Source organism: Mucilaginibacter sp. P5_A4, assembly GCF_056400605.1.
This window is the reverse complement of sequence record NZ_JBFUKX010000015.1, coordinates 57,672-115,342: the sequence shown is the minus strand read 5'-3', so window position 1 is coordinate 115,342 and position 57,671 is coordinate 57,672. Positions and strand designations below refer to the sequence as shown.

48 protein-coding genes and 3 tRNA genes (2 of these 51 cut by a window edge) are annotated in these 57,671 nt (G+C 42.3%); 22 read left to right on the top strand and 29 right to left on the bottom strand.

Annotated elements, in window-relative coordinates; translation table 11 throughout:
- Positions 1 to 3, bottom strand: a tRNA-Lys gene (locus AC1DQW_RS11815) (it extends 70 nt beyond the left edge of the window).
- Positions 4 to 136: 133 nt separating this feature from the next.
- The gene (locus AC1DQW_RS11810; RefSeq protein ID WP_477454262.1) at positions 137 to 1,144 is read right to left on the bottom strand and encodes a WD40/YVTN/BNR-like repeat-containing protein; all 1,008 of its coding nucleotides are present in this window, start codon (positions 1,142 to 1,144) and stop codon (positions 137 to 139) included.
- Positions 1,145 to 1,284: 140 nt separating this feature from the next.
- On the opposite strand from AC1DQW_RS11810, the gene AC1DQW_RS11805 reads away from it, so the two are divergent.
- From AC1DQW_RS11805 to AC1DQW_RS11790, 4 genes are all read left to right on the top strand, one after another.
- Positions 1,285 to 1,368, top strand: a tRNA-Leu gene (locus AC1DQW_RS11805).
- 97 nt (positions 1,369 to 1,465) lie between these two features.
- Positions 1,466 to 1,549 (top strand) — tRNA-Leu (locus AC1DQW_RS11800).
- A 268-nt stretch (positions 1,550 to 1,817) separates the two neighbouring features.
- Positions 1,818 to 2,753: an alpha/beta hydrolase fold domain-containing protein gene (locus tag AC1DQW_RS11795; RefSeq protein WP_477454261.1), complete on the top strand. Its 936-nt coding sequence runs from the start codon at positions 1,818 to 1,820 to the stop codon at positions 2,751 to 2,753.
- Positions 2,754 to 2,814: 61 nt separating this feature from the next.
- Positions 2,815 to 3,096: a hypothetical protein gene (locus AC1DQW_RS11790; protein WP_477454260.1), complete on the top strand. Its 282-nt coding sequence runs from the start codon at positions 2,815 to 2,817 to the stop codon at positions 3,094 to 3,096.
- 94 nt (positions 3,097 to 3,190) lie between these two features.
- On the opposite strand, the gene AC1DQW_RS11785 is transcribed toward AC1DQW_RS11790, so the two are convergent.
- Positions 3,191 to 3,556 carry a SnoaL-like domain-containing protein gene (locus AC1DQW_RS11785; protein ID WP_477454259.1) on the bottom strand — a complete coding sequence of 122 codons (366 nt, stop codon included), beginning with the start codon at positions 3,554 to 3,556 and terminating at the stop codon, positions 3,191 to 3,193.
- A 270-nt stretch (positions 3,557 to 3,826) separates the two neighbouring features.
- On the opposite strand from AC1DQW_RS11785, the gene AC1DQW_RS11780 reads away from it, so the two are divergent.
- Positions 3,827 to 4,606, top strand: a complete 780-nt coding sequence (locus AC1DQW_RS11780; RefSeq protein ID WP_477454258.1) for a DUF5995 family protein — start codon at positions 3,827 to 3,829, stop codon at positions 4,604 to 4,606.
- 45 nt (positions 4,607 to 4,651) lie between these two features.
- Here the strand turns inward: AC1DQW_RS11780 and AC1DQW_RS11775 are convergent, their stop codons facing one another.
- Genes AC1DQW_RS11775 through AC1DQW_RS11740 form a run of 8 tightly spaced genes read right to left on the bottom strand, consistent with a single transcriptional unit; the run spans position 4,652 to position 12,987 of the window.
- Positions 4,652 to 4,876 carry a hypothetical protein gene (locus tag AC1DQW_RS11775; protein WP_477454257.1) on the bottom strand — a complete coding sequence of 75 codons (225 nt, stop codon included), beginning with the start codon at positions 4,874 to 4,876 and terminating at the stop codon, positions 4,652 to 4,654.
- A gap of 41 nt (positions 4,877 to 4,917) precedes the next feature.
- Complete coding sequence (locus AC1DQW_RS11770; RefSeq protein WP_477454256.1) at positions 4,918 to 5,613, bottom strand: hypothetical protein; 696 nt, start codon at positions 5,611 to 5,613, stop codon at positions 4,918 to 4,920.
- 38 nt (positions 5,614 to 5,651) lie between these two features.
- The gene (locus AC1DQW_RS11765) at positions 5,652 to 9,290 is read right to left on the bottom strand and encodes an ABC transporter permease/M1 family aminopeptidase (protein WP_477454255.1); all 3,639 of its coding nucleotides are present in this window, start codon (positions 9,288 to 9,290) and stop codon (positions 5,652 to 5,654) included.
- Positions 9,291 to 9,311: 21 nt separating this feature from the next.
- On the bottom strand, positions 9,312 to 10,199 hold the full coding sequence (locus AC1DQW_RS11760) for an ABC transporter ATP-binding protein (protein WP_477404311.1): 888 nt from the start codon (positions 10,197 to 10,199) through the stop codon (positions 9,312 to 9,314).
- Positions 10,200 to 10,221: 22 nt separating this feature from the next.
- The gene (locus AC1DQW_RS11755) at positions 10,222 to 10,959 is read right to left on the bottom strand and encodes a hypothetical protein (protein WP_477454254.1); all 738 of its coding nucleotides are present in this window, start codon (positions 10,957 to 10,959) and stop codon (positions 10,222 to 10,224) included.
- Positions 10,956 to 11,348 carry a GntR family transcriptional regulator gene (locus tag AC1DQW_RS11750; protein ID WP_477454253.1) on the bottom strand — a complete coding sequence of 131 codons (393 nt, stop codon included), beginning with the start codon at positions 11,346 to 11,348 and terminating at the stop codon, positions 10,956 to 10,958. The genes AC1DQW_RS11755 and AC1DQW_RS11750 overlap by 4 nt, the downstream gene beginning before the upstream one ends.
- Before the next feature lie 12 nt (positions 11,349 to 11,360).
- Complete coding sequence (locus tag AC1DQW_RS11745; RefSeq protein WP_477454252.1) at positions 11,361 to 12,149, bottom strand: hypothetical protein; 789 nt, start codon at positions 12,147 to 12,149, stop codon at positions 11,361 to 11,363.
- Positions 12,142 to 12,987 (bottom strand): ABC transporter ATP-binding protein, encoded by an 846-nt coding sequence (locus AC1DQW_RS11740; RefSeq protein WP_477454251.1) that lies wholly within the window; start codon positions 12,985 to 12,987, stop codon positions 12,142 to 12,144. The genes AC1DQW_RS11745 and AC1DQW_RS11740 overlap by 8 nt, the downstream gene beginning before the upstream one ends.
- 359 nt (positions 12,988 to 13,346) lie before the next feature.
- On the opposite strand from AC1DQW_RS11740, the gene AC1DQW_RS11735 reads away from it, so the two are divergent.
- The gene (locus tag AC1DQW_RS11735) at positions 13,347 to 14,027 is read left to right on the top strand and encodes a DUF6134 family protein (RefSeq protein WP_477454250.1); all 681 of its coding nucleotides are present in this window, start codon (positions 13,347 to 13,349) and stop codon (positions 14,025 to 14,027) included.
- A 114-nt stretch (positions 14,028 to 14,141) separates the two neighbouring features.
- On the opposite strand, the gene AC1DQW_RS11730 is transcribed toward AC1DQW_RS11735, so the two are convergent.
- Both AC1DQW_RS11730 and AC1DQW_RS11725 read right to left on the bottom strand, forming a co-directional pair.
- The gene (locus tag AC1DQW_RS11730) at positions 14,142 to 14,621 is read right to left on the bottom strand and encodes a hypothetical protein (protein ID WP_477454249.1); all 480 of its coding nucleotides are present in this window, start codon (positions 14,619 to 14,621) and stop codon (positions 14,142 to 14,144) included.
- Positions 14,622 to 14,624: 3 nt separating this feature from the next.
- A complete protein-coding gene (locus tag AC1DQW_RS11725; RefSeq protein WP_477416075.1) occupies positions 14,625 to 14,789 on the bottom strand; it encodes a hypothetical protein in 165 nt (54 codons plus the stop codon).
- Between the two features lie 602 nt (positions 14,790 to 15,391).
- Here AC1DQW_RS11725 and AC1DQW_RS11720 point away from each other — a divergent pair.
- From AC1DQW_RS11720 to AC1DQW_RS11710, 3 genes are all read left to right on the top strand, one after another.
- Positions 15,392 to 19,474: a two-component regulator propeller domain-containing protein gene (locus tag AC1DQW_RS11720; RefSeq protein ID WP_477454248.1), complete on the top strand. Its 4,083-nt coding sequence runs from the start codon at positions 15,392 to 15,394 to the stop codon at positions 19,472 to 19,474.
- A gap of 86 nt (positions 19,475 to 19,560) precedes the next feature.
- Complete coding sequence (locus AC1DQW_RS11715; RefSeq protein WP_477454247.1) at positions 19,561 to 20,019, top strand: DUF1569 domain-containing protein; 459 nt, start codon at positions 19,561 to 19,563, stop codon at positions 20,017 to 20,019.
- Positions 20,020 to 20,215: 196 nt separating this feature from the next.
- Positions 20,216 to 20,737 (top strand): YceI family protein, encoded by a 522-nt coding sequence (locus AC1DQW_RS11710; RefSeq protein ID WP_477405505.1) that lies wholly within the window; start codon positions 20,216 to 20,218, stop codon positions 20,735 to 20,737.
- Positions 20,738 to 21,340: 603 nt separating this feature from the next.
- On the opposite strand, the gene AC1DQW_RS11705 is transcribed toward AC1DQW_RS11710, so the two are convergent.
- The gene (locus tag AC1DQW_RS11705; protein WP_477454246.1) at positions 21,341 to 21,883 is read right to left on the bottom strand and encodes a hypothetical protein; all 543 of its coding nucleotides are present in this window, start codon (positions 21,881 to 21,883) and stop codon (positions 21,341 to 21,343) included.
- A 260-nt stretch (positions 21,884 to 22,143) separates the two neighbouring features.
- Here AC1DQW_RS11705 and AC1DQW_RS11700 point away from each other — a divergent pair, with 260 nt between their 5' ends.
- From AC1DQW_RS11700 to AC1DQW_RS11655, 10 genes are all read left to right on the top strand, one after another.
- Positions 22,144 to 22,983, top strand: coding sequence for a phosphatidylinositol-specific phospholipase C/glycerophosphodiester phosphodiesterase family protein (locus AC1DQW_RS11700; protein ID WP_477454245.1), 840 nt, complete (start codon positions 22,144 to 22,146; stop codon positions 22,981 to 22,983).
- Between the two features lie 146 nt (positions 22,984 to 23,129).
- A complete protein-coding gene (locus AC1DQW_RS11695; RefSeq protein WP_477454244.1) occupies positions 23,130 to 24,194 on the top strand; it encodes a glycosyltransferase family protein in 1,065 nt (354 codons plus the stop codon).
- 14 nt (positions 24,195 to 24,208) lie between these two features.
- Complete coding sequence (locus AC1DQW_RS11690; RefSeq protein WP_477454243.1) at positions 24,209 to 25,045, top strand: cytidylyltransferase domain-containing protein; 837 nt, start codon at positions 24,209 to 24,211, stop codon at positions 25,043 to 25,045.
- Between the two features lie 10 nt (positions 25,046 to 25,055).
- Positions 25,056 to 25,913: a transketolase gene (locus AC1DQW_RS11685; protein ID WP_477454242.1), complete on the top strand. Its 858-nt coding sequence runs from the start codon at positions 25,056 to 25,058 to the stop codon at positions 25,911 to 25,913.
- Between the two features lies 1 nt (position 25,914).
- Positions 25,915 to 26,853: a transketolase family protein gene (locus AC1DQW_RS11680; protein WP_477454241.1), complete on the top strand. Its 939-nt coding sequence runs from the start codon at positions 25,915 to 25,917 to the stop codon at positions 26,851 to 26,853.
- Positions 26,854 to 26,866: 13 nt separating this feature from the next.
- Entirely contained in the window at positions 26,867 to 28,213 is a 1,347-nt protein-coding gene (locus AC1DQW_RS11675; protein ID WP_477454240.1) for an aminotransferase class III-fold pyridoxal phosphate-dependent enzyme, read from the top strand.
- Positions 28,213 to 29,019: an SDR family oxidoreductase gene (locus tag AC1DQW_RS11670; protein ID WP_477454239.1), complete on the top strand. Its 807-nt coding sequence runs from the start codon at positions 28,213 to 28,215 to the stop codon at positions 29,017 to 29,019. The genes AC1DQW_RS11675 and AC1DQW_RS11670 overlap by 1 nt, the downstream gene beginning before the upstream one ends.
- 13 nt (positions 29,020 to 29,032) lie before the next feature.
- Positions 29,033 to 30,469: an N-acetylneuraminate synthase family protein gene (locus AC1DQW_RS11665; RefSeq protein ID WP_477454238.1), complete on the top strand. Its 1,437-nt coding sequence runs from the start codon at positions 29,033 to 29,035 to the stop codon at positions 30,467 to 30,469.
- A gap of 2 nt (positions 30,470 to 30,471) precedes the next feature.
- Positions 30,472 to 31,422 carry a sterol desaturase family protein gene (locus AC1DQW_RS11660; protein WP_477454237.1) on the top strand — a complete coding sequence of 317 codons (951 nt, stop codon included), beginning with the start codon at positions 30,472 to 30,474 and terminating at the stop codon, positions 31,420 to 31,422.
- A gap of 11 nt (positions 31,423 to 31,433) precedes the next feature.
- Positions 31,434 to 31,811 (top strand): DMT family transporter, encoded by a 378-nt coding sequence (locus tag AC1DQW_RS11655; protein WP_477454236.1) that lies wholly within the window; start codon positions 31,434 to 31,436, stop codon positions 31,809 to 31,811.
- A gap of 233 nt (positions 31,812 to 32,044) precedes the next feature.
- Here AC1DQW_RS11655 and AC1DQW_RS11650 read toward each other — a convergent pair whose 3' ends face one another.
- From AC1DQW_RS11650 to AC1DQW_RS11620, 7 genes are all read right to left on the bottom strand, one after another.
- Entirely contained in the window at positions 32,045 to 33,505 is a 1,461-nt protein-coding gene (locus tag AC1DQW_RS11650) for a rubredoxin (protein ID WP_477454235.1), read from the bottom strand.
- 4 nt (positions 33,506 to 33,509) lie between these two features.
- Entirely contained in the window at positions 33,510 to 37,028 is a 3,519-nt protein-coding gene (locus AC1DQW_RS11645; protein ID WP_477454234.1) for a molybdopterin-dependent oxidoreductase, read from the bottom strand.
- A gap of 114 nt (positions 37,029 to 37,142) precedes the next feature.
- Positions 37,143 to 38,444, bottom strand: a complete 1,302-nt coding sequence (locus AC1DQW_RS11640) for an MFS transporter (protein WP_477454233.1) — start codon at positions 38,442 to 38,444, stop codon at positions 37,143 to 37,145.
- Between the two features lie 34 nt (positions 38,445 to 38,478).
- Positions 38,479 to 39,357, bottom strand: a complete 879-nt coding sequence (locus AC1DQW_RS11635; RefSeq protein WP_477416111.1) for an ABC transporter ATP-binding protein — start codon at positions 39,355 to 39,357, stop codon at positions 38,479 to 38,481.
- 33 nt (positions 39,358 to 39,390) lie between these two features.
- Entirely contained in the window at positions 39,391 to 40,176 is a 786-nt protein-coding gene (locus AC1DQW_RS11630; RefSeq protein ID WP_477454232.1) for an ABC transporter permease, read from the bottom strand.
- Positions 40,177 to 40,254: 78 nt separating this feature from the next.
- Complete coding sequence (locus tag AC1DQW_RS11625) at positions 40,255 to 41,472, bottom strand: CmpA/NrtA family ABC transporter substrate-binding protein (RefSeq protein WP_477454231.1); 1,218 nt, start codon at positions 41,470 to 41,472, stop codon at positions 40,255 to 40,257.
- A 28-nt stretch (positions 41,473 to 41,500) separates the two neighbouring features.
- Positions 41,501 to 43,108, bottom strand: a complete 1,608-nt coding sequence (locus tag AC1DQW_RS11620; protein WP_477454230.1) for an alginate export family protein — start codon at positions 43,106 to 43,108, stop codon at positions 41,501 to 41,503.
- 440 nt (positions 43,109 to 43,548) lie between these two features.
- Here AC1DQW_RS11620 and AC1DQW_RS11615 point away from each other — a divergent pair, with 440 nt between their 5' ends.
- The gene (locus tag AC1DQW_RS11615) at positions 43,549 to 44,244 is read left to right on the top strand and encodes a Crp/Fnr family transcriptional regulator (protein ID WP_477454229.1); all 696 of its coding nucleotides are present in this window, start codon (positions 43,549 to 43,551) and stop codon (positions 44,242 to 44,244) included.
- A gap of 107 nt (positions 44,245 to 44,351) precedes the next feature.
- Here the strand turns inward: AC1DQW_RS11615 and nirD are convergent, their stop codons facing one another.
- Positions 44,352 to 44,702 carry a nitrite reductase small subunit NirD gene (gene nirD / locus AC1DQW_RS11610; protein WP_477406928.1) on the bottom strand — a complete coding sequence of 117 codons (351 nt, stop codon included), beginning with the start codon at positions 44,700 to 44,702 and terminating at the stop codon, positions 44,352 to 44,354.
- 84 nt (positions 44,703 to 44,786) lie between these two features.
- Positions 44,787 to 47,282, bottom strand: a complete 2,496-nt coding sequence (gene nirB, locus AC1DQW_RS11605) for a nitrite reductase large subunit NirB (RefSeq protein WP_477454228.1) — start codon at positions 47,280 to 47,282, stop codon at positions 44,787 to 44,789.
- Between the two features lie 288 nt (positions 47,283 to 47,570).
- Here nirB and cobA point away from each other — a divergent pair, with 288 nt between their 5' ends.
- Entirely contained in the window at positions 47,571 to 48,299 is a 729-nt protein-coding gene (cobA, locus tag AC1DQW_RS11600) for a uroporphyrinogen-III C-methyltransferase (protein ID WP_477454227.1), read from the top strand.
- A gap of 8 nt (positions 48,300 to 48,307) precedes the next feature.
- Positions 48,308 to 48,664 (top strand): DUF7009 family protein, encoded by a 357-nt coding sequence (locus AC1DQW_RS11595; RefSeq protein WP_477454226.1) that lies wholly within the window; start codon positions 48,308 to 48,310, stop codon positions 48,662 to 48,664.
- 33 nt (positions 48,665 to 48,697) lie between these two features.
- Here AC1DQW_RS11595 and AC1DQW_RS11590 read toward each other — a convergent pair whose 3' ends face one another.
- From AC1DQW_RS11590 to fucP, 6 genes are all read right to left on the bottom strand, one after another.
- Positions 48,698 to 49,111: a nuclear transport factor 2 family protein gene (locus tag AC1DQW_RS11590; protein ID WP_477454225.1), complete on the bottom strand. Its 414-nt coding sequence runs from the start codon at positions 49,109 to 49,111 to the stop codon at positions 48,698 to 48,700.
- A gap of 83 nt (positions 49,112 to 49,194) precedes the next feature.
- Positions 49,195 to 50,841 carry a hypothetical protein gene (locus AC1DQW_RS11585; RefSeq protein WP_477454224.1) on the bottom strand — a complete coding sequence of 549 codons (1,647 nt, stop codon included), beginning with the start codon at positions 50,839 to 50,841 and terminating at the stop codon, positions 49,195 to 49,197.
- Position 50,842: 1 nt separating this feature from the next.
- Positions 50,843 to 53,707, bottom strand: a complete 2,865-nt coding sequence (locus AC1DQW_RS11580) for an endo-acting ulvan lysase-like protein (protein WP_477454223.1) — start codon at positions 53,705 to 53,707, stop codon at positions 50,843 to 50,845.
- Positions 53,708 to 53,840: 133 nt separating this feature from the next.
- Complete coding sequence (locus AC1DQW_RS11575) at positions 53,841 to 55,526, bottom strand: glycoside hydrolase family 43 protein (RefSeq protein ID WP_477454222.1); 1,686 nt, start codon at positions 55,524 to 55,526, stop codon at positions 53,841 to 53,843.
- Between the two features lie 10 nt (positions 55,527 to 55,536).
- Positions 55,537 to 56,622 carry a serine hydrolase domain-containing protein gene (locus AC1DQW_RS11570; protein ID WP_477454221.1) on the bottom strand — a complete coding sequence of 362 codons (1,086 nt, stop codon included), beginning with the start codon at positions 56,620 to 56,622 and terminating at the stop codon, positions 55,537 to 55,539.
- A gap of 8 nt (positions 56,623 to 56,630) precedes the next feature.
- Positions 56,631 to 57,671: the 3' portion of an L-fucose:H+ symporter permease gene (gene fucP / locus AC1DQW_RS11565; RefSeq protein WP_477454220.1), read on the bottom strand. 189 nt of this gene lie beyond the right edge of the window; the window shows 1,041 of its 1,230 coding nt (coding positions 190-1,230); the start codon falls outside the window, past its right edge; it ends in the stop codon at positions 56,631 to 56,633.

Genomic DNA, 57,671 nt, shown 5'->3' with positions numbered 1-57,671 from the left:
ATCAAACTTTTAACTTTTTCGGTAATCATACCGTTTCCGTTTAAAGTGGTGCAAATATAGGGCGATTAATAATATGATGCAAGTGCTTTTTGCAATTAATTGTAAAGTATATGTTAAGCTATTAATTGCCAATAAACTACATTTTAAATACAGCAATTTTGCCCTTGTCGCCGGCCAATAAAACCAGTTTTCCACGTTTTGCTTTGCGGCAAACGTTAAAGCTGGTGGTATCAATCTGCTTCCACGATTGGCCCCGGGCTGTTGATATATTAGTGCCCGATGTTCCGGTTGATAAATAAATCCTGTCCTTAATCCTTTCAACACATGATTGAAAGCCCGGCGGGCCATTTTTTGTCAACTCATATTGATCATCCACCTTGCTGTATTTGCAGCTTACCGAGTCAGCAATCTTATCTTTTGCATAATTACCCCCCACAGCTACTAAAAGATCATCAGATATAGAAAATGCGCCTTTACTACCTGCCCCCTGAGCCACGGGCAGGCTTTTTACCTGCCATTGCGGTTTCCCGTAAGTACACAAATGCAAAAAACGGGCAACCGTACCCCCGCTTGCTATCACAACGCCCAAGCTTTTATTTACCCGCAAACAAGTGCCACTTGCCGCAAATGCTGCTTCCCCAGGCATAGCATCAGGCGTATTTTTCATTTCGGTCCATGTTTCGCCGCCATCTTTGGTTTCCATCAGTAAAAACTTATTGTTGATCGGGTCGCCCAAAATATAGCCATGTTTGGCATCCGCAAAATCCATGGCATCAAAAAAGTAAACACTATCAGTTTTGCGGTATTTTTCCTGCCAGCTTTTACCTCCGTCGGTGGTTTTTAAAACCAGCGCCGGCGTGCCCGAGCTCATGATCACTGCCTCTTGATCGTTAAAAGCTTCAATATCCCTGAAATCGGCCTTTTCGTAACCTTTAACCTGCTGCCAGTTCCAGGTTGTTCCGCCATCGTTAGTGATGGCTATATGCCCTTTGCTGCCGCTTATCCAGGCAGTTTTATCATCTACTACCGATAGCCCCCGGATACTCGTAGGTTTATCCTGCTGCAAAATAGTTATGGTTTGTGCCGACGAGATTAATGGCAAAACAAATAAAGCACTGAGTATAAGCTGGTAAAAACGTTTCATTAATTTGTGTATAAATATCAATATGGTTCCTAAATTAATTGTTAGCAAACCAAGTAACAACAACCTGCCGATTTTTATATTTATTAAGTTGCTTTTTGACAGAAACGATTATATTTGCACGCTTGTTAATAAAACAACAGGCCCGGATGGCGAAATTGGTAAACGTTGCGGTCTCAGAAGCCGTTGAGAATTGTCTCTTGAGAGTTCGAGTCTCTCTTCGGGCACGCCTTTTTTAAGATATGAGAATTGAGATATGAGATTTGAGAAAATTTCATGTCTCATATCTCAAATCTAACATCTCAGATCTTTTTTCTGACAAATGCCCAGGTGGCGAAATTGGTAGACGCACCATCTTGAGGGGGTGGCATTCGTAAGGATGTACGAGTTCGAATCTCGTTCTGGGCACTTTTCCTTATCATATGTGTTAAAATGCAGGAATAACAGCAAAGGAACACACAAAATTTCATAAAGCTTTACCCTGTATCGTAATCTCAACAGTGAACTGACGCTTAGCCTTTAGTCGAAAGTCTTAAGCTCTAAGTCAACAAAAGAACAAATCCGGCTATGACTTACGACTTAGTGCTATTGACCTGACCCTACCGGCTATAATAAACAACGGCCGGGCAAACATCTTTAAATGTTAGCTGTAACGTATATACACCAAACACTCCTGATGCAAAAACAATTATTTTCCCTGTTAATTGCGCTGTGTACAGCATTTACGGTAAATGCTCAAACCCGGGCGGTCCGTCAATATAAAGACCATGTTTTCCCCAATGTTGATATTAAACAAGAGCTGAGTTATAATCCACTTGCCTTACCTGCTGATAAGGAATCGTACTTATTTGATCTCTATCAGCCCAAAGGCGATCGCTCCATAGCAAGGCCATTAATTATATGGATGCATGGCGGAGGTTTTAAATATGGTTCAAAAACAGCCAAAGGGATCCAAATATGGAGTAAGGATTTTGCCCAACGCGGCTATGTTTGCGCGGCAATTAATTATCGCTTAAGTAAAAAGAACCCGGCATTACATTTTAACGAGCTACAAAACAACTGTTATTATGCCGTACAGGATGTTAAAACCGCCATCGAATATTTTAAACAGCATCATGCAGAATATAATATAAACCCGGATAAAATTATCCTGGCGGGCAATTCGGCCGGAGCCATCATAGCATTGCAGGCCGCGTACAGCAGCAATGCCGAGCTTTCCAGGCGTACAGGTGTAACAGATTCAACTACGACATCAAAACCCAACGACAGGGCCCGGATTGCCGGTATCATTAACTTTTGGGGAGGCTTGTTTGATATCCGCTGGTTAAAAAATGCGCGGATACCTATTGTGAGTGCTTATGGTTCAAATGACCATATTGTAAAACCAGCCCAGGCTGATACTGGCTTATATGGCAGCATCGCGATTCATGAAAAGGCTGATTCCTTACAAATTCCTAATGGCATAAAAACGTTTAAAGGCTTTGGCCACGAGCTGCAAAGGCATTTTAATCCCGTATTTGGGGCCGGCAAACCCGCGCAAAAAAGATGGCTGGAAGCTGCCCAATTTGCCGCGGATTTTTATTACGAGATATTATTTAAGAACCCGGCGTAAACAATTTTTTAATTTTGACGTTGCTGTATTGAAAATGCTTAAAACTAACTAATTACATATTATGAAATTAACCAGGATAGTCACAATTGCTACGTTAGCTATTTTTAGCTTACAGGCTTTGGAAGTATCTGCCGAAGAGCTGCCTGCCGTTGCAGAAGCATCTGTTTTACAGATTAAACTACCGCCACCCCCACCACGACCACCGGCGCCACCAAATCCATTCAAGAGACGGCATCACAGGCGTCATCGCCGCCACAGGAGCGGAGGCCTGCATATAAAACTTCCGCCACGGCCACCGGCACCGCCAAACCCGCTTCATTTACCAACACCACCACGGCCATAAATATATAAGCCCCCGAGTATATCAGGGGCTTTTTATTTAGGTTTATTTATTTTTTATTGAGGTTTATTTATTTTTATCGAGGTTTATTTATCTTTTATTGGGGTAGGTTATAAAAGAAGTTTTCGGTAACAATTTTACCATCCTTAACTTCGTAAACACAAACTTCGCTCATCATGCTGCGACCTTGTCCTTTGTAGGTAACATCCATATCCATGGTACATGAAAAGAAATTACCGCTTACAATAGGATCAGATATCTCGCCGCTATGAATCTCTTCAACCATATCATACCATTGCTGATTTTTGGCCAATGCGGCTTCCTTACCTTCTGAAAGTTCCATCTGCGAACCCTTTGGCTCATGGCTCACAACATTGTCGGCATAAAGCTCATTTATGGCATCTAAATTTTTGCCTTCGCGGCAAAACTCAACTAATTTTTCAGCTACTTCCTGTGTGTTCATTTTTATAGGTTTTAATTGGTTATTATTGATATAAAGTTATCTATAATAACAAAAACAACATTGTTTGTTACTTTAAGTTTAGATTAAGTTTTAATAACAGGGAAAGGATGCAGAACGGTTGAACAAAGCACAGCTCCACCCAATCCGAGCCATCAAATTCATTGTCTTAATTCTTGCTTCCCGGTTCTATTTCCCTTGTCGCTATTTATTTAATAGTGGTATATTACGTGGGCAATTATTAACCTCTTCTTTATCTGTAAAACAAACACCATGACCGCAGTTAGCATCGATCAGATCATCGCCGACCTGGAAGCCATCATAGCCGATTCCATTGCAACCGGTAACAGGGCCGGGTATTTCGCAGCCTTGTACCATAAGGTTACATGCCGGGTAAAAGAAGGGATTGCGGCCGGTGAGTTTGAAGATGCCGCAAGAATGGAACAGCTGGATGTAACCTTTGCAAGCCGCTACATTACCGCCTACAAGCAATGGCAGCAAAAGCAGCAGCCTACCGCCTCATGGACGCTAACCTTCGGCATTTTTAGCAAGTCGTCAAAAGTGGTACTACAGCACTTACTGGCCGGCATGAACGCGCATATTAACCTGGACCTGGGTATAGCAGTTGTAGAGACAGCAAACGCCCTTAACCAGCCACTTAGCCTGGTACATAAGGATTTTAATGCCATCAATACCATACTATCGGCCCTTACCTACGAGGTAATCAACGAGCTTAACCAGGTATCTCCACTGTTATCGCTGGCGGGCCTGCATGCGCAAAATAATTCCATACTCATCCAGTTTGCGCTTGGCAATGCACGGGATGGGGCCTGGTGCTTCGCCGAAGACCTTTTTGGGCGTAAAGACCAGGATTACCTTAACCTGATAACCAAACGCGATAGTGATATCCATAAACTGGGCACAGGCATCATCGGTCCAGTAGGCCTGTTGCGCTTTACCATGTGGCTAATTCACCTGTTTGAATGGCGCAACCCGACAAAAATCACCAGGGTATTGAGCACGTATAAAAAAGCTTATCTGAAGGTAAATTAATCAGCCCGATGTTTGATGGGTTTCATGCACCGGCAGGAAACACTTTTATTTATTGGATACGCCTATCTTTTCTTTAACCCGCTTAAATAGCCTGGCATTATTTACATGATCATTTTCTTCCTTTTCGTTAAAATAACCGGTTAGGATACTTACACAAAGTTCATTTGCAGGGTCGGCTTCAACAAGGTTTTTCAATATCAAAAGTTCACCGGCAGATGCTTCGCCGATGAGCTTTTTGATGGTTAGGTTGATGATATTTTTTTGATGCATAAAAGCCTTTTAATTATTGCAGGGGGCAAAAAACAAGGGTCTTATTGCTTTATTTTATCCCATAAATCCCGGTTAAACGCCAATACCTTAGTAACAGCTCCGTTTTGGTCTTTGGTGAATTTTAATGGGAACCCCCGTTCTTTGTTTAAGAACACAAGATCAGACAGGGCTATAAAGTTTATTTCCTGCTGGTCCCAAAGTTGTTTTAGCATCAAACCATTGGCCGTAGCTGTAATTTGAAGAAAGGCTTCTTTCTTTTCTTCAAACTGGTATTTGCCTTCAAAAGCCTTTAGCTGTTCGGCGCTAAGCTTTACTTCAACAACAGGYGTAATGTGTTTAACTTTTATCCATAACTGTTTACCTGCTAACAGGGCCTGGCTAATTTCGCCCGCATCGTTTTTTGAAAAAGTAAGCGTTAATGTTTCGTCCCCGTCGTCGTCCGGGGCTTCAAAGCTAAATTCTGATTTACGGGTTAGCACCATTTGCTGATTACCACCAACCATTTTTGCAACTAATTTATCGTTTACAAGGGCGATTTGGTAATTGATAAATTCATTTTCTTTAAGCTGGTAAATTCCTTCAAAGGCCTTAAGGGTGGTATCGGCAGCAATTACCGTATGGTGCTTAACCGGGTTTGCAATTGCCTTATTTATGGTAAAGCTGCCTAATAAAAAAAGCAGCATTATAAATGCTAACCTGCATTTATAATCTTTTAGGTTTTCTTTTAACTTTTTCATTATCATTTGATTTCAAAGGGAGAATTGGATTATTTTGATTAAATATCTTTCACATTATCATTAGGCATCCTGTCTATCAGTTTACTATAGGGATCTATACCTGCATTTACAGGCTTGCCTTTAACAATAACAGTTATGGTATGCTGGCCTGCTGTTAGTTTATATTTTTTAAGATACAGCGGGTTTGTCACAGATCGGCCTTCCTTATTATTAGTGTTGGCTGCAAACACGCCAATGTCAATATAATCGTTCATGTTTTTGGCTTGTACATCATTGCCCTTGTTATCTATCCAAACTTTATCAACATTTACCTTTAGGGTTACTTTATATTCATTTTTGTTACCTGTGGGTATAGCTTTAACTGCGGTCACCTTATTATCGTACAGTGTAATTTTTTGCCAGGTATCGGTTAAATAATATTGCAGCGAATCGGGTACATGTTTTTGCAGGTACCTGTACAGGTCATTGCTGCCTGCAAAGGGTGGCTTACTTTTAAATTGATATGCGTTTTTAAACTCACGCAAGGCAGCGTTTAAACTATCTTCGCCCATCAGGTCTTTTAAAGTGTAAAGTACCAAACCGGCTTTGCCGCCCCATTCAAACCATTTATCGGCTTTTATCAGGGGATGTTCTTTTTCTTCCATGCGCCGCCGGATAAACGAGTAAAAGTCAATTTGATCTAACAAGATCCATTTCAGGTTATCTTTTCCATATTTCTTTTCGGCCATCACAAGGGCACTGTAGGTGGCTAATCCTTCCGGGATTACCAATGATCCTACGGTACTATTAGGGGCTACCTGGTAACGCCACCATTGCTGGGCAAGTTCGCGTGTGGTATTAAAATAGCAAAAGTCAAACTGGTTGGGGTCTTTAAAATCGGCATTCCAGGCATAGTATTCTGCATAGGTATCCATGCTGCCCAATGAGGCATCATGAGGGCCATATACCGAGGTTTCTGCCAGGCGGATGTCTTTGAAGGGATATGGTCCAAAAGCTGTTGAATAGTAACGGAGACCATCTTTATAAGCTGCCATAAACCGCCCTATATTGGCATTATGAGCCGGGTGATAATAGATATCGACATTAACTTTATGATCAAGCTGTACACTATCATGCAAGGCCAAAAACTTTGCCGATACAATAGCGAACGGGGCATACATACCCGGTTGCTTTTGTACATAATGATAATAATTCCTGCCGTTTTGCCGCCACTGTTTTTGCAGCTGGCCCGGCGCTATGGCGGTTTGCCCGGCCGATGTACTCACGGTAACATCCAGGCTGAAAAGGTTAGATGCTTTTCCTGATTTTAAGGTGCTGATGCCTGCAGGATCATTCTGTGCTATCTCCTCTTCGTGCTTTTCGGGCAGGTGATTTTTTTTACGAACATAATTGCTGTTTATCTCATCGTCATCATCATAACCTAATCCGGGTAGCCCGCCGTTAAAAAAAGCACCGTTACGAAGCAGGTTTTTAGCAAACAAGCCATTTTCAAAACCTTTATGAATAACGCATGAATTGATTTCCAACACGGCAGAGTCGCCGGGTAACAATGGTTTTTGAAACTGGTATAAACGAAAGTCCGCGGTATCTTGCTTCGGTCTGAACCAATTGAACATGCCCCGCTTGTATAGCAAAGGGTAAGTGAATGGCACCGGCTTACCATCAGTTTTGATGGAATATTCAGTAAGCTCATCGCCATCCATCAGCAGTTTTACAATAGGCTTATCAGTTCTGTTAAAAATAGTAATAAAAGCCTTTACAAATTCCTGCTGCTTCTCTGGAAAGATATCGGCGTTTATTACCATCCGGGTTACCTTGGGCAGCGGTAAAGCGGCATATTTTTTTAGGGATTTTTCGTAAATGATCGCCCGGTCCTCACCTTCATCCTTGGTTAAAAAGTTATTTAAATAGCTTATGTTATAATAATTGTAAGCGCCAACGGCTAAAAATGCCGCTGCCAATATCCCGGTAAACATCTTTGTTTTAGCATCAAACCGTTCGCTCAGCAACTGGAGCCTTTCTTTAAACGAGCTGGTTACACCCCGATAATAAAATAAGGCCGAAACAATAATGAGCAAACCGGCAAAAAGCAACCAGTACAGGTTAAACCAGTATATCGGTTTCAGCATATGGCCCACCCCGTCCATATCCGAGACACCATACCATGGCGTGTACGAATAGATAAGCAGGTTATAATTAAAGATGCCGGTTACATTTAAAAAAAATACCAGCACCCAAACGCTTACCCCTACCCCATGCGCTACAAATTTATTGTTAATAAGCACATGTACCAGGTACGAAAATATCACCATTTCCAGCAAGCGCGGCATCAGAATGGTAAACACAAAAATTAAATAAAAAGACAGGTTGTACTGGTGAAACCCTTTTACCGTTTGCACAAACAACCCGGTTATTAAGGGGACTAACGACAATCCGAATCCTAAAACAAGCAGCGCAAGCAGCCTGGAACCATTTAACACCCAGTTTGGGGGCGGCAGCGAATCATTGATAAAAGCATACCGGGTGATCCTGTCGCGGTGGAGTGTTTCGCCGGTATAAAATATAATGATGAAAAAGATGAAGAACGGAAATACTTCATTAAATATACCCATCAGCATAATAGTACGCGGAAAATAGGATACTCCATATTCGTTATTACCCATCCAGAAAACAAAGCCAAGAAAACCCATCCCGCTTAATAAAATGATCCAGAAATAATTATCCCTGATAATATTGATCAGTTCTACTTTTGTGAGATTAAACAGGGTATTGACGTTATAAGCGCCTGCAAAGCTTACTTTAGGGTTTCGGACAAGGGAGCGTTTTACCTTTGACACCTCGTCATCAATAGCCGCTTTGTCTCTTTTTCCGCTAAAGAATTTCTCAAAATTAAAGCGGATATAGGTAAACAATAAAATAGCCAATCCTATACCTGTCCACATGATCCGGTTAAACAAAAAGGCGCCTTCAACAGGAAACAGGGTGGTGTTTTTTTGGATAGACGTGGTTGTGGCCGAAAGCAGGCGAACTGCATTGAGCCCAAAAGGATCTGCATTAATAATTACGGTGGCGTTACTGGTATGATTAAGGAAAAATACGGAAAGAAAATAGCCTAAAAATAACAGGATGCCCCCACTGTAGATCACCTTTACATTACGGGTGAGGGCCACTAATCCAAAAAATAACGACGAGGTAAAAAACAGGTTGGGGAGCGCCATGATAAAAAACGGGTGCAGGTAATACACCAGGTTATTGGGGCCATATTCCTTAGGATCTTTCCAGCCCATTGCCGGGCCAAGTTTGGTGCCTATGTATGCCCCTATGATAATGGAGCTTGCTATAAAAAGCATAAATAAAAACGAACCAAAATACCTTCCCCAGAAATAACCGGCTTTTGTAATGGGGTAAGTAAGGTAATAGTCTTTGGTATTGTATTCAATATCGCGGTATAAAGCTACCCCCATAATGGAAGAGCTTACCAGCATCATTAATATGGTAATACCGGTGCACCAAAGCGCTATTACATAAGGTGCATTAATGTGTTCTTTTTCGCCCAATGGTAACGATCCGGTGGCAAAGGTCATTACGGTAAAAGCCAGGGCGGCGGCAAAGTATAGGTACACCGCGGGCCTCCTGAGGCGATTTTGCACCTCGAAAACAAATATTTTCCAGAACATATTGTTGTGATTTAAAGAGGTTTAAATGGTATTTACATCCACGCGCGTAGCAATATTGCTAAAATAAACATCCTCCAGGTTTGGGGTTACGGCCACAAAACCGTTGCCCGGCTCTGTATCCTGTATTATCCGGATGTGTAATTTACTGGTTTTTAGCTGGGTAGATATCACGGTAAAATCGTCCTGGTAAAATTTGAGGTCTTGCTTGCTGATGGCTTTACTATATATTTTACCCTCCATTTCGTTTACGGCAGTATCGGGCTGGCCTGCATACAACACCTCGCCCTGGCAAATAATGGCAAAGTTGGAGCACAGGGTACTTACATCCTCAACTATATGGGTAGACAGGATCACAATGGTATTTTCGCCCAGCTGGCTCAGCAGGTTATAAAAGCGGTTCCGCTCGGCAGGGTCAAGGCCGGCGGTGGGTTCATCCACAATAATCAGTTTTGGGTTGCCAATCAGCGCCTGTGCAATACCAAAACGCTGTTTCATTCCTCCCGAATAAGTACCGAGATGCTTTTTGCGGTCTTTTGAAAGGTTTACGTTTTCGAGCAAACTGCCTACAAGCTCCTTCCGCTCGGCTTTGTTGCCCACTCCCTTTAGCTGCGCGATGTGATCCAGCATCCGTTCGGCAGATATTTTAGGATATACGCCAAACTCCTGCGGCAGGTAGCCAAGCAATTGCCTTACCTGGGTTTTGTTTTTCAGCACATCAAGGTCATCCAGGTAAACGCTGCCTTTATCAGCCTCCTGCAGGGTAGCTATAGTGCGCATCAGGGATGATTTACCCGCGCCGTTTGGCCCCAATAAGCCAAACATGCCATTGGTTAAAGTAAGGGATACATCCTTTAAGGCATGTACCCCATTGGCATAGGTTTTTGAAAGTGAATTGATAATTAATTTCATAAGAGTAAGTGGTTAGGTATTATTATTTGATTGGAATATTATTTTTGGCCGCTCCATTCAGCACAAGGTGCGTACTATCGGCCAGGCTATAATGGAGGTTTTTTATCCGGGCCTGCTTTAAAATTAATTTGCTCCTGTTCATAATCTGCAGGTTGGCGTTTTCAAAACGGTTATCCTCTAAAACAGTAAGTATGGAGCCGCTTAAAGGGCTTTGCCCTACTGTGGCGTTTAATGAGCCTATGGTGTTATTGGCCAATAAAATCTGGCTGCCATAGTTTTGAGTAATGGTTAAACTATCCTGCTTAAAGCCCTCAATTAAAACATTACGCCCGTTCCAGCCTTCATTGGCTACTGTATCAATTTTTTTTTGATTTTTATCGGTAACAAAAGCGCTGGCGTTTACACTTTTTATTACCGGGCACGAAATAAGCAGCAGGTAAGCAGCATGGTTATAATACTGCGAACCATCAAAAGTTACATCTATTTGCAAACGCTCACCGGTTTGTTTAATAGTTGCATATCCACGGGCGTCCGGGTCCATTTTTACGCTAAACGGCCCCTGTACCAGTTTTACATTGGCTATTTGCGATGCATTAATATCAAGCGTATTAAAGTTTTTAAATTTAAGAGGGATGTAATAGGAATATACATCTTTATACCTGCCGGTATTAAATTCCTTTTTCAACAAATAATCATATCCCAGTATACACAGCACCAGGAACACTAAAGCAGCTATAAATATTTTTGAACTCGTCTTCATTTGTTTGGGTCTGTTTTTGGTTGATTAATGCCTGATATGTATTTTTCATACATCGCCTCTATATCCTTAATATCAATATCCAGCAGGTAAATATTCCTGAAAAAATCGGGCATTTGTTGCTGTATGAAACGCTCCTTACGGTAAGCTTTAACCTTTTGAGGCCCGTCGGCAGCTACAAACAACCCCAATCCCCTTTTATTGATCACTACTTCCTGCGCCTGCAGAAACTCGTACGACCGGATAACGGTGTTAGGGTTAACTTCCAGTTCAACGGCCAGGTCTCTTGTTGAGGGGATCTTTTCTTCCGGCAGCCACTTACCTAATAATATATTTTCGCTCACATAGGCTGCTATCTGCAGGTATATGGCATCCTTATCTTTAAACTCCATAATTGATCAGCATCATACCTGTGTTTCTTTTAAGCGGAAATAAGCAGCAATCCAAAAAATAAAGGCCATTCCAATAAACACTACCGCCCCTATCCACACAAAATTTGAAACATTAACAGAATACATGATTCCTTTTTCCATAAACCCTAAATTGGCAAAGGGCATTACCTGTATGATATCCCTGTTCAGCAGCTGGCGCATCAGGATATTGTTACCAATGATCAAAATACCTATTGTTAAAAAAAACAATAGGGCTGTTTTTACAAAATGCATTTTTTTAAAATATATAGCACCGCAAAAAGCAACAGCGTGCAATAAACTATACAGGGTAAGCACCACAAAAAACACACTGGTACCTAAACCATTCACATTTTGAAACAGCTGGAATACCTCTTGCTGCTCCCCCGGAAAATGCCTGATATTCAATAAAAACAACATCACCAGGTAAAAGGCGGCAATAACCAATATCAGGAATACCACGAAAGAATAAAGCCAGGCCACCAGGTATTTTTCAAAATGGGTGGCAGGCAGCGTGAGGCTGACTATAGCTTTTTCATTATTGCTTATATCGGCAAATATGGTACTGGTAAATACCGTGCCCCCAAACAATATCACCCATATCAGCAGCAATAACTGCAGGTTTACTTCCATACGTACGTCCATCAGGAAAACCATAAAGGTGCCGCCAAGTATCAATACCCCCATCAGCACCATTAGCGACATGAGGTAGCCTTTATAATGCTCTGTAGTGAATTTCATAAACAGCATACCAAAACGCTTAAGTTTAAAAGTATTATTCATTGCCTCGTGCTTTTAAGGTTTGTAAAACAGGTTGATTACCGCTGATGATGGCATTAAAAAGTATTTCCAAATCTACTTTGCTGTAATCGCCGGTGGTGTTTTTGAGGATGGCATTTTTACCGCGTGGCCCGTTTTCCTGGTACAAAACAGGCAGCCCCTCAGTATCATGAAAACTACCGAAGGTTATTTTTTCAACCACATCATCCACAGACTGGTTGATCAGGATCTCGCCGTTATGTAAAATAAGCAAGGTATCTATCAGGCTGTCGAGATCGCGCACCTGGTGGGTGGATATTACAATGCAACGCTCTTCTGTTAATACCGAAGCGATGAGTTTTCTGAACTGGATTTTGGATGGGATATCCAGCCCGTTGGTGGGCTCATCCATAATGATAAGACTGGTATTGGTAGCCAGGCCAAAAGCTATCATAGCCTTTTTTCGCTGACCGTAGGATTGCTTATCCATAACGGCATCAATATCCACATCCAAAACGTTCAGATATTGATAAAAATCGGCTTTGCTAAAGTTGGGATAAAAATATGCCGTGTTGGCCACAAACTGGGCAGGAGTAAGATCGGGCACAAACAGCTCCTCGGCCAGGAAATAAATATCTTCTAACACGGTAACCGGTCTGCCCGAAACGTTGATACCATTAAACAGGCAACTGCCTTTCACCGGGAAAGCAAGGCCGGCTATATTTTTTAACAAGGTTGATTTACCTGCCCCGTTTTTTCCTAACAAGCCGTAAATATGGCCCTTAGCCAGCCTGAGGTTAAGCCCCTTAAAAAGCGGCTTGGCTTTTTGATAACCGAAATGAAGATTTTGAATTTCTATCATAAACAAGTGATATAGTTAGATAGTGCACTACAAATGTACGTAACTATATTTTTAAATTCCAAATGATTAGTAAATTTTTTTTTATGGGCGGTATTAACCAGGGAAATCGCGTTTTGAATATTTGAAGTGTTGAATGCCAGAAAAATCTATTAAATGAAACTGTTTGGTACAGCATATTGGCAAATAGCGATGGGTTTGAAACCCATCGCTATGGTGAAAGTTTTAATTTAGTTTTAAACGCGATTTCCCTGCGGTATTAACCCATCATTTTAAAAAGCAATTAATTTAGTTTAATTTTCCGCATAGGGGTATCTGGGCGTTGCATTGTATTAGGAGTATTAAGACAAATACACCCAACTATGATAACAGCCTTAATTATATGGTTATTTAAAAAATATGCTATGCCGGTAATAAACCGCCACAAAAATAATGGAACATTTAAGCGCATTAAACCTGTAAAAGTTTTAGTTGCTGTTTTACTACTGGTTATTGCCACGCCTTTACATGCGCTGGAAACTACCACCAAATACAACGTGTTGCATAGCGGCAAAGTGATAGGCCACCTTGATTTTTACCAGAGATATACCGGCGATGATGTTTACCTTAGAATGATATCTGAAGTAAAAATGAAATTCATTTTCAGCATCAGCGTAAACTGTAATGAAGAATCGGTTTTTCAGCGTGGCAGGTTAATAAGCTCGCATGTACTGCGTAAAGTTAATGGCAAGGAAAAGGCTAACCGGCAAACCAGGGCGGTTAATAACGGCTACCAGACATGGGCCGAAGGAAAAAGCGGGCAAATTATTCAAAAAGACATCCGCAGTAACCTGATGTTACTATACAGCCATGAGCCTGCCGATAATGCCAGGGTTTATTCTGATAATTTTCAACAGTTTTTAACGGTGAAGCAAACCGGCAACCACGTTTACCTCATTAACCTGCCCGATGGTAATTATAATTATTATACCTACACCAATGGTATTTGCAGCAAGGTAGAGGTACACCACTCTTTATATACTATTCAAATACAACTGGCATAATAGCTGCCACAAACACATTAAGTGTTTCAAAATCTTCAAAAAGCAGTACTGCTACTATCATGGAGCCAATTTACAAAGAGGTATTGAATTAACGCGGGTTTAGCCGCGTCCGCTTTAAGAATTGTCTCTAAGCTGGCGTATTTGCTCAAGTGCCAATACGTCGATCTGATCCTTTGGCCGATTGACGACCTTTTTATTTTCAATTAGTTGATTTATGTGCAGAAACGGAATATTTACATTTTCGATATCAGCAACTGAAGCCATTTGCAAACATTCGTCAAAAGTATACCCTTCCAGACCTATCATATCAGTAAGTATATCCAGACTGAGACTATTATTGAGGTAAAATTCAGTCCAGCCCGGTACAAATTGCATATATTCAATCATAGGGAAATCCCCCATGTTACAATCTATAAAAGCCTTGCGTAATTGCCGCCTGTTTTCTAAAGTATCTTTGAGCCATATATCCAAATCACCCGTAAAGCGTTGGTAGCCATGTAAGTTTATAGCATATCCCCCAACCATAATATATTGTACATTATTATCTTGAAGTGCCTTCCAAAATTTTAATATCTCTTCATCAAAAACATCCACAATTTATTTACTGATATATGGTTTATGAGATATTGAAGCCTTATTCATGGTTTGCTGTACCTTAAACAAGCGGGTAGCCATTTCAAAACGTTCTTTATAGCTTCGCTTTAAACCTTCCTTTAAAAGGGCTAATTCGGTTTCGTTAAATATTTGCTTCGCTTTTTCCATTTATTAGCTTTACCATATCAAATTTACATTTTTTTACACAATTACTATATCCCAAACGCAAAAAGCCCTCCCGGCTTAACCGGGGAGGGCTCATAAAGTAACCTGCGTTCACAGGATAATCTACGCCTACCATAATTCCCGTAAGGAGTAGTGTGGCTTTTTTAAATTTGTTTTCATATATTACGTTTAATTACAAGTTTACTTTTCAGTAAATCATAACAACATGTTTTCAATAGTAATGCAGTGGGAAATTATTCTGGATCTCCGGGGTATATTAATCACCTAAATCACAACAAACCAAACAATTGACTAAGTGGGTAAAAATTTATTTAACTTTTTGTACAAAAGGGTTAATGGGTCAAAAACAGTACAATTCTGTATCATGGGTAATACTAAATGAGCCTAATAACTGTTTAATCCTTAAAGAACCTAATTAATAATAACCACGCACACAATCCATTATAATTTTACTGTTCCGGCAGTATTTTAAACTACGTTCCATGCCCAGGTTGTTTTATTACTGTAAACTAATTATTTGCACCTTATTTTTAATTTGCACTATAATTCCGTTTGGGTATGCACAAAACGAAAACCTTAAGTTTTTGCATATAGGGACTTCCGAGGGCCTGTCACAGATCAATGTCAACCGCATTTTCCAGGATAGCCGGGGATTTATGTGGATAGCAACCCGCAATGGTTTAAACCGGTACGATGGTTACCGCTTTATAACTTACAGGTACAATGATAAAGACAGCACATCCTTAAGCCACAACACAGTAACCGATATTGCCGAAGATAACAATGGCAATATGTGGCTCGGCACAACAAACGGCTTAAACATGTACAAAAGAAGTACCGGCCGCTTTACCCGGTATTTACATAACGAGCACAACCCTAAAAGCCTCAGCAATAACATTATTACCCGGATACTTTTTGATAATGGCAGCTTGTGGATAGCCACCCAAAACGGCGGGCTTGACCACTATGACCTGAAACATAATACATTTGAGCATCATCAGCATTCAGATAAAGATGCCGGCAGCATTGGCGACAATAACGTGCGTACCGTTTATAAAGATGCTCAACACCGTTTATGGGTAGGAACCGGGAATGCGGGATTAAACCTTTACGACAGTAAAAGCAATACATTTTCAAAATTCCTGTACTACAACCCGGTAACAAAAACAACCCAGGGCAAAACCGTTGTGTGCATTTTTGAGGATAAATTTCATAAGCTATGGTTAGGTACACAGGTTGACGGCCTTTTTTTGTTTGACCGTACTACTAAAACGTTTAAGGCTTTTCAGCATGACAAGAATGATCCAGGCAGTATTTCAACCAATACCGTTTACAGCTTAAATAACGATGAGGAAGGAAACCTTTGGGTTGGCACCGAAAATGGCGGTTTATGTGTTTTAAATAGAGGATCGGATAAATTCAGGATCTATCAACATGATGAAGTAGATAACAATAGTCTCAACGGTAATTCGGTATATGCTATTTGCAAAGACCGCTCGGGAAATATGTGGGTTGGCATGTTTGGCGGCGGTATCAATCTATCAAAAAAAACCTCTGCAAGCTTCAATTTGTACCGGCACAACAGCAGCCAGGAAAGTCTATCTAATAATTATATACTTGATTTGGCCGAAGACAAAGATCATAAAGTATGGATAGGAACTGACGGTGGTGGCTTAAACAAATTTAACCCCGTTAATAGTACATTTACCAGTTACAAAAAGCAACCTGATGGTAAAAACGGTATCACAGGCAACTATGTGCTTACTGTAAAACCCGACGATGAAGGTAAACTATGGATAGGTACCTGGGGGGATGGCTTGAGCATATTTGATCCTAAAACCCATATTTTCACCAATTTTAGGTATGACCCTGCAAAGCCGCAGGGAATTGGCGGTAACAATATTTATTACCTTTTACATACCCGCGATAAAAAGACCTGGATAAGTACTTTTAATGGGTTGGATTGTTATGATGAAAAAACAAAGATATTTACCCATTACAGGTTTAATGCTAATGACCCTAAAAGTTTAAGCAGCGACAGGGTTTACGTAATGTTTGAAGATAGCAAAAACAACCTCTGGATTGGAACATCTGATGGTGGTTTAGACTTGCTTGATCGCAAAACCGGGACCTTTAAGCGGTTTCTGCATGATGAAAAAACAAACAGCATCAGTAATAACGGGGTAGCTGATATTTGGGAAGACAGCAAGGGCAGGTTATGGCTGGCTACATTATCTGGCCTTGATCTTTTTGATCCGGTAAAAAATCATTTCACAACTTTTACAAAAAAGGACGGTCTGCCAAGTGACATTATTTATGCTATAAGGGAAGACGATGCCGGCAAACTCTGGATAAGCAGCAATGGCGGTTTATCAAAATTAGACCCCGAAAATAAAACTTTTTACAATTACACCGTTGAAGATGGCCTACAAGGCGATGAATTTAAACCGCATTCGGCACTAAAAGCGCATGACGGGAAGATCTATTTTGGCGGTATTAACGGGTTTAATGAATTTACTCCCAAAAACGTATTAAAACAGCCTGGGTTTGCACCATTAGTTATTACGTCCTTTTTGCTATTTAATAAACCGCTCACCATTGCCGCGAGCCCGCTGGACCCATCACCTTTAAAAAATGATATAGCTGATACCCGGAAACTTACACTTTCCCATAAACAATCTGTTTTTTCATTTGAGTTTGCCGCATTGGATTATGCATTGGCCGACAGAAAACAATATGCTTATTATTTAGATGGCTTTGATAAGGAGTGGAATTATATAGGCAGCCATAATTCGGCCTTATATACCAATCTTTCGCCGGGCACCTACCATGTATGGTTAAAATACAGGAATAGCCAGGGTTTTTGGTCGCCGGTAACCACACCGCTGCAAATTACCATTGTGCCCCCGTTTTGGCTAACCTGGTGGTTTGAGTTGCTGGTTATTTTATTTGTTGTGGCTGCCATTTATGGCCTGTTTAAATACCGGATGCGCACTATAAGGCGCCAAAAAGAACAGCTTGAACTGTTGGTGAAAGAACGTACAGAAAATATTACCCAGCTCACCATTGAAGAAAGAAGATCGCGGGAAGCGGCAGAAAAAGCGCGTGAGGAAGCCGAAAATGCCAACATGGCCAAAAGCATATTTTTGGCCACCATGAGCCATGAAATTCGCACGCCGATGAACGGGGTTATAGGTATGGCTACCTTATTGGCCAATACCGATCTTACAGAAGAGCAGGCTGAGTATACCGAAACCATTAAACACTCGGGCGATGCGCTGTTAACGGTTATCAATGATATTCTTGATTTTTCCAAGATCGAATCGGGTAATATGGAGCTGGAGGAGCATGATTTTAATATAAGGGATTGCGTGGAAAGTGTTCTTGATCTTTTTGCCGAGAAAGCATCAAAACTTAACATCGATCTTATTTACCAGATAGAACCCGGCGTACCTGAGCACATCATTGCCGATTCGATGCGCTTACGACAGATTTTAATAAATTTGGTAGGTAATGCCATAAAGTTTACCCACGAGGGCGAGATATTTATTGGTGTAAACCAAAACGCTTTAACCAATGGTGAACTCGACTTGTTGTTTACCGTTCGTGATACGGGGATTGGCATTCCCGGGGATAAGCTATCACGGCTTTTTAAAGCATTTTCACAGGTGGACTCCAGCACAACCCGCAAATATGGCGGTACCGGCCTTGGTTTGGTTATCAGCGAAAAACTAATTTATTTAATGGGCGGCGAAATTAAGGTAGCGAGCGAGGTAGGTGCCGGTACATCTTTTAGTTTTAATATTAAAACAAGGGTTGGTATAAAAACTGCTCCAGCTCATGTTAATCTGGATGTAGCGGGACTGGAAAATAAACAAATATTAGTTGTTGATGATAACGCTACCAACCGCAGCATCATGGAAACCCAGCTAAGGCATTGGAAATTTATCCCCCTGATTGCCCAATCGGGCGCCGAGGCCTTAACAATTTTATCTGCTAACAAGCAGGTTGAACTGGTAATTACCGATATGAATATGCCCAAAATGGATGGTGCCGACCTGGCTCGTAAAATAAAAGTCATATACCCGTTGATGCCGCTTATTTTACTTAGTTCGGTTGATAGGCAAAGCAAACGTGAGCCTAACTTGTTTAATGCAATACTTACAAAGCCGGCAAAGCATAGTGTTTTGTTGAAACATATTATCGACCAGTTAAAAAGCGATAAAAACAGCCTCACAGAACATAAATTTAAAAAAGAGCATTTATCAGCGGACCTGGCCACCCGGTACCCTTTAAACATTTTGATTGCCGAGGATAATTTGATCAATCAAAAAGTAGCCAAACAAATTCTTCAAAAAATGGGGTATGAGCCAGATATTGTCATAAACGGACTCCAGGTTTTGGACGCTGTGGCAGTAAAGAAGTATGATATCATCCTGATGGACATGCAAATGCCCGAAATGGATGGCCTGGAAGCTACCCGTTGTATCAGGAAACAACTAACCGGCCAGCCAATTATTGTGGCCATGACCGCCAATGCTATGGTTGAAGACAAAGACAGCTGCCTGCAGGCAGGCATGGACGATTACATGAGCAAACCCATGAAACTTACCGAGATCATAAGCATACTGGAAAAATATGGGAAGCGGGTTAATGCCCAGGTATAAACAAAAAAACACAATCTCTTGTCCTATAATGAATCTCGGGATCGTCGTAGCGTTTTAATTCAATAAATTTGTAAAAAATAACCGCTATGGCCTTACCTAACATTTTCACCAAACCAGTTGCTGATGGTATTATTCAAAGAATTAATAACCTCAAGCCAACAACCACTTCACAATGGGGAAAAATGACCGTAGCACAAATGCTGGCGCATTGCTGTGTATCCTATGAGATGACTTATGAAGATAAGCACCCCAAACCCAACGGGTTTATGAAGCTTATACTTAAGCTGCTTGTAAAAAATAAGGTAGTAAGCGAAATACCCTATAAGCATAATGGCCCTACCGCACCGGCATTTATCATCACAACCGAAAAAGATTTTGAAACAGAAAAAGGCCGGCTGATAGCTTACATCAAAAAAACACAACAACTGGGCGAAAAAGAATTCGATGGCCGGATGTCGCACTCTTTTGGGCCTTTAAGTAGAACAGAATGGAACAATATGTTTTATAAACACCTTGATCATCACCTTAGCCAGTTTGGATATTAATCGTTTCAAGCTGATAAAAAACTCATTTCACACCGGGCTTTCCATAAAAGCAAACCAGGGGATTTCGGATTAATTACAGCCAAATACTATAAGTTTAGCCGGTAAGGCAACCCCATGAATATGGCAAACGTATTTTATGTAGATACCTCTTTAATTACAATGAGGTTATAACGATAACATTAAAAAATAAATCTCTATGAAAAAGATCACCTTCCCCCTGATTGCATTGTTTATAATCAGCATTTCGGCATTTGCAATTACGCTAACTACCTACAAAGTGAAAACTCCCTACGAAGTGAAATTTTCTGGTGGTAAGATCCATGGCATATTTGAAACACTAAAGGCCAATATCCAGTTTGATAAGACCAATCCCGAGCAATCAAAAATTTCTGCGAGTATTGATGCTGAAAGCCTTGCAACTGGTTTTTTTCTAAAAAACAGCCACGCCAGGGCCGCGATAGATGCTGATACTTATCCAACCATTACATTTGTATCAACCTCGGTTACTAAAAGCGGCAGTGCTTTCCAGGCTACCGGTAATTTAAAACTGAAGGGGGTTACAAAACCTGTTACCATCCATTTCACATTTGATGAAAAAGGCAATGAGGGTGTTTTTAAAGGCAGCTTTAAAATAGCACCCAAAGAATTTACCATCACCCGCAGTGGTACGCCCGATGAACTTACCATTAGCCTTACCGTGCCGGTTACCAAAGCCTGATCTTAACCTTAGATAAAATACCGTAAATAAGCTTATGAGCGATAAAAAAAGGGCAAATGATGTAATGATCATTTGCCCTTTTTAAGTTTAACTCTAAAGGTGAAATGACGTTGCTAAAAGGGCTGTCATGCTGAGCCTGTCGAAGCATAGCGGGCAAAGGCCTCTCCGCACGAGTCTTCGACAGGCTCAGACTGACAGGCCGTTACTCCTTGAAAATAAAATATCTCAACGGTAGTTATGATGCAATCTTTACATAGGCAAGTTGGCCCTGTAGTGTAGCTCTGTACAGCTTAGAGATTGCTTCGTACCTACCATGACGAGTTTGCAAAAAAAGCCTTTTGTCATGCTGAACGTTTGAAGCATCTATTATTCGCCATGCTTCTTCGCCCTGTACAGTCTGCGAATAGATCCTTCACTGCGTTCAGGATGACAAACCTTTTAAAACGTCATTCCCCCTTCAGAGTTTCCGGATTTTAGCTCTCGCAATGACGATCTATTCATTTATTTAAAAACAGCTTCTTAAACCTTACAAAAAACTCCTATAAATTAAAAAGGGCAAATGATGCAATGATCATTTGCCCTTTAAGTTTAAAAGGATTTGTTTTATAATCCAATACCATAAGCTAAGCGCAGGCCAACCAAACCTGTATGATAATCTTTCATATAAAAGTCTTCATACCTTACACCTATATCCCAGTGTTTGGTGGCATACCCTACTCCTCCGGAGAGGTCACGCCTGTGAAATGGCGCCCAGCCCTGGCCATCTTCTAATTTTTCCCACACAAGTCCGCCTTCCGCAGCAACATATATATTTGGCATAAAAAATTCCTTTACGCCAATTTTAATTGGGATCTCCCCGTAACTGCCGTACCTTTTATTGGTGGCGGGGTTTATTTTAGGGAAAAAGTGATAGCCGCCGGTTGTAAATGTAAGGGCAAAATTGTTGCTAACACCATATTGCAAACGGCCGGTAGCGCCTAAGGTAAAAGTTGAGCCTAAACGTGAAACACCTGTAGGTATACCAACTTCGGCACCTAAACCTAAATTAAATTGGTTTTTGGCCGTAGTTTGCGCTTTTAAATTTGTTGTAAAAAATATAGCTGAAGCAATGAATGAAACAGCTATTAATTTTGAGGTAAATTTCATTTGTGTGGTTTTAGTAATTAATCGTTTATAGATATTACAGTCTCTTTCACAAATACGTTGCCTCTGGTATCATTTTTTTTTATCCGGGTTACAGCAGGTTGCGGGYATTRCATGAAATAAGTATTAACAAAACATTAAAAAAAGGCATATTCAAGGCAGCTGCAGGAAAAGTTTACCTGAATTATAAAACTTAACATCACAATAAGCTAATAATTAAAGAACATTAGACAGGTATCTTCGGGCAAACAAAAAAATGATCGATGCGAACAGCAATTTTTTGCCCTAAGCACCTTAAATTCTTGTTCCTCATTCTGCTGATCCACCTCGGTTGTAACTCCTACTCTCAAAATTTAACGCTTGCAAACGGCTTTGCCCATAACGATTACTGGCATAAACGGCCTTTGTATGATGCCCTTGACAACGGATTTACCCATATTGAAGCTGATATATATTTAAGAAGGAACAAACTTATTGTAGCGCATATCCTCCCCTTTTTTAAAAAGCAAAAAACACTGGAGCGCCTTTACTTTAAACCACTACTGGAATGCATTGAGGGTAACAATAAAGAAATTAAATGCCCGGCCTACCCGCTTACATTAATGATCGACATAAAATCGGATGCCGACAAAACTTACCAGGCGCTTGAAATTCTACTTAAAAAATACAAGTCAATATTATCAGGATATGATAATGGGGTTTATACGCAAAGGCAGGTAACCATAGTTATTACAGGTCATAAACCCTATGAAATAATCAAATCTCAACAAAACCGGCTGGTGTTTATTGATGAGGACCTGATGCAGTTAAAGCAGGATACCACTTCAAAAAATTTATATCAAACAGCAAGCTGCAAGTATTCCAGCGTATTGAAATGGGATGGTAAAGGCAGTTTCTCTATAATTGAAAAACAACGCCTTTGCAATTTGGTGCATTTGGCACACAAATTTGGTAAAAAGGTAAGACTCTGGGCTTCACCCGAAAATGAGGCCGTATGGAAGGAGCTTTTGGATTGTGGTGTCGACCTCATTAACACCGATAAGCTGGTCGAGCTTAAAAACTTCCTGCTTGCCGGTCCTAAAAGCTATGCCAATGTTGATTAATGTTCAATTGTTAAAAAAAATACTCCCCTAAGTTATCTCTTAATAATTTGATAACGCTGGCTTCTCTTTATTTAAAACTGGCCGGGTTACTTTTATCAAATTATAAAGCTTTGCAACAGCAACCCAATATAATTGAAAGAGAAGGAATGAAGAAAATATTATTCATTACAGGTTCAATTAACCAAACAACACAGATGCACCAGATTGCAAATGAGTTGCCCGGATATGATTGCTGGTTTAGCCAGTTGTTTACAGACAATGTACCGCTTAAATACCTGTTAAGCAAAACCCCAATATTTAACGGCACTGTGCTCTCGCGCAAATTCAGGCTAAAGTCTGAAAGATACCTGTATCAAAACTCGCTGCAAATTGATTTCGGGGCGCAAAAAAATCAATACGACCTGGTAGTTTATTGTACAGATATGATCATCCCTAAAAGGATGAGGCAATACAAAACCATTTGGGTACAGGAGGGCATGATAGACCGGTATACAACATGGAGCAAAATAGTACGCACACTTAGGTTACCATCTACCTTTTGCGGCAATACCTCCTTAAACGGCGCATCAAATATCTGCGATGTTTACTGCGCTGCCTCCGAAGGTTACAAACAACAATTTACCGGTAAAGGTACGGAGCCCGGTAAAATAGTGGTCACCGGCATTCCAAATTATGATAATCAGCAACAGCACCTTGATAATGATTTCCCACATCATAATTATGTATTGGTAGCCACTACCGATATGCGGGAAACCTTTCGCCTGGAAAACAGGGTGGCATTTATAAAAAAGGCTGTAAAAATAGCCAACGGAAGACCGCTGTTATTTAAACTCCACCCCAACGAAAATTTTAAAAGAGCCGAAAAAGAGATCATCAGCCATACACCAAAGGGCACCCTGGTATACAAGCAGGGCAACACCAGCCATATGATAGCCAATTGCTGCGAGCTGATAACGCAGTACTCAACAGTAGTATACACGGGCATAGCTTTAGGCAAAAAGGTACACTCCTGGTTTAATATTAATGAGCTTGAAAGGCTTGCCCCGGTACAAAATGGAGGCACATCTGCCAAAACAATTGCAGCGCTGTGCCGCAGTTATTTAAACCACAGGGGCGATAAAAAAAGTTTTGATCCGCAATTGGCCTTGGCCGAATACCATGATAGCGTATCGTTGCCCGAGCTAAGCGATGAACTAATAGCAAACTGGTAATAAAATTTAATACCATGACAGAAAAAATTGTAATTATAGTACAGGCCCGCATGGCATCAAGCCGTTTACCGGGCAAAGTAATGTTGCCAATATTAGGCAAAAGCCTGTTGGCCAGGATGATTGAGCGGTTAAAGATGATTCAGCACAAGGCTGATATCATAATTGCCACATCAGAAAACCAGGAGGACGACATTATAGTAAAGGAAGCTTCGGACATGAATATTCCTTATTACCGCGGAAGCCTGGGCAACGTGCTCGACAGGCATTACCAGGCGGCGAAACTGTTTAAGGCCGATATTGTACTTAAAATACCTTCCGATTGCCCGTTAATAGATCCGCGTATTATTGATTATGTACTGGAATACTTTTTTGCCAGCAGGGGCAGGTATGATTATGTGAGCAATTTGCACCCGGCTACCTGGCCCGATGGAAACGACGTGGAAGTAATGACCATGGCCTGCTTAAAACAGGCCTGGGAAAACGCGGGCCGGCCAATGGAGCTGGAGCATACCACGCCTTATATTTGGGAAAACCCGCTGATATTCAACGTAGGTAATGTAACCTGGCCAACCGGCATGGATTTTTCCATGTCGTACCGGTTTACCATTGATTACCCCGAAGATTATTATTTTATTGAAAAGGTATTTAGCGAGCTATATCCCATATGTAACCAATTCTCCTGCCAGGATATCCTTAACCTGCTTAACCGCAAACCCGAGATCTATCAGCTTAATGAACAATACGCCGGGGTAAACTGGTACAGGCATCATTTGGATGAATTAAAAACCGTAATACCCGCGCAAACTAAAAAAGCGCCAAAAGAAAATTTACAGGAATTACAACAAAACTAAAATACCACGAGTGGGAAATATAAATCAGCAGGAGCTTAAGGCTATCGCCTTAAAAGTAAGGGAGCATATAGTCCGCATGTCTACAGATGGCGGTTGTTTTACAGGAGCATCGCTATCAGCGGTCGATCTGATTGTTTACTTATATACCAGTTTTTTAAACATCAATAAGCATAATCTTACCCAGCCTGACCGCGATTACCTGTTCCTTTCAAAGGGCCATGATGTACCAGCCTTATACGGCACCTTTGCCGAGCTGGGCCTGCTTGAAAAAGAGCGCCTTAAAAATCACCTTTCCATTAACGACCATATTTACTGGCACCCCAATACACAGATCCCCGGTATCGAATTTCATTCGGGTTCTTTAGGGCATTTACCATCGGTAGCTATCGGCGTTGCTATGGACCTAAAAATAAGCGGCAGTAATAACAGGGTTGTTTGCATTTTGGGCGATGGCGAACTCAACGAGGGCACTTGCTGGGAGGCCGTTTTGGTTGCGAATGCTTACAAGCTGGATAACCTGCTTTTTGTGATTGATCGTAACCAGTTCCAGGCCAATGTGCGTACGGAAGACCTGATACCGCTGGAACCGCTTGCCGACAAATTTGAGGCTTTTGGGGCTGCCGTAAAACGGATAGACGGACATGACTTTGATGCCCTGCACCAGGCGTTCAGCGCTTATCCGTTCCAGGCAGGCAAACTCAATGTAGTTATTGCTGATACGGTAAGAGGAAAAGGATTACCAAGCATTGAGGAAAGAGCCGACCGCTGGTTCTGCAATTTTTCTGCCGGCGAAATTGACCAGCTATTGCTTGAACTGCATGGCGAACAGGGTACCTTATTAACATCCGAAACTTTAGTAGTAAGATAATATGACCTACGAAGAATTATTAACAGAGATGGCCCTGGCCAATGAACAGGTCATCGTAATGACGGCAGAAAACCGTGCGCTGGTACGCAACCTGCCGGGTATATTAGGCAATCGTTTTATTGATACCGGTATTACCGAGCAAACCATGATAGGCGCTGCGGCTGGCCTGGCATTACGCGGCAGAATACCTGTTATACATGCCCTGGCAGCGTTTTTAACCATGCGCGCTTTTGAGTTTGTGCGTACCGATGTTGGTATAGCCAACCTGCCGGTTAAACTGAGCGGCTTTATTCCGGGCTTTTTATCTGATGGTAATGGCCCCACCCACCAGGCTATTGAGGATATATCCATCATGCGCGGGATTCCTAATGTAACTGTATTTGCCCCGGCAGATGAGGATGACCTGGTAAAAATGCTGCCGCAGATCTGGCAGTCAAAGCAGCCTGCTTATACACGCATCAATACCCGAAAAACCGGGTTCAATCACGAACCTTTTATTGCAGGCAAAGCAGAGGTTGTAGCCCAGGGCACCGATATTACTATTTTAACTTACGGCTTGTTATTTGAGCAGGCGCTTATTGCTGTTGATATGCTGCAAAGTGAAGGTTTATCTGTTGGACTGATCAACATGCGCAGCCTTAAGCCTGTTGATGAACAAGCCATATTAAAAGCATCCGCCCAAAGCAAGCTTGTGGTAACGCTCGAAGATCATTTTTTAACGGGTGGTTTATACACCATAGTTGCCGAAGTATTATTAAAACACCAAACCACCGCAAATGTATTGCCCATCGCTTTAAACCAAAAGTGGTTTAAGCCCGCATTGCTGCCTGATGTTTTGCAGCATGAAGGTTTTACAGGCAAGCAAATTGCCGAGAGGATATTGGGTTATAAAACTACCCATCATCAGCCACAAATTTTAACACCCGAGTTTTCAGAATAAAAACAGCATTCAAATGGCTAACAAAATAGCATTTAACAATAATTTCCCCGATATCAGCGAGTCTGATAATATATATAACCGCGCTTTAAAAGTACAAAAGCCGGTTACCCAAACATTAGCTAAAGGACCAGGCCAATTTACCAAAGGCGTGGCCCCCAAATATATTGTAAAAGGCAAAGGCTCGCATGTGTGGGATGCCGATGGCAATGAATACATCGACCTTAATTCGGCCATAGGCCCTATATCTTTAGGCTACGCCTACCCCGCGGTTGACGATGCCATCCGCAGGCAACTGAACGATGGTATTACGTTTTCACTGATGCACCCTTTGGAGGTTGAACTTGCAGAACTGGTACAGGAAGTTGTCCCGAATGCCGAAGCTGTAAAAATTTCAAAAACCGGGGCTGATGTATGCTCAGCTGCCATACGCGTTGCCCGTGCTTTTACCGGCAGGGATAAAGTATTTTGCTGCGGCTACCATGGCTGGCATGATTGGTATATAGGCATTACCAGCCGTAACGCCGGTGTGCCAGAAGCTATACAGGATTTAACCTACACTTTTGAATATAACGATATTGAATCGGTAAAAGCAGCGCTGGATGAAACCGTTGCAGCCGTAATCCTGGAGCCTTTTATTTTTGAAGCTCCAAAGCCGGGTTATTTACAGGAACTGGCCCGGGTATGCAAAGCAAACGGTACCCTGCTGATATTTGACGAAATGTGGACAGGTTTCCGGGTAGCCCTTGGCGGCGCCCAGGAATACTTTGATGTTAAGGCAGATCTGGCTGTATTTTCAAAAGCCTGCGCAAATGGGATGCCTATAGCTTTATTAACCGGGCGTGCCGATGTAATGGAGCTTTTTAACTCCGAAGTATTTAGCTATACCACTTTTGGCGGCGAAGCCTTATCATTAGCCGCCTGTATAGCAACCATAAATGAATTACGCGACAAAAACGTACCGCAATACCTTAATGAAAATGGCGCCTTGTTAAAAGATGGTTATAACCTCATAGCCGTTGAAAATGGGATGGATAAATACACCCGTTGCGTTGGCTACAACTGCCGCAGTATGGTAACTTTTACTCCCGAAGCAGGTAACGCGCTGGAAGTAAAAACGCTGATGCAACAGGAAATGATAAAACGCGGCGTGCTTTGGGCAGGTTTCCATAATATGTGCTACAGCCATACCTCCGAAGATATCGATTACATTTTGTTAGCATACCGCGATGTATTGCCGCTAATAAAAGAAGCAATTGAAAGCGGAGATATCAAAAATTACTTAAAAGGCAAGGTACTGGAAGCTGTTTTCCGTAAGGTAAGCAACTACAACATTAAACCTAAAAACATCATAGCCCACTGATGGTAAACCTTTTTTCATTACATCAAAAAACCGCGGTAGTTACCGGCGCGCTTGGGCTTATTGGCAAAAAACATTGCGAAGCGCTGGCAGCAGCAGGCGCCAACGTAATAGTTGCGGATATTAATGCTGAAGAAGCGCAGCAATTTGCACAACAATTAGGTGTTAACCATTTAGGGTTAGGGGTAGATGTTACCAGCAAGCAATCGCTGATAGATGCGCTTAATACCATCTTGGATAAATACGATTCGCTTGATATACTGGTGAACAACGCGGCCATCAACGATAAGTTTGAAAACCCTGCCATGGCCAAAGAGCTATCGGCCTTTGAAAACTATCCCCTGGAAGCTTTTCAGCAATCATTGAATGTAAATATAACCGGGGTATTTTTAAGCTCGCAGATCCTGGGCACACATATGGCATTGCAGGGCAGCGGCAGCATCATCAATATTGCTTCAACTTATGGCATGGTGGGTCCGGACCAATCCATATACCGCAACTCAAAAGGCGAGCAAACTTTTTACAAATCGGCTGCCTACCCGGTAACCAAAGGTGCCATAATAAACTTTACCCGCTTTTTGGCCGCCTACTGGGGCCATACCGGGGTACGGGTTAACACTTTATCGCCAGGCGGGGTCGAGAACGGACAAACAGAAGATTTTGTAGGCAACTATTCGGCAAAAACATTATTGGGCCGTATGGCCAAAGCATCAGATTACCAGGGCGCACTTGTATTTCTTGCCAGTGAGGCATCGGCTTACATGACGGGCGCTAACCTGGTTGTAGATGGAGGATGGACAGCAATTTAATTCACACATAATTATGAATGAGATTTTAAAACAAAAAGCGGCAGGCATCAAACTTCTGCTAACCGACAACGATGGGGTATTAACAGATGCCGGTGTTTATTATAACACTGATGGCGAACTGCTAAAAAAATTCAACATGCGCGATGGTATGGGTGTGGAACGCTTGCGCAGATTAGCCGGCGTAGATACCGGTATTATCACCGGCGAACACTCGCCTTCCCTGATTAAAAGGGCTGCCAAATTGCAGATTGCCGAACTACATTTAGGCATAAAGGACAAGGCTGCCGTTTTAAAAGAAATCTGCAGCCGTTTAAACTTATCATTAAACGAAGTTGCCTACATAGGCGATGACTATAACGACCTGGAAGTTATAAAGCTTGCCGGATTAACCGCCTGCCCTGCAGATGCTTTACCATTAGTTAAGGCACAAGCTGATTTTGTAAGCTCATTAAACGGCGGCGAAGGCTGTTTCCGCGAGTTTGCAGAGTTTATTATCGAATCAAAAAACACCGCTGCTACGCCGGGCACCCGCAATGGCACTATTACTTTGCAAAATGGCCGGGTAATTGGCAAAGGCCAGCCAAGCTATATTATTGCCGAAATTGGTATTAACCATAACGGATCGCTGGAAACCTGCAAAAAACTGATTGATGAGGCTGTTGCAGCTAAAGCCGACGCGGTTAAGTTTCAGAAACGCACACCCGAAATTTGTGTACCAAAAGACCAATGGGAAATAATGCGCGATACCCCCTGGGGCCGCATCACTTATATAGATTACAAGCGCAAAACTGAGTTTGGTATTGCCGAATATGCCACTATCGATCACTATTGCAAAAAATTGGGTATCGATTGGTTCGTTTCTGCATGGGATGCTCCATCGGTTGATTTTATGGAAAGGTTTGATACTATATTGTACAAACTGGCATCGGCTTCGTTAACAGATTTTGATTTGATACAACGCATCCTGGAAACGGGTAAACCTTTAATGCTGTCCACAGGTATGTCAACCATGAAAGAGATTGAAGCAACCATGGCCTTTGTAAACGCGTTTGATGAAAATTATCCTTTGTTCATTGCGCATTCAACCTCTGCCTATCCATGTAACCCTCATGAGCTTAACCTTAAAATGATCCAAACGCTGGAAGCCAAATATCCGGGCATCCCAATTGGTTATTCAGGTCATGAAACCGGCCTGGCAACTACGGTAGCTGCCGTAAGCCTGGGTGCTACTTTTGTTGAGCGTCATTTTACACTTGACCGTGCCATGTGGGGATCAGATCATGCCGCATCTGTTGAGCCGCAGGGACTACAACGTTTAGTACGCGACATCAGGGACGTAGAAACCGCTACCGGCGATGGCCATAAAAGGGTTTATGAATCTGAACTGGCACCCATGAAAAGGTTAAGGGTAAACATCAGCGATGAGTATAAAGAAAAGCCTTTAGTTTAGTAATGCCACAGGAAAACGTACTTACCATAACATCAATTATCCTTGCCTGCTGGGTTGTTTTCATCATAGCATGGGAACGGATCTCGCCCTATCGAAAAGGTTTAGCCTTTTTCAGGGAAGGTTTTTGGGTTGATTTGGTATGGTACACCCTGATACAAAGCTTTTTTTTGAAGATCCTGATTTTCGATTATATCATTATGCCCTTTCAAAGGCATTTTGATCTATCGCATCTGCAACCAATAAATCATTGGCCGTTGGCTTTGCAGGTATTGTTTTTTGTGGTTACACATGATCTTTATATCTACCTGTTCCATCGCTTTCAGCATTCCAGTAAGTTTTTCTGGCGCATTCATGAAGCGCACCATTCAGGTAAAGAGGTTGATTTTTTAGCCGGATCACGGTCGCATATCATGGAGATCATCATTAACCAAACAATCGAGTTTGCTCCTATTATACTTTTAGGAGCAAACCCGGTTGTTGTACCTATAAAAGCATTGATAGATGCCATGTTCGGGATGTTCATCCATGCCAATGTTAAGGTAAAAATGGGTAAATTTAAATATATCCTGAACTCGCCGGAGTTACATTTATGGCACCATGCCAATTACCAGGAAGTTTTCCATGCCAATTTTTCAACCAAGTTTTCGGTATGGGACTACTTGTTTGGCACGGTTTACGATCCAGGTCATGCGCCTGGTAATAAGCCGGAAAACTGGGGACTTTATTACGATTATCCTAAAGATTACTYTTTACAGCATGCCTTTTCGGTAAAGCGTTTTGATGAAAAAAGCTTGCTGAAATATCCATGGTTTAAATGGTATTATACTTTAAGATCAAGGATTATGGATCATTTTAAAAAATCGCCACCGGTAAAATCCAAAGAACCTGGAATTCATTTTCAACCTTCGATATCAATAAAACAAATACCCGAGGAAGATAAAATATTACAATAAAACTTAAAAATTTGGCCTGGATATACCTCATCATAGCTGCTGCCTTTGAAGCCGCCTGGACATTCTCACTTAAGCTGATGAAATTCAGCGATCTGAAAGCATTACGGTGGAATTCTGTCCTCAGCGTACAACAGGGTTTACCGGTATGGCTGCCCTTTGCGGGATATGTTCTTTTTGGTATTGGCAATATCTACTTCTTTTCATTAGCCATAAAACTGGTGTCCCCCGCAATTGCCTACGCCGTTTGGACAGCCATAACTTTGATATTAATTAAGGTATGCGAAATGACTTTATTTGATCAGAAACTATCATGGCAGGAGTTTTTCTGTATGCTGCTGATCATGACCGGTATCATGGGATTAAATTTTTATGGAAGGGAAATAAAATAAAAGGGGGCACATATCCATTGCGGCGGGCACGAAACAATTGTAGGTAATTGATTATCAATATAAATTTTAACAATACCATATCCCATGTCATTGCGAGGAACGAAGCAATCGCGAACTGTGCAGGTCCGCCCTGTAAAGCCTGCGATTGCTTCGTTCCTCGCAATGACATGGTGTTGTTGGGTTCTAAAACCAATACGTCATTACTGTTTTTCCAGTTTTTTTGCAAACACCTTCTAAGATTTTAGCTGGTATTTATCACCCGCCACTTCCTTAAAATCCTCTTTACCTGCCCCGCATGTTGGGCATTCATAATTTTTTAAAGCGGCAAATGGTGTACCGGGCGAAATTCCGCTTTGTTCATCGCCGTAAGCCTCATCATAAATGGTAAAGCAATTGACGCATTGATGAACATAGGTTTCGCTTACAAGCTCCACATCCTCTTTAATAACCGCTACAGGAGCCTGCCGGGCGGTACTTTGCATTTCATAAAATGCATCACAAAGCGCTATAAGGTGCCTGCTCAGGTCGGCTTTTGATACGTTTTGTTTATAAGTGATAAATTCGCGGGTATTATGATTAAAATCCCGGGTATGCACAATATCAAACTTTTCAGGCTTACGCTCGCGGATTACGACAGAAGCATAGATACCCGATTGCGGCGTCCTTTTAATGGCAAAGCTTAGGCGGTAAGTACGCAGGTCGGCCTCTTCAAACTCGCGAACCAGTTGCTGCTTAAGTTCAAGACATTGGCTGCACAGGTCCTCTACCTGCCAGTTCAGTTCGTTTGAGGCATGCCTGATGTTAACCCGGTGTTTATTTAACAGGTTGCCCCACAAAGGCCGGTGTTTGGCCTCAATATTTTTTACCAATAATGATTTCCAGGGGCTGATGTACAGCTGCCCTACCCTGGTTTGCATACAAAGGTTGCAGATCTCCTTTAAAAATTCAATATCAAATAGCTCGTTGCGCCTGTATATGCCCAGCCAGTGTTTGTCTCCCTGTTTATTAAAACCCTCATAATAAGGCAAATGAAATTCTGGAATTTGTAGTGGCTGCTCTATTGGCTGTATAACAAACTGGTTGCCTGCCGTAACAAGCTGATGTAACAAATCCGGGTTAGGAACCTCGGCCTGGTTATAAAATAATTGCTTGTTGGCAAAAATCACATCCTGTATAACTTTGCTTATGGCCGGGATATCATCCGAGTAAACCAGTACCGGCCAGCAATACAGGATATTGGTTTTTGGAAACCTTACATACAAATACCAGTAATTACTCACCGGCGACGCGATAAAATTAAGGTTGCCGGTAAAAAACGGGACAAATGTTTGATTGATATCAACCAAATTTATTTTAAGTAATGGCCGGTGATCAAACAGGTCGAAAATATCTTTATAAACCCCCTCTTTAAGCCAGTTCTCCTGGTTAAAAATACCATCTGCAATATATGAGCTGGTAATATTAGGATTAATATCGGCATCAATTTCATAGTCGATACCTGCGCCCAGCATATCAAACTCCAGGTCTTCTAAATATTCAGGATCGGTTTCAAAATACAGTTGCTGCCTGTTACCAAAACGAACATGCGTTGCACCAGCATTTTGCGCAATGATGAGCATCTCGTAAAAATCGCCCGCAGATGTTACCCCTCCCGGTAAATTTATCTTAATCAGTTGTTTGTTAGCGTCCTTCATCTTTTTAAGCATTCATTAATTGTTGCTGTAAAACCTCCTCCAGCAAACGTTTAACCTCGGGCCGGCATGAGCCGCAACCTGTGCCTGCCCCTGTTGAATTGCAAACATCAGCCAGCTGGGTACAACCAGATGCTACTTTATTACGGATATTATCGGCGCCAACATTATTGCAGCTGCATACCAGTTTGCCTAAAACAGGTTCGGCGGTTTTACCGCTGCGTAATAGTTTAAGGCGCTTGTCGCTCAGCTCGGTTTTGTTGGCTATCAGTTCCTTAAATTCCTGGAACTCGCCCTTATCACCTATTAAAATGGTGCCCACCAACCTATCCTGGTGAATAATACATTTTTTGTAATAGCGTTTGGCCTTGTCAATAAATACTATTTCTTCATAATCCTTATCATCAGGGCATTCGGAAAGGCCAATGCTACACAGGTCAAACCCATGAATCTTGATGATGTTCATGAACAGGCTGCCTTTATAATAGCTGGCAATATCGCCGTTCATGTAACCGGCTACCACGGCGGCCTGCTGTTCTGCCGCGGCAGTTATACCGTACAGGGTACCATTAAACTCGGCAATTTCGCCAATGGCGTATATAGATGGATCGCTGGTAAGCAGGCGTTCGTTCACCAGCACACCGCGTTTGCAATCCAATCCGCTCTCTTTGGCAATTTCCAGATTGGGCGTTGTGCCAATAGCCAGGATCATGGCATCGCAATCAATTTTGCGGCCGCTTTTTAAGCCGATACCGGTTAATTTAGACCGGCCATAAAACAGCTGTACCTCATCATCATAAAAAATATCGCAACCCTGGTCGGCCATTTCCTCGTGCAGCAAACGGCTTCCCAACTCATCCAGCTGACGGTTCAAAAACCTGGATGTACGCTGGATAATGGTGATGGTGATGCCCATTTCGCGCAGGGAAGCAGCCATTTCAAGGCCCAGTAATCCTCCCCCAACAATAACCACATGGCCGCTTTTAGGCATGTGTTTTTTAAAGTTATCGGCATCGTTACGACTACGCATGCTGAAAATACCCTGCAATGCAGGTACATTTTTAGGTATAGCCGCCCTGCTGCCGGTAGCCAGTAATAAAACATCATAATAGGTTTTTACGCCCCTGCTATCCAGCACGTATTTGTTGGCACGATCAATCTTCTCTATGCTTACACCGCGTAACAGGCGAATCTTAAATTCTGGTTCCTCTTCGTCGGTCATTTTTACCAGCTGTTCCCAGCTTTGCTCGCCGCTAATGTAGTCGGGCAGCATTACGCGGTTATAAAACGGATAATCTTCCTTGCTGAAAATGGTGATCTCATCATCCTTGTTCAACTCCCGGTACGATCGAACAAAGCCATGCGCGCCTGCTCCCGCACCCACAACTACTATCCGCTGAAAAGGCTTCTTATATTTTTGAACGCTTACCGCGCAGTATTTAAAATCGGGTTCTTTTGATATCGGGTCAAGTATATCATTGGTAACATTATTAACCCGGTGCATATCGTTATTTAAAATTTTTCCCCAGTGCATCGGCACAAAAACAACACCTTGCTTTATTTCGGGGGAAATTTTGGCTTTAACCTGCACCTCGCCCCTGCGGGATTTGATGATGGTAACGTCGCCGTCCTGTATATTTAACGCAACAGCATCCAGCGGGTTTATCTCCATAAACGATTGCTTAATATGCTGGTTAAGCTTGTTCACCTTCCCGGTTTTGCTCATGGTATGCCATTGATCGCGGATGCGGCCGGTAGTAAGGATGAATGGATAATCATCATTGGGCATTTCGCTGGTAAGCCTATCGGGCACAGCACTGATAAGCGCATTACCGCTTTGGGTATAAAACTGCTTATCGGTAAATAAACGTTGAGTGCCCACAACAGCATTTCGTTTTTTATAAGGCCATTGCACCGATCCCTGTTGCTTGATGATATCATAGCTCAACCCGCTGATATCTATATTGGTTTTAGCGGTGAGTTTGGCATGTTCGGCATAAATTTCGGCAGCATTTTTAAAATCAAAGCCTTTGTAACCCATTTTTTGGGCAAACTTGCAAATGATCTCGCTGTCGGGCATTGCCTCACCGGGAGCATCCAATACTTTATTGAGGTAACTGATGCGCCGCTCGGAATTGGTCATGGTGCCTTCTTTTTCGGCCCAGGCAGCCGCAGGTAGTATCACATCGGCATAAGCCAGGGTTTCCGGCTTATTGCTGATCTCCTGCACTACTACAAACTTCGCTTTTTTCAAGGCTTCCTCGGCCAGGCGCACATTGGGCAAACTGGTTAGCGGGTTGGTGCACATAATCCAGATGGCCTTTAAACGTCCATCATTCAGGGCCTCAAACATTTCGGTGGCCGTTAGGCCTGGCTTAGCGGCTATTTCCGTTCCGCCCCAAAACTTTTGTACCTCGGCACGGTGCAGTGGATTTGCCAAATTGCGATGGGCCGGCAACAGGTTGGCCAAACCGCCTACTTCGCGCCCGCCCATAGCATTTGGCTGCCCGGTTAATGATAGCGGGCCCGAGCCCGGCTTACCAATATGACCGGTTATTAAATTGAGGTTTATAAGACTTAAATTTTTGTTTACCCCTATCGAACTTTGGTTAAGCCCCATCGTCCACATAGAGATGAATCCTTCGGCTTCGCCAATGTATTTTGCCGCAAGGCAAATGTCGTTTTCATTTAGCCCGCAAATCTCGGCAGATTCAGCAAGGGTCCTTTCAAATACAAGCTGGCTGTATTGCTCAAAGCCATCGGCATGGTTGGTTATAAAATCAATATCGATGTCGCCATTTTCTATCAATATCCTGCCAATAGCATGATTAAGCGTAATATCCGTACCGGGATTTATTTGCAAGTGCAGATCGGCAATGCTGCAGGTATCGGTAGCCCGGGGATCAACCACTATAATTTTAACATCGGGATTTGCCGCCTTGTGGGCCTCAACCCTTCGCCATAATATGGGGTGGCACCATGCCGGGTTGGCGCCGGTAACATAAAAGCAATCGGCCAGTTCAATATCGTCATAACAAACCGGTACACTATCTTCTCCCAGCGCTACTTTGTAAGCCACTACCGCGCTGCTCATACACAGGCGCGAATTGGTATCAATATTATTACTGCCTATAAAACCCTTCATCAGCTTGTTCACCACATAATACTCCTCGGTAAGGCATTGCCCCGAAGCATAAAACGCCACCGACTCCGGTCCGTATTTATTGATGAAAGTTTTAAAAACGGCTGCTGTACGCTCCAGTGCATCATCCCAGCTTACCCTTTGCATGGGCATGCTTTTGTTATAGCGCATTTGCGGGTACAACAGCCTGTCGGTTTTATCATTGGCAGTGTAGTGCAGGTTAAGCCCTTTGCTACATAGCATCCCCTTATTTACAGGATAATCTTTATCCCCCTCTAAAGTGATGCTGCCATTTTTCTCTTTATTAATAACAACGCCGCAACCTACCCCGCAGTAGCAGCAGGTACTTTTTAATGTATTAACAGAGCGTTTATTTATCGACATCTTTTTTAGTGCTGAAAGCAGAAGGCTTAAGGCCAAAGGCTTTAAGCGATTCTGCTTTTATTTATAACTGAAGCTAAAAAGCTTTTGGCTTTTAGCTTTCTGCTTTTAGCTTAACTATGCTACCGCTACAAGCGGCTCTTCAACTTCTTTTGATACTATTTGTTTTTGGAAACGGGTGATCAATACAATTACAGATACTACCATAACACCAACGCCGATGTAGGTAAACGCCTGCACATAAGTAATGGTAGATGATTTGAATAAAAAGCCAAACAGCATACCACCCAGGTTACCACCTGCGCCAACTATACCGCTCACCATACCTACATTTTTACTGTTAATAAATGGCACAATACCATAAGTAGCACCATTTGACATTTTAAGGAACAGCGCGAATGAAAGCATAGAAATAATAGCAGCAGTAAGATTGCCAGAGTTGGCAAACAAAATAAGCCCTGCACCTTCTAATAACAATACACCCGCAAGCAATAAGCCCTTACCGCGCATGCCGAATTTACCGCCAACCTTATCAGATACGATACCACCCAATGCACGGGCAAAAATGTTCATGAAGCCAAAAATACCCGCCCAAAAACCAGCAGAGCTTTGCGACAAATGAAACGTATCAACAAAGTGCAATGAGGCTACGTTATCAAACGTGATTTCCATTCCAAAGCACATGGCGTATGATAAAGTTAAGGCCCAAACGCGCCAGTCGGCCAAAATAGACCAATCCGTTTTTGAAGAACTGGTTTTGGTATGCCCTATTTCGTCATAGTTACCGTTGGGCGTATCCTTGGTATATTTATTATATATAAATGCCATAATCAGCATCAATACACCCGGTACTATCATGGCGTAACGCCATGCTTCGGCTTTTGTAAAACCTGCACCAACTATGGCGGCAAATATTAACGGCATTACCATATTAGTTATACCACCACCCAGGTTACCCCAGCCACCTGTTACGGCATTGGCTGTACCCTTTATATTAGGTGCAAACATCATAGATGTATGAAACTGTGTAATCACAAATGACGAACCTATTACGCCAATAGCAAGGCGGAACAACAGGAACGAAGTGTAATCATGCGCCAAACCCACTAAAAAAACGGGCAATGAACCTATAAGCAATAATCTTACTGCTGTTTTGCGTGGTCCCCAGGTATCACAAAGCTTACCAATAATAAGGCGTGCTATAATAGTAGCAGCTACAGATGCTATAATGGTATTACCTACCTGCCCTTTGCTTAAGTGCAGTTCGGCACGGATGGTTGGCATCAGTGGCGCCAGGCCAAACCAGCCAAAAAAGCACACAAAAAACATGAGCCAGGTGGTGTGGAAGGTGCGCATTTGCACGCCCTTTAATGAAAATATATTCAGTTTAGTAAGTTGCTTCATTGTTGTAGTATTCATGCTATCGTTTTTTATTTTGTGGGATGGTATATTATTAGTCTTCATCATCTATAGAGAACTTTTCAATCAATAAATTCAATAAGCGGTCGTGAATTTCCATATACATGGGATCGTGTACTATAAATTTTTTATTACGCGGCCTTGCCAACGGAACATCCACAATTTCTTTTATTGTAGCTGCAGGGCCATTGTTCATAACCACTACCTTATCTGCCAAAAAAATCGCCTCTTCAATATCATGCGTAACCATCACAATGGTTTTTTCGCGATGATCAAGGTTCCATAGTTTCAGGAGCTCAACATGCATTGCACTTTTGGTTAAGGCATCAAGCGCACCAAAAGGCTCGTCAAGCAATAATATTTTTGGATTAATAGCAAAAGCGCGGGCTATAGCCACCCGTTGCTTCATTCCTCCCGAGAGCTGACCAGGCAATTTATCCTTATGCTCCCAAAGATTTACCATCCTTAAATTAGATTCTACTAATTTAACCCGCTCTGCAGCGGACAATTCTTTTAGGGCGGCGCCAACCGCTACCTCAATATTTTTATAAACTGTAAGCCACGGAAGCAGGGAATAATTTTGAAACACAATTCCTCTATCGGGTCCGGGCGAGTTTACTTTTTTACCATTTGCATATACCTCGCCGCTTGTAGGTTTAACCATGCCGCTTATGGTGCTCATAAGGGTTGATTTACCACAGCCGGAATGGCCTATCAGTGCAACTATTTCGCCTTTTCTTACTGTCAGATCAATTTCCTTAACAGCGGTATATATTCCTTTAGGCGTTTTAAAACTAACTGTTACATTATTTACCTGGATACTCACCGGCGCATTGGCGCCTTGTTCCAAAATAATTTCGGCAGTTGCAGTAATGTCATCCGCAGGTGGTGCAATTATTGACACGTTACTCATAAAATTAAATTTTTAATAAATGATGATTAATTTTTAAACCGCGTACGAGAATTTTTGCTGTAACCAGGTAAAACACCTATCCAGCAATGAGCCTACTACTCCTATTATAATAATAGCTACTAAAATTTTTGCTACGCTGCCCCCGTTAAATCCCTCTTCCCAAACAAAGTTGCCCAGGCCAATTCCTCCCGAAAGCATTTCGCCGGCAACAATTACCATCCAGGCAATACCTATAGATAGCCTTAGGCCGGTAATAATATGAGGCAAACTAAATGGCAACAATATTTTGGTAAGATATTTCCACTTTGAAAAACCGAAGGCCTTGCTCACATTTTTATGATCCTGCGGAATATGCGAAGCGCCGAAAGCCGCATTGATTAAAGTGGGCCATAAACAGCATATAAAAATCATGAAAATACTGGCCTTTGGCGAGTCCTGGAAAATGGCCAGCCCTAATGGGAACCAGGCCAGGGGCGAAACAGGTTTTAAAATTTGCACCATCGGGTTAATAACCCGCATAGCTATTTTGCTGCTCCCCATAATTAAGCCAATGGGTATTGCAAATAAACTGCCCAAACCAAAACCAATGCTTACCCGGCTAAGCGAGCTTAGCAGTTTGGTACCTATCCCTTTCTGGTCGGCATCGTTTTGAAATGGATGCTGTATTACCTCCTTAAAAACAGTCCAGGTAGCCGATGGCGCAGGAATTTCGTTTTTAGTGAGCTTAGCTATTAAAGCCCATATACCGCCCATAATGATCATGCCTGCCAGGAAATAGCCTACCGACAGGGCTGTTTTTACTGAAAATAATTGCTTCATATCATTTTAATGTTTTGGTAAAACCTGCCGGGCCATATAATCCCGGCAGGTTTTTTCCATGTTAAATAACTATTCAAACTATTTTTTTGAACCGGCTATATATGGAGCCGGGTTTTTAGGATCAAAAACTATAGTTTCCAGGTTTGTTTTAAARGGTTTCATATCCTCCTGCACAGGTACTCCCATGCTTTTGGCAACCTCGCTGTATAAATCATCCAGGATTAATTTTTGCGCTACCGCAGAATAATCCGGCGCAGTACTGATCATCCCAAAACGCATGTACTGAGCCATAAACCAAATACCGTATGATAGCTTTGGCGTATTTACCGCGCCATTGTTGTAAAACAACATATAATCATCCTTGTATTTTTGAACGCCCAGGTCGCAGCCAATTTCTGTTGAACCCATTAACCGGGCCTCAATAACCTGTACCGGTGCATTCACATAATTTGGTTTGCTTAGTAACAACGCTGCTTTTTTGCGGTTGCTCATTACATCAAGCCATTTACAGGCTTCAATAATGGCTTTCATCACATTTTTAAGATCCTCTTTATCGGTTTCGGCAAAAGCCTTGTTGGCTACCAGCGCTTTTTCGGGATGGTTTTTCCAGATGTCCTGGCTGGATATTTGGGTAAACCCAATTCCTTGTGTTGCGGCTACGCCGTTCCAGGGTTCGCCTACGCTAAAGCCTTCCATGTTATCCACTTTCATGTTGGCTACCATTTGCGGCGGCGGTATGGTGATAATACCTACCGATTTTGAATTTACACCGCAGGCTGCCAGCCAGTTGCGCAACCATATATCGTGCGTTCCGCCCGGAAACGTCATGGCAAAGGTTACTTCTTTACGGGCCTTTACAGCTTTAATGGCACCGGCCACTTTTTTCAGGTCCCTGAAACCAACCAGTCCGCAAAAATCTTTCGACAAGGTTATAGCCTGGCCATTATTATTAAGGATCATGGCTATCTTCATTTCAGACCCGGCTTTACCACCAATACCTGTGTACACCGAAAAAGGCATAGAAAACAGACAATGCGCAGCATCCAGTTCGCCATTTAATATTTTATCGCGGATAACCGCCCATGATGCTTCTTTTGATAGCTGCACATCAACACCATATTTGGCAAAAAAGCCCATTTCCTTTGCAATTACCAACGGGGCACAGTCTGTTAACGGGATAAAACCCAGCTTAACTACTTTTTTGGGTGGGTTGGCAGCAGCGCCGCTTATCATAAGTAAAGCGCACAAACACCATGATAGCATGGGCTTGTAATATTTTTGTATATATATATTCATTGCAGGCATTTTAAGTTTTATGATTTAGTTATTGTTTGATAGCTACCGGTTTACTGTAAAAAAAGTCGGGTGTAAATTTCAACATTACATAAGCCCAGGTACCTGTTTTATTAAAGGTTGCGGCAGTAGCATCGTTTACAGCTTGTGCTTTAGCAAACGGCATACTGTCTGTAGCTTTCATCAACGAGTAAGCCAATTCAATATTGGTAAACTTGTTCATGTTATAGCTTAACTGCAGATCGGCCTCTTTACCCAGGTTTCTTTTAATAATTGTGCCATCTGCTTTTTTCATATCCTGGTTCAGTGAAAAGGAATGCAGATCCAGACCTAATGCAAAAGTGTTGGCAGTATATTTAAATTTAACATAAGGGTTACTTAAACCGCCTTTAGGCGATCCGGTGCCTGCATAAAAATAATCCATATAGCCCCAAAACTTGTGAGGTGTGCCATACAACGGATCAAATGAGTTGTTTTTACCTAAGGCTATATCGGAAGTTTTAGTACCCGAAAGCACATCATAACCAGGGGTTATGCTAAAGAGGTCTTTTTGATAAGTTGCAGCGATAGTATAATGAAACGCACTCATCTTTTTACCATCCCTGTCGTTACCCGATTGGCGGTAGTAGGCACCCTGTATAGCTATTTTGCCAAAGCCAGAGGCGTTGCCAATAGTGGGGCTAAGCATTAAACCATAGGTATAACGTTTGTTGATACCATAGTCATAAGTATCGGTGGCGCTGCTTGGCACAAAACGCCTGCCGTAAACATATCCGGCGGTTGCGCTGCCTACCGAATCAAGGCGGTATTTACCAAAATTATCATTCAACAATAATATAGAAAGCTTAGTTTGATTAAACTTTTTACTGATATACAAACTGGTGAACGATTTGTAGTTTTGTGTTGCACCATTAGTACCGGCTGGGTTACTATATAAAGGTGTACCTGTTTTTGAACTGTTGTTTGCTGCGCTTCCTGCTGCAGTTAACGGAACAATACCGGCCGGAAGCGGTACCAGCGTACCTAAACTATTTTTAATATATGCAGGTAAATTACCTGGTAAATAATTGGTGTTGGTTACACCATTGGCATCGGTGTTTTGATTATAAGCAAAGCCAAGATCAACCTGCCAGCCGTGGTGCACGGCTTTTAATAATGCCATATCATGCTGGCGCGCCTGTTGTAGCCAATCGAGGTTACCAATAAGCCGCGAATCATCATAAATTAATTCCTGCCGTCCTATTTTAAAGGTAAGCAGATCTAATAACTTAAACCGTACGTTGGTATCGGCTTTATTGGCCAGGGTTAACTCGGCCCAGCCTTCATGTAACATAAGGCGGTTGCCATCAGCCGCCGATATGGTTGAAGCATCAGCCCCCCATACTCTTATATCCTGCACACTTACTCCAAATGTTAAAAGATCCCATTTATAACCAAAATTTAAACGGGTGCGCTGCGAAATAAAGTCGGCACTTTTTGCGCCCTTTGGTACAAGGTTGCCATAGCCGTCACGGGCTTCTCCCCGTATACGTAATTGCCCTGCCAGGCTGAACTGAGCCCTTACTGTGTTAAATTGAAAACTGCCTAAAATTAAAAATACGGCAAATACTATGAATTTATAGCGTACATTTTTATACATTTGAATTGGTTTTTTATTTGTTAAAGCGATTAAAAACTGTTTGGCCCTGCCTGGGAATGCGACCTCCCGACAGGGCTTTTTTATTATATTTTTTTTGTTTACACCATAGGCGACATCTTTTTTTTAATAATTCTGAATTTAATTTAATAAATATATCGTATTTAATGAATAAATGCAAATATTTGCAGCGCAAAGTTAATTTTTATGATTAAAATCATGTAATTATTGATTTTTTATCAAAATTTTAAATTTCATGGGTTTAAAAATTACGAAAATATGTTTTTGATAATTTTTTACTTAGCAAAAATTGAAAAATTGGCAATTAAATTCGATAAAAATCAATATTTATCAACTTAAACTGCTTAAACACTTCAAAATTTACCAAACAACTCGATTTTTATCGCTATTTTTAATAAAAAACAAGAGAAATTACTTACTAAATGAAAAAGAACATTCAATGCGACAACCAAACTTGTACTTTATGCAAAAGCTGTATAAAAGAATGGTTGCCAGCCATTGCCGCAAACAGAAAAAACTTCAGAGTTAAGAAAGGACAGGTTATTTTTAGCGAAGGCGACCCGGTTACCGGAATCTATTTTGTGTACCAGGGAAATGTGAAAGTTCACAAAAAATGGGGCTCAGATAAGGAACTCATCATCCGTTTTGCCAATAAAGGAGCCATTTTTGGGCACAGGGTGTTAGGAAAACACGCAACTCATTACCCTATTTCGGCAACAGCGCTTGAGAATGGTATTATATGTTACGTTGATATGGAGTTTTTTGAGGCAACTTTAAAAGTAAACCCTCAATATACCTACCAACTGATGTTATTTTTTGCCGATGAATTACAGGAAGCAGAAAAAAAGATGCGCAACCTGGCACATATGCCTGTTAAAGGGCGCGTTGCCCATGCTTTGGTATCTCTAAAAGATCAGTTTGGCATTAACGAAGATGGCCATATTGATATTGAACTCACCCGCCAGGACCTGGCCTCTTATGCCGGTGCAACTTATGAAACAGTTTTCAGGGTGGTGAACGAGCTGACCCAGGAAGAAATCATCAGCACCAACGGCAAAAAGATCAGCATTGTTAACCAAGAAAAATTATTTGTTTTAACACAGGATACCAACCAGTAGCATACGCACACCCAGAGACGGGTTGCCCGTTTGTGTATAAAAAAAACAGGCGTTGACTCTATCGGAGTCCCGCCTGTTTTAATCTTAATTATTTGTAGGTATTTGCCTTAAGCGATACCCACAAATACCTTACCGTCTGCAACTTTTACAGGATAGGTTTTAATAACCAATTCCTCTTCGCCAATACATTCGCCAGTAAGTAATGAGAATGCTTTTTTATGAAAAGGACAAGCTACTTTTGGCTCGCAACTTTCACCGGCACTGCCTATCATTCCCCGCGAAATAGCCATTTGCTGTTTATGCGGACAAAGATTTTGAGTTGCATACCACTCACCCCTGCGGGTAAAATTAAAAATAGCTATCTGCTCATCGCCATGCTTTACGCACGATCCGCCATTTTCGGGCACATCATCTACATAACATGCCAGTATCCATTGTGTTGCTATTGTTGTTTCCATTGTGTTATATTTTTATTAGCCCAACACGTCCTTTCTAAAACATGCCGCCTTCTTTTTTGACTTTTTGAATTTTAACTTAAAAACCTACCACTCTTTAGCCCGCACCTGCTCGCGCATTGGTTCAAACTGTGCATGTGGATCTTTTTCTTCGGGAGCGTTTATAAAGTGAGCAAAACGTTTGCGCATTCCAGGGCTTTCAATCACCTCTTTCCACTCGCAGTGATAGGTATCTACCAGCGCCTGCATTTCTTCTTCCAGTTGTTCGGCCAGGCCAAGACTATCGTTTACAATCACATTTTTAAGATAGCTCATTCCGCCATCCAACTTGTTAAGCCAGGTTGCAGTACGGGTTAGCGGGTCAGCGGTTTTGATATAAAACATCAGGAACCTATCAAGGTATTTGATACAGGTTGCACTATCAATATCGGTAGCCAGCAATTGGGCATGCTGTGGTTTAGATCCACCATTACCGCATATGTAAAGGTTCCAGCCCTTTTCGGTTGCTATAATTCCAAAATCTTTTGACTGCGCTTCGGCACATTCACGTACGCAGCCACTTACGCCACCTTTAAGTTTGTGCGGCGCGCGGATACCTTTATACCTATCTTCAATCTCAATAGCGAAAGTTACGCTATCATGCAAACCAAACCGGCACCAGGTACTGCCTACGCAACTTTTTACGGTACGTAAAGCTTTGCCATAGGCGTGCCCGCTTTCGAAACCGGCATCTATCAGCTCTTCCCATATCAATGGCAGATCGCTCAAATGCGCACCGAACATATCAATACGCTGCCCTCCGGTTATTTTGGTATAAAGCCCGTATCTTTTAGCTACCAGGCCAATCACAATTAATTTATCCGGAGTTATCTCACCACCAGGTATGCGCGGCACCACAGAATAAGTACCACCTTTTTGAATATTTGCTAAAAACCGGTCGTTACTATCCTGTATAACTTCCTGTTTTACTATTACATCATTCCAAAGGCTTGATAATATACTGGCAACAACAGGCTTGCAAACTTCGCAGCCGTCTCCTTTACCATAATGATCAAGCACCAGGTCATAATTTTTCAGTCCGTTTATTTTTACAAGGTCAAAAAGCTCCTGCCTTGAATAATCAAAATGCTCACATATCACATTTTTGATATACTGCCCGTTGGCCTTCAAGGTTCCTGCAATCAGGTCTTTCACCATTGGCACACAGCCACCGCAGCCGGTACCAGCTTTGGTGCATTTTTTCATCCCATCAATACCGGTAACGCCACCTTCATTCACTGCCGAGCAGATTGCCGATTTGGTTACCGCCTCGCACGAGCAGATAAGCGCATCATCGGGCAGGCTCATTACGCCGGCACCTTCACTTACAGCGCCACCTCTTGAACCCAGGATAAGATCCTCAGGATCGGGAGGAAGAACAATTTTATTATTCACAGTTTGCAGCAACATATTATAGGCATCAGCATCACCTATTAATATACCACCCAAAAGCTGCTTACCATCATTGGAGATGTTAATACGCTTGTAAATACCTTTGTGCGTATCCTCAAACAAAATGGTACGACAATCCGGCTCGGTTATAAAAGCATCACCAAAGCTGGCTACATCAACACCAATCAACTTTAGCTTGGTGCTCATATCGTATCCGTAGAAAGATTTATCCACCTCGGTTAAATGAGCAGCCACAATATCAGCCATCTCATAACCGGGCGCAACCAAACCGTATATCATTCCTTCATACAAAGCACATTCGCCAATGGCATAAATGCTTGCATCGCTGGTTTTCATTTTTTCGTTCACAATGATACCACCACGGGTGCCTACATGTAAACCGGCAAGTTTTGCCAGCTCATCGCGCGGACGGATACCGGCAGAGATTACCAGCATATCAACCGCAAGCTGACTATCATCATTAAAGCGAAGTGATTCGATCTTTTTTTCGCCAACAATTGCAGCGGTACTTTTATTTAAATGAATGTGCAAACCCAGCTGGCTAAGCTTCAACTGCAGCATACTGCTACCGGCCGAATCTATTTGCCTTGGCATTAACCGCGGGGCAAATTCAATTACATGCGTTTCTTCGATACCCAGATCAATCAAGGCTTTGGYAGCTTCAAGTCCGAGCAACCCACCACCCATTACCGCCCCGCATTTTGCATTAGCGGCACAGGCTTTTATCAACTCCAGATCTTCGATAGTACGGTAAACAAATACCCCCTCTTTTTCGATCCCCGGAATATCGGGCACAAAAGCAGATGAACCGGTAGCTAAAACCAGGTAATCATATTTTAAGGTAACACCTTTTAATGAGTGGATTGTTTTCTCAGTACGGTTGATCTCCTGGATAGGATCGTCAAGATGAAGCGCGATGTCATTATCGGCATACCACGATAAAGTGGAAAGCGACAGATCATCGGCAGTTTTGCCATTAAAATATTCGCTCAGGTGCACCCTGTCATAAGCGTGACGGKGCTCTTCGCCAAAAACAATTATTTGGAACTGGGTTGATCTGGCTAAAAGTTTTTCACAAAACTTGTAACCCACCATACCGTTGCCAACAACAATGATGGTTGGTTTTGACATATCGAAATTTTTTAAATGTTAAAGCAATTTTCAAACCTAAATGCATCCAATTACGACCTTGATTACATTTACACTACAATTATAACTCAAAAAAACGTCAAATAAAAATTTAAATTCATTTTTTTATTAAATAAATCATGTTTATTGACATTTTAATTCATAATTTAGAGGTATTAATATATTTTACATCATCAATAAAGATTATTTTATTGATAAATTTAAGACTTTGGCAAAATCACCCAAATAAAATCAGCCATTATCTGATTTTTTAGCCACAAATTTGAAAATATGCAAAATAAAATACAAAAACCCGAACTATTTGTGATTGGAGCCGGTCCGGGAGACCCAGRATTGATAACAATGAAGGGATATAAGGTACTTCAACAGGCAAAAGTTATTCTATATGATAACCTTGCTAATAAAGAATTGCTGGATATAAGCCCGGAGGATTGCGAAAAGGTATATGTTGGCAAACAACCTTACGGCGATTATACTCCACAGGAAACCATTCATGAGCTTATAAAACATTACGCTTTTACCAAAGGCAGCGTGGTAAGGTTAAAAGGTGGCGATCCGTTTATATTCGGCAGGGGGTTTGAAGAAATCATTTACGCCCGCGAGCATGGCATTACAACGCACTATATACCGGGCATTACCAGTATGCAGGCATCGGGTTGTGAGGATATCCCGCTCACCCATCGTTCGGTAAGTGAAAGTGTATGGATGGTTACCGGCACAAAAAAGGACGGACGGTTATCTGCCGACCTTAACCTGGCGATGCAAAGCAACGCTACCGTAGTTATATATATGGGTATGAAAAAGCTGGAAGAAATTGCAGCAGCTTATATAGCTGCAGGCCGTGGCGATACCCCCGCAGCTATTATACAGCATGCATCGCTGCCAAAACAAAAATCGGCAAAGGGGGTGGTTAAAGACCTGGTAACAATTGCTGCAGAACACCAACTTACGTACCCGGCCATCATTATTATTGGCGATGTAGTTAATGTTAAAAATTAAGAATTGATATGAAGATCAGGATAAAAGGAAACTCCCTGCGGTACAGACTTACCAAAACCGATGTTGAACAATTTGACAAGGATGGGTATATTGAGGAAACAACCACTTTTGGTACACAGGTATTTAAATATGCACTACAACGGTCCATTACCGAAGTTTTAACAGCAAGCTTTAATAACAATACCATAACCATGTACATGCCGGCGGCAATGGCCAACAATTGGACGGGTTCTGATCGTGTTGGGTGTGAAAGCAACAGCAGCTCTTTATATCTGCTGGTTGAAAAAGATTTTAAGTGTTTGGATAATGTAGCTGAAGACCAGAGCGACAATTACCCAAACCCACTGGCATTTCAAGTCAGATAACCCCGAATTGGAAAAGCCCTGATCAATTGCGGATCAGGGAACTTTAACGGCTTGCCGGGCCAGTAAATGCCATCCGGATTTGTTTTTTACCCATACCAGCAATATTCCAATTTTAACCGTACCCGGACCTTTACCGGCATCATTGGTAGCGGCAGATAAAATATGCCTTACTATGGCCGTATTACCCGATATGGTAATTTTTTGGTCAGATAGATCGATGGTAACAAAGTCTGAAGCGCCGCTGGTTATACTATGTATAAATTCCTTTTTAGTTTGCAGCATACCACCCGAATGACCATAACTGAGGCTATCTGCTGTTAATCCGTCCAATGCCAGGCTGTCGGCATCAACCATAGCTTTACGCAGGCTTTCTACTGCCGCAGCAACCTCTTTAACTGATTTTTTTGACTGGGCCTTTACCAGCTCCGGCGTTACGCTGTTTATCATAATCAAGCAAAACAAAAATTTAATTCCTGAACTAATTTTCATGACTTTATAAATTGGTTAATAGCATATTTTTTAACAATATATCATTTTTTGATCAAAAACGTTTGCACTACCGGTACCGCCGTTTGCAGTTTTGGCTCATTGCTGTTACCATACTGCCAGGCTACTACCGTAACCTTTACAGGGAAGCGGCTGCGTGGCGGAATTGCAGTAAGGTTTACCCTGTTCCCGGTTATGTCAGCAGGGCCGTCCTGGATATAAAAGTACACAGGAACGCCGGCATCTGAGACAGCTTGCAGCATTATATTTTTAGCTCCCGATGCCTGATCTGGAATTGGAGAAAATGTAATATGTTGTTCTTTTCCCTGTGTATTACGCGGGGGAACCACCATTTGCGATTGTTGTACAGCAGGTTTATATTCGGCATCACCCGGATGGGTAGCTGCAAACCATAATTCGTAACTGTGCGGGTTTTCCCAGTAACCTAATTGCGGATGCAACCGGAAAGTGGTATCATTAAGCTTAATAACCGGGCCGGTTATCCTGTCAATACGGATGGGTTTGCCTGATAGCGAATGACCAATTTTACTACCAACAGACATATCTGCCCAAACGGGTAACCTTGGGCTACCGCCAGCTACGGTATCATAAAACGCGGCTTTTAATTTAAAAGTAATACCATCGGCTTCCGGCTCAAATTTAAGATTAACCTGCTGGTGGGTGTTCCGCTGTTCAACCATTTTACCATGCTGAACATAACCTATCAGCTGCGGCTTTTGGTTGCGGTGTTTTGCTTCATAATTTAAAGTTGCTTTAGCTGTCTCTTCATCAAAATACCAGAAAGCCTGGCCCTGGTCGCCTTTGTATTCATTTACCGGAGCAGGTTTGGCCATGGGCAATTGGTTGTAGCGCCATTTATCAGCCAGCCAGCCTTGTTTTGTGGGGTCAATTTTCACCAAAACAGGCGCCTCGCCCACCGGGGTACTTTTAGGTAAACGATATTGAACCGCCTTTTTTATATAAAAAGCTATGTAGGCAATCTTTTCTTCGGTGGCGGCAAAATGACCCTGGGCCGGACTGGCCAGCATGCTCAGCGGCATCAGCGGATGCTGCCGGCGTTCTTTTAACCCTTCATCCGACCAGGTATTTGCCGCCTCGTACTCTCCCATAGTTTCCAAACCTGGTATATAATCAATATTTTGATCCTTATTCCAGATATCCGGCAAAAACTGGTTTCGTACATAAGGCCATTGCCCGCTTACGGATATACAAGCCAGCGTGCGCCCGGGGTTCCAGGCGGCAAAATAGTAGGGAACACTTGCCATGGCGGAATGGCCCATGGGTATTACCGGCGCTAATTTTAGCTCATCATAACCCGATGCTAATGCCAGATCGTCCATTATTTTGTTAAACTGCTCCCCTGCGCCTTCGTTAAATAAAAATTTTCCGTTAAATGCCGGGCTTACCCATATCTCGGCAATGCCCAGCTTACCCATTTTTGCCCTGAAATTTTCACTTTCCAGTATGGATTGCTCCTCCATGTTATTCTGCGCAAAAACAACAGCCTTTACACTTTTACAGTTCGGCGGAATCCATAAAAACGCCCGTGCCTGCCCCGGGTTTTCCTTAGCATCCCTTACCTGTACAGACCATTGCCATACCTGGGCTTCAACCGAAGGAACTAAAAGAGCAATCAATATTAAAACTATAATACACCTGGCTGCTTTCACATTACTCGGGTTTAATACCTATTTTAGTAAAGGGCATTACCGGCATATCAAACTGAACGCTATGTTGCTTTCCGGTTATCACCTTTTTGCCGGTTATGGTTACCGGCTTACCACTAATACTATAATTCAGGACAACATTCTTTCCTGGGGCATAATCGTCAGGAACTTTTAAAATAACCTCCTGATCGGCTGTAAAGTAAAGCTGGTTGTTGCTGAACCTTAACGCGGCCGAAGACGGGACATTTGATTGTAAACCATAACCACCTTTTTGCAAACTATAACCATTGCCTAAAAAAAGGAAGCCGGTTTTATCTGCTTTTAGCCTCACCACGCTGTATATGCCCTTAAAACTTATGTCATGATAAATAGTCGTTGCGTTACCTTCATCTACCATAATATAGTCGCTTAATCCATTTTTGCTTTCAACCAGCAAGCCGGTAAACGTACTATCTGCACTGGTGGCAGTAAAGGAAGATATCTTATTAATGGTGCTACCTGCTGCTCCCGCTGATGGCTCATATATTGCGGCAAATGGCTTGTTCCAGGCTTCGCCGTTTTGGCGCACTACAACAGTTGGCAATGGCATGTTGGCAATACTATCCGGTATCATCTCATTACCGCGCCATGAGCGGGATGGCGGGGCCTTAACGCTGAATATTTCCCTGCCGGGGTAACCTTTCATCCACATATTCATAGCTACCGGCTGCCTGCCCGGGATCTGCAGGTCAAATCTGGCCTTAAAATCATTTGAGGAGGTGATAGCTTTTTTATCCCACCAATAATCATAGCCCATTAACTCAACGTTGGCAAAGGTGAGTTTATCCGTAGCTTTCAACGCTAAGGTCTGGCCCAAACTATCTGACAGGGTAACCTGCTGACCCAGGTTATGGTAAATGTAATCATGGTATTTATCTCCGCCGAGTTTTTTCTTTGAACGGAAAATATCAACGTAATAGCCGGAGCTATCTCCTGTACGTATGATACTCATCAGCCTGTTTTGATCGGCATTTGTTTCGGGCTCCAGGAAGCTTACGTCAGAAAAGGTTACATCGAGGAAATAACCATCAACCCTCCCGGACTGCGGGTAACAGGCCATTAATTGCAAGGGGTGATTACTCTTCATGGTTGGGTACGATGAAATACCATCAACCACTACGGTGTTATGCGCCGGAAACTGGGAATAATATTCGGCATAGTCCGTTTGGAAATAACTGCCACCTATACCACCTTCGGGAGCCATTATAAGCCCTTTTCCATAAAGCTCCATAGCAATGCCGTTGGCGTGCGCATGATTGCCCGAGGAGCCTGCCTGCGATATCATTAACCCGTTATTTACATCCAAACCATTTCGCAACACCATCCAGCTTACATTAGGCGACCAAAATGTGGCGGTTAAGTAATCGCCGGGTTTACCGGCAGGTATTTTTTCGGAAAGGGTTAAAGGCGGACTGGCAAACAACGCGTTAAAACCGCCTCGTTTGGGCGCTTCCTTTTGCGTGTTTTCAACGCCTATTTGCTGAATGGTTTTCAGCATCCTGGTGTAAGTGGCCTCTTGTCCTGTTTTATGATATAACCGTGCATTCCTGATCATATCTTCAATGCCGCGGGTTGGTAAATGACCATAGTGAGTATCGCCAAAACCAACAATATAACCATTGGGATAAAGGTACTGCGCCTGCGCCAATACTGCTTTTGGTAAAACAGGCATCTGTGGTAAAAAATCAATTTTTAAAGTGCGGTCAAAAAAGCCAACAAAACCCGTAAAATCACCCAGAACGTTAACGGAGTAGCCAGGACACTCGGACCAGATTGCGGTATTAGGGTCATACCCTTTTCTTAACAAATCCATAAGCGCCCATTGGCGGGTATTGGTTTTATTGAGTACCTGGTCAAGGTAGTACTGGCAGCCTTTGCCATCGGCATACCGATCATTATCATCAAGTACCAGGGCAATATTGGCTACAAACCGGGCTTCAATCAAATCCCAGTTATTAAACGGGACGCCATTTTTAACGATGATATCGGCCCATTTTTTTAAAGCGCCCGCGTATAATGCTTTTTTATCATTATGCTTTTTATCGATGTAATTATATAACAAGTCATAACATGCGGTAAGCGGTTCAACTATATCCTCATGAATTACTTCAAATGCAGATAAACCCACCAGCGTTTGATCGTGTCCGCGGTTTAAGTCTACTGGTTCGTTACGGTAATAAATGCCGGTTACGTAAGTATTGAAAATATCATAGGCAAACCTGGCATACTTTTCATCGCCGGTGTACCAGTATATCATAGCAGCATCGCGGGCTTTATTCATGATATCAATGTTGATAGATTCAATAATACGGCCGGTTTTTGATTGATCTACCCATTCCCATGGTTTACCTGGGGCTGTTTTATTTTGAAGATAAATTTTACCATCCTGATCCATATATGGCTTAATATCATCCAAAGCCGGGTGCGAATATGCAGTTGCCACGTCCCTTGTACCCGTAAAACGAACGGTAGGTACGGGCGCTTTTCCCGATGCATAAGCATAAACGCCGTTCTTGATGTAAACATCGGTTGAGTGTTCCTTCCAGTACATTTGAAGGCGGGAAACTATCCATGTACTATCAGTTTGATGGCGGATAACATAGGGTTTCACTTCGTTATCAATACTTTGGTAAGTAGTTTTAGCCCAGGCTTCTTTTTCAATCAGTTTTTTCAGCTGATCTTTCCCTGTCCGTGCATCAGTAACCAGCCTTGGACGGAATGGACTGATATGAGCAGGTATTGCTATATTTTGGGCCCGAAGGCGAGCAGGGCTAAGCATTACAGCCCACAGCATAGCCATACTAAAAAAACCTATTTTAATACTTTTCAATCGCATATCTTTAGTCACTTATTATAACCTTGAATTGACGTTAGCCTTTAGTCGAAAGCCTTAAGTTCGAAGTCAAAAAGAATAAATCCGACTTACAACTTACGACTTAGTGCTGTTGACTTAACACTGTTTCCTATTTTGCATCTACCCTGAACCAATCAAAATCGGCATATCCGCCTAAACGTACACCAAGGTTGCTTGTACAAAACAGCCCAACCTTTGCCCCTATCCATTTATCCTGCTTAGCATAAAAATCCTGACCTATTGATTTAAAATTTATACCGTCCTCACTGTAACTGAAAGCGCAGCGTGCACCGGGAGCTATTACGCTTACCTTTAAATACGCAACGGATGTGCTTATTCTTTTTTCGTCGATTATTTCTTCGGTACCGCCGTTCAGCGCGTTTTTGCAGACCACCTGGCTTATTTTATATCCTTTTTCATCTTTGGTGATGGATAAATAAGCATAATCATTACCCGTAATTATCAATCCTGCTTTTTTACCCTGCCAAACATCCCACTCCACTTTATAATCAACTTTGGTAACAGCAGTAAAATTTGGAGCCGGGAATTTTTGCAGCAGTAAATTTGGAACCGGCCAAAGGTTAACAGCGTCCTTATCATGCGGAATAGCAAACAATCTTAAATAACAACTTCCGGGTATTTGGGCGCTCCACTGTAGTTTGGGGTTGGCATGCCATTGCCATTGCAAACCTGGTGATTCGCTGTTAAACTCGTCACTTTCTGCCGGCGTTTCTATAGGATATACTTTACCAACGTCGGGCTTTTTAAAGGTGAGCACAGGTTCTCCTTTACCGTCCCCATCTATATCATTCCCTATTACGGGCCAGTCATTCACCCATTTTACAGGCTCCAGGTAAACTATACGTCCGTAAGGACCTTTGTCCTGGAAATGAATAAACCAGGGCTGCCCGGTTTGGGTTTCTACCAATGCCCCCTGGTGCGGCCCGTTTACATCGGTTTTACCCTGATCCATAACCACTTTATTTTCATACGGGCCATAAATGCTTTTCGCCCTTAATACCAGCTGCCAGCCGGTTGCTACCCCACCAGCGGGGGCAAAAATGTAATAATAACCGTTTTGCTTATATAACTTAGGCCCTTCAATAGTATGGTTTTTACCATGCCCGTCAAAAACATGTTTACCCTCATCGGTCACTTTGGTTCCATCAGCATCCATTTTAAAAACGGTGATCAGGCTGTTTACGCCCGCGCGGCTACCTGCCCAGGCAACAGCGAGGTAAGCTTTGCCGTTATCATCCCATAGCGGTGCAGGGTCTATGATCCCTTTTCCGGGTAAAACCAACACGGGCTTTTCCCAGTCACCGGCCGGATTTTTAGTTTTGACCATGAAAACACCGTAATCAGGATCTGGATAGTAAATAAAAAATTCATCATTATGATGCCTTATGCTGGGTGCCCAAACACCTTTGCCATGCTGCGGCAGATCATATACAGCCTCGGGTTCCTGTTTTTTTAAGGCATAGTTGATCACTTTCCAATTTACAAGGTCTTTAGAGTGTAAAATGGGTAGGCCCGGTGTACAGTTAAAACTCGACGCAACCATATAATAATCGCTCCCAACCCTGATAGCATCCGGATCCGAATAATCGGCATATAAAATAGGGTTCTTGTATTTTCCATTACCCAGATCGGCAACCCACACTTTTGACAACGCAGCGCTTTGCGCGCGGGCTAATGATGATAATACCGATAATATCATCATTAAAACCAGCATCTTATATTTACCGGCATTTCCAGCATTCAGAATAAACTTAATTTTTTTGCTGCTCTGCATATTTCTGAATTTACTTAGCGTGACCAACCAACATATCCCTCACCATTAAGGGCAAAACCGGGCTGGCATAGAAAGAATTAAACCCATTTTTCATTTGAAAAACCCGGGCCAGGAAAAAGCCATATACCTTATTTTTTTTATCGATCCAGGGATATGCCCCGGCCCAGCTTGGGCTACTGATCAGTGTTGCCTCACCATTGGTGTCAACTTCCTCACGCCATTCGCCTAAACCGTAAATATCGTTGCGATTGCTGCCCCGGGTTTTCATGATATATTGCTCTGTAAACGGCGCACCGTTTACCTGGTCTGCCTGCATTTGTTCAATAGCTTTTACAGACAATATTCTTTTGCCTTTATACTCGCCATTATTCATAATCATGTTTAAAAAGTTTGCATAATCACGAAGGCTGGTTCTTGCGCCACCACCCAGCATAGGGCTTTGGCCGCCAACATCGCTAACCGGTGTAAAATGTGTGGCTCTCATCTGCAAAGGGATAGCAATATTTTCCTGAAAAATGGTTTCCCAATCTTTACCCGTTGCCAGCTCGGCCATCCGGCCGGCTACCTGCATTGCCAGACCGCCATATTTAAATTTGGTTCCGGGCAGTGTATCTGCAGGCAGATCAACTATATGTGCAACCGATTCCTTTAATGTTTGATAATTATCGGCATGATTACCTGGCGGCTGATAATCAGGATAACCCGCTGTATGCGATAAAAGCTGGCGCAATGTTGCCTGGCCTTTAACATCTTTAAACTCCGGCAGCCATTTACTTACCCTATCATCCCATGAAAGCTTTCCCTGGTCAACAACTGCGGCTATGGTTGCAGCGGCAAGCCATTTCCCTGCAGAAGCAATATATGCTACCGATGCCGGGGTATAATCACCAAAATATTTTTCATGAATGGGTTGATTGTCTTTCGCTATAAGGATAGATGCTCCCTTATAGTAACCGCTATCTATCCAGCCGTTGATCTTGTTATCGATAACAGAGAAATCATAGGCTGTTTTTTTAGTGTGAGATTGCGCGGATACGGTAACTACATTCGCCAATAAACAGTAAAGCAACAAATTACCCATCGAATACCTTGTCATTGACCTCATTAGTGTTTAACCTTGTAATACTTTGAAGCAAACAGGAAAATAACCACGTAGCAAATAATGGGTAGATAATATGCCTTTGCCACATCATGATTGGCAACCTGACCCATAATGAACGGGAAGAACGCACCGCCAACTACACCCATTGATATAAAGGATGAGGCCTGCTGAGTATGGCTCCCTAAATTTTTTAAGCCCAAACTGAATATGGTTGGAAACATAATGCTGAAAAAGAAGTTAATCATCATTAAAGCGATGTAGGAAGGCCAGCCAAAACCCTGTGCAACAATTAAACACATAATGATATTACAGATAGCGAAAATGGCAAGCAATTTATTTGGTGCTATAAACCGCATCAGATAAGTGCCAACAATACGGCCAGCAGCCATCATAGCCATAAATATACTCATGTAGTTTACCGCGGTCTGGCTACTCAGTTTCATTACTTCATGCCCGTAATTAATAAAAAAGGCCCAGGTACCCCCTTGTGCAGCAACATTAAAAAACTGGGCAGCTACCGCCCACACAAAATGTTTGTGCTGGTACAGCGTTTTAGTGGGCTCAATATCTATATTAGTCGCATCAGGGTCTGTTGCTACTTTGGTATGCGGATCGATCAATACTGGGATTCTTAAAAACGTGAAAGCGACTGCTATCAATATAATTACACACCCTATACCGATGTATAATGATTTTACCGATGTAAGATCCGTACTATGCTCGGTTGTTGAGCGGAAAAGAAAATAAGAGCCGATAGCAGGTCCAATAATGGTACCTACCGCGTTGAAGGATTGTGAAAAATTAAGGCGCTGATCGCTGGTACGCTGATCACCAAGGGCCGCTGCAAAGGGGTGTGCCACAGTTTCAAGCGTTGCCATACCGCATCCCAAAACAAACAATGCAATCCTGAAAAAGTTAAATGAGGCGGCATTGGCAGCAGGCACAAATAAAAATGTGCCGGCGGCAAATAAGAATAAGCCAAGCAGCACACCTGGTTTATAGCCAAACTTCTTTAAAAAATACCCGGCAGGGACACTCATAAT

Excerpts from the sequence above, each read along its gene's own strand:
- AC1DQW_RS11715 (WP_477454247.1), top strand. The coding sequence starts at position 19,561 with ATGGCCTTACCTAACATTTTCACCAAACCAGTTGCTGATGGTATTATT.
- AC1DQW_RS11695 (WP_477454244.1), top strand. The coding sequence starts at position 23,130 with ATGAAGAAAATATTATTCATTACAGGTTCAATTAACCAAACAACACAG.
- AC1DQW_RS11650 (WP_477454235.1), bottom strand. The coding sequence starts at position 33,505 with ATGAAGGACGCTAACAAACAACTGATTAAGATAAATTTACCGGGAGGG.
- AC1DQW_RS11680 (WP_477454241.1), top strand. The coding sequence starts at position 25,915 with ATGACCTACGAAGAATTATTAACAGAGATGGCCCTGGCCAATGAACAG.
- AC1DQW_RS11765 (WP_477454255.1), bottom strand. The coding sequence starts at position 9,290 with ATGTTCTGGAAAATATTTGTTTTCGAGGTGCAAAATCGCCTCAGGAGG.
- AC1DQW_RS11810 (WP_477454262.1), bottom strand. The coding sequence starts at position 1,144 with ATGAAACGTTTTTACCAGCTTATACTCAGTGCTTTATTTGTTTTGCCA.
- AC1DQW_RS11760 (WP_477404311.1), bottom strand. The coding sequence starts at position 10,199 with ATGAAATTAATTATCAATTCACTTTCAAAAACCTATGCCAATGGGGTA.
- AC1DQW_RS11575 (WP_477454222.1), bottom strand. The coding sequence starts at position 55,526 with ATGCAGAGCAGCAAAAAAATTAAGTTTATTCTGAATGCTGGAAATGCC.
- AC1DQW_RS11750 (WP_477454253.1), bottom strand. The coding sequence starts at position 11,348 with ATGGAGTTTAAAGATAAGGATGCCATATACCTGCAGATAGCAGCCTAT.
- AC1DQW_RS11615 (WP_477454229.1), top strand. The coding sequence starts at position 43,549 with ATGAAAAAGAACATTCAATGCGACAACCAAACTTGTACTTTATGCAAA.
- AC1DQW_RS11755 (WP_477454254.1), bottom strand. The coding sequence starts at position 10,959 with ATGAAGACGAGTTCAAAAATATTTATAGCTGCTTTAGTGTTCCTGGTG.
- AC1DQW_RS11725 (WP_477416075.1), bottom strand. The coding sequence starts at position 14,789 with ATGGAAAAAGCGAAGCAAATATTTAACGAAACCGAATTAGCCCTTTTA.
- AC1DQW_RS11630 (WP_477454232.1), bottom strand. The coding sequence starts at position 40,176 with ATGAAGCAATTATTTTCAGTAAAAACAGCCCTGTCGGTAGGCTATTTC.
- AC1DQW_RS11700 (WP_477454245.1), top strand. The coding sequence starts at position 22,144 with ATGCGAACAGCAATTTTTTGCCCTAAGCACCTTAAATTCTTGTTCCTC.
- AC1DQW_RS11795 (WP_477454261.1), top strand. The coding sequence starts at position 1,818 with ATGCAAAAACAATTATTTTCCCTGTTAATTGCGCTGTGTACAGCATTT.
- AC1DQW_RS11785 (WP_477454259.1), bottom strand. The coding sequence starts at position 3,556 with ATGAACACACAGGAAGTAGCTGAAAAATTAGTTGAGTTTTGCCGCGAA.
- AC1DQW_RS11780 (WP_477454258.1), top strand. The coding sequence starts at position 3,827 with ATGACCGCAGTTAGCATCGATCAGATCATCGCCGACCTGGAAGCCATC.
- AC1DQW_RS11595 (WP_477454226.1), top strand. The coding sequence starts at position 48,308 with ATGAAGATCAGGATAAAAGGAAACTCCCTGCGGTACAGACTTACCAAA.
- AC1DQW_RS11710 (WP_477405505.1), top strand. The coding sequence starts at position 20,216 with ATGAAAAAGATCACCTTCCCCCTGATTGCATTGTTTATAATCAGCATT.
- AC1DQW_RS11665 (WP_477454238.1), top strand. The coding sequence starts at position 29,033 with ATGAATGAGATTTTAAAACAAAAAGCGGCAGGCATCAAACTTCTGCTA.
- AC1DQW_RS11705 (WP_477454246.1), bottom strand. The coding sequence starts at position 21,883 with ATGAAATTTACCTCAAAATTAATAGCTGTTTCATTCATTGCTTCAGCT.
- AC1DQW_RS11735 (WP_477454250.1), top strand. The coding sequence starts at position 13,347 with ATGATAACAGCCTTAATTATATGGTTATTTAAAAAATATGCTATGCCG.
- AC1DQW_RS11675 (WP_477454240.1), top strand. The coding sequence starts at position 26,867 with ATGGCTAACAAAATAGCATTTAACAATAATTTCCCCGATATCAGCGAG.
- AC1DQW_RS11635 (WP_477416111.1), bottom strand. The coding sequence starts at position 39,357 with ATGAGTAACGTGTCAATAATTGCACCACCTGCGGATGACATTACTGCA.
- AC1DQW_RS11790 (WP_477454260.1), top strand. The coding sequence starts at position 2,815 with ATGAAATTAACCAGGATAGTCACAATTGCTACGTTAGCTATTTTTAGC.
- AC1DQW_RS11745 (WP_477454252.1), bottom strand. The coding sequence starts at position 12,149 with ATGAATAATACTTTTAAACTTAAGCGTTTTGGTATGCTGTTTATGAAA.
- AC1DQW_RS11690 (WP_477454243.1), top strand. The coding sequence starts at position 24,209 with ATGACAGAAAAAATTGTAATTATAGTACAGGCCCGCATGGCATCAAGC.
- AC1DQW_RS11670 (WP_477454239.1), top strand. The coding sequence starts at position 28,213 with ATGGTAAACCTTTTTTCATTACATCAAAAAACCGCGGTAGTTACCGGC.
- AC1DQW_RS11775 (WP_477454257.1), bottom strand. The coding sequence starts at position 4,876 with ATGCATCAAAAAAATATCATCAACCTAACCATCAAAAAGCTCATCGGC.
- AC1DQW_RS11620 (WP_477454230.1), bottom strand. The coding sequence starts at position 43,108 with ATGTATAAAAATGTACGCTATAAATTCATAGTATTTGCCGTATTTTTA.
- nirD (WP_477406928.1), bottom strand. The coding sequence starts at position 44,702 with ATGGAAACAACAATAGCAACACAATGGATACTGGCATGTTATGTAGAT.
- AC1DQW_RS11740 (WP_477454251.1), bottom strand. The coding sequence starts at position 12,987 with ATGATAGAAATTCAAAATCTTCATTTCGGTTATCAAAAAGCCAAGCCG.
- AC1DQW_RS11590 (WP_477454225.1), bottom strand. The coding sequence starts at position 49,111 with ATGATAAACAGCGTAACGCCGGAGCTGGTAAAGGCCCAGTCAAAAAAA.
- AC1DQW_RS11570 (WP_477454221.1), bottom strand. The coding sequence starts at position 56,622 with ATGACAAGGTATTCGATGGGTAATTTGTTGCTTTACTGTTTATTGGCG.
- AC1DQW_RS11645 (WP_477454234.1), bottom strand. The coding sequence starts at position 37,028 with ATGTCGATAAATAAACGCTCTGTTAATACATTAAAAAGTACCTGCTGC.
- AC1DQW_RS11640 (WP_477454233.1), bottom strand. The coding sequence starts at position 38,444 with ATGAATACTACAACAATGAAGCAACTTACTAAACTGAATATATTTTCA.